A 57671-nucleotide genomic window follows, 5' to 3' on the forward strand; every position below is an offset into this window, starting at 1 on the left:
TGGAGAGGATATTCCCCGCCGCCGCCTTTGCTGTTCGGATGTACCACATTATATTTCTCCATCAATTTCCCGCTTTCCTTAAATACCGAAATATTAAGGTTGACCCATCTGTTACTAATGGTATCGGCCAATGTATTGTACCCATAATTGCGCAATCCCACAATGCTAATATATTGAAGTGGCGCCCAGGCATTTGGTGCGTCCCATTGCTCTTTTGTAGTGGTTAATGTGGTAATTAAACCGCCGGTTTTAAGGAAGTTTTTTTCCAGTTTTTCTTTAACGGCTTTGGCCTGTACGGGTGTAGCGAGTCTAAAATACAGCGGAAATGCTCCGGCAAGTGTGATTTGGCTGGAAAATAACCGGTTTTTCCAGTTGTAATCAGTAAAAAATCCTTGCTTTTTATTCCAGAAATATTTGAGGATAGCTTTTTTCCGCAGCCCGGCTTTTTGGAGAAATGCAATAGCTTTTGTTTTGTTGCCTGCTTCGTTGTTGGCGGTAGCGATGGCCATTTCGAGATTATATAATAAAGTATTTAAATCTACCGGGAGTAAATCGGTAGTGATAATCTGGTTATAATTTTTACCATCGGCAAACCACCTGCTGCTAAAATCCCAGCCCGATTCTGCGGCGGCACGTACGTTTCTGAGAAAAGTGGAAGGAGCCTGTTTAGTTAATTTAGCAGCTTCAAAATCTTCTCTGTATGATTCTTCCCGTGGCTGATCGCCCGCATCATAATATCGGTTTAAAACTGAACCGTCAGGAAGCTTTACCACATGGTTTGCGGCTTTGCCATTACTTAACTGACTGGCTCCTTTCATCCAAAACTGATATTCTTTTTCCAGCGCATCTTTATAATCTGCCAGTTTAATATCCTTATTGTGCGCTGCAAGCAATTGAACCATAGCTGCAAAAAATGGTGGCTGCGAGCGTGTCAGGTAATAAGTACGGTTTCCGTTAGGGATAAAGCCATATTTCTCAATGAGATAAACGAAATTATCAACCATGTCTTTTATGATTTCTGTTTTACCTGCCTTTTGTAGTCCAAGCATGGTAAAGTAGGAATCCCAATAATAAATTTCCCTGAACCTACCCCCAGGAACGATATAGGGTTTTGGTAATGGCAGGAGTGACGTCTGGTAAGTGGAAGCGGTATCAGGCGCTCTTTTTAAAACCGTCCACAAAGTATCCAGATGCTTTTCTATACCCGCACTGATATCAGATCGGTAAGCCGCATGCTGACTTTCCGGAATATTAAAATATTCATTTACAAAAGCTTTCAGGTCAAAACTTTGCTTGTTTTTTAAAGCGTTATAGGCCTTCATGATTTCTGAAGGACTCTTCTTTGGAATGGCGTCTGCAAAAGATTTACTATCGGGATAAATTCTCGCCATTTGAACTCTCTCAAATAAATTAGGATAGGTTTGCCCTGGACTTAATTCGTTTTGTGCAAATAACCAGCTGGAAATAAGTAATAAGCAGGCTGACAACAGCATTTTAATGATTGGCAAATTTTGACTCCTCATATTAGGGTAATTAATTATTATTTTTCTATATTAATAAAGCAAAAACAAAGCTAACAGCTTCATTTGGCAAACAAAGATTCGCTGATCTTCGTTTTGATTATTAAATAACTTTTCAATGGGAAAAACAAGAAATGAGCATAATGTTATCATTACCGGCGCCACCGGAATGGTTGGGGAAGGTGTATTGATGCAATGCTTAAGCAGTGCTGAAATTGATCATATCCTGGTAATTAACCGTAAGCCTTGTGGTTACGTACATCCAAAATTGAAGGAGATTATTCATGCTGATTTTTTTGACTTCTCAGCGATCGAACATCAGTTGTCTGGCTATAACGCCTGTTTCTTCTGTTTAGGCATTTCATCGGTAGGTGTTGACGGGGAAACCTATTATAAAATGACCTACACGCTTACCATGCATGTTGCACAAACATTGAGTAGGCTTAACAGTGATATGACTTTTTGTTACGTTTCTGGTGGAGGCACCAATGAGAATGGCCGTTTAAGATGGGCTCAGGTAAAAGGCAAAACAGAAAGTGATTTAACAAAATTACCTTTCGAACAGGTTTTTAATTTTCGTCCGGGTTTTATCAAGCCTTTCGCAGGGCAAAAGTATGCACATCAATTCTATAAATACATCAACTGGTTGTTTCCAATTGGCAGGACCATTTATCCAAGTGGTTTTTGCACGATGGCTGAGCTTGGCCAGGCGATGATTAATACCTTGAGCCATCATGACCAGAGACGGATTTTAGAAGGTAAGGATATTATTGCTTTAGCTAAAGAATAAGCTCAGGTACTGCTTAGGTACCCGAGCTCATCTTCAACTGGTTAAGGATTTAGTTTAGGTTAATTGATTATTTTGGGTTTTAATATAATACTGCAGTTGCGTCTTTATCTTTTTGAGATAATACGGTTGCACCCGAACCACATTGGCCACCATTCATTAGCGATAAGGCGTCTGTTCCGGTTACGCCAGGTACATTCGTTGCACTTGATTCACCGATCGCAGCCCAGTTGGTGTGTCTGAATGAGATGCAGTGACCAAACTCATGGCAAATTGTTCTGGCACGTTGTGCAAAAGAATTACCTGCAATATAACTTTTATTGATTTTAACCAAAGCACCTGCACTTCCGCCTGAAGGGAACTGGCCCTGGCCGCAAACGCCATTTCCCAAATTTTCATCCTTGATCAGGATGTCGTAAGGGGCGGTGGTTACTATACTGAAGCGCAAAGTAGAATTTGGAACAGCATTCCATTGGGCAATGGCGCTGTTGATCTCACTGCTCATTGATGTCATGGATGCATCTACAAAAATCCGGATGTTTAGTTTTTTCGTCGCGTTTACAATACTTCCGGTGTAGTATTGTTCTGTTTTTGGTGCCGAATTATTAACCGGGATTTCCATATTTTTAGGAAATATAATATCTTCCTCAACGATATATTCATTGCCATTGTCAACAATGCTCGACTCGGGAAAGCCCAGATTTTTAATGTGCTGTAAAACCTTATCGGCATTTTTTACCGTTTCCTGTGGTTCTGGGCTTACTGTTTCCTGGTTTTTTTTACATGCAGCAATGGTTACTGCAACTATCGCTAAGAAAGCGATTTTTTTTAGGTTTTTTTTCATTGGATAAGAGGTTAGTTGGTCCTTAATAGCTGATGAAGCAAATGTAACAGAACATGTTACATTAATTTTGGCGTTGGGCGGAATTTTACACGAAAACTTAATTAGTATTGTTTGTAATATTTATAACTCATTTTTATGTATAAAAATTTACACAAATAGACATATTTATTAGTAATTTTTCGTTTAGGATGGATTGTTCAGAAGTTCTATAGTTCATGTATTAAGAGAATTTTCAGATAAATTGGGAACGACGGATGTATCAAAATATAATTTGCTTAGTGAGCTGGCATAAATCTCCGAATACAGCCGCTATTACACCTGTAAAACAGAATGGCTAATCAATAAATGCTCAGCTTTCTGCTTTGCTCCAGTTGCCATGCGGAACCGATCTTGGGCGTATAAGCAAGTAATTCATTAGGTAATAATTGGGTTCAGGTTGTCTGGTTAAGATTTGACCGCATGACACAGCAAAAAATGGATGTTGGATGGGGTTTAAGGCAGATCCGAATTTCGGAAATGCAGAAGCTTGAATATGTTTTGAAGCCCTGTTGAAATGGCTGGAAAACTTAGCCGCTCACATTACTACAGTCACTGATCATTTTGCCTTGCCTGAACTTCCGTCAGTAAAAGAACAATATGTTATTGATACAAATGGCTATTATTCTGTACATCCCCGATTAGGGATTTGTGGTAATGAAAAAGGTGATGATCCGGAAGAATCATCACCTTTTTATTATTTTTTGTTATCGTACTTCCGCTGGTTATCTTTGTTCGATGTCTGATCGGAACGTTGGCCACCTCCGTTGGTAATGCCTTGTATCTTTTTATCCGTTTTAACATCGTGGTTAGCGCGGTCAGCTATTGAATTGCCTTGAACTGTTGGATTGTTTTTCGGTGTGCTCGTATTTTTCATAACTCAAAGATTTAGTGAATAATATTGCAAAGCGTTACCTTAACAACCAATGTTAGGCTGGATATGTTTTGATTTTTTGAAATCGCCCTGCATTTCGAGCAAGTTCAAGTAGCAAATAGCCCAAAGGCTTAGGGGAGCTAAATCTACCCTAAAAAGATCTCTCCGTTTCGCTGCGCTACAGTCGAGATGACGATTTTATCTTAGTATAACAAAAATATAGTCGGCTTTTTATGTAAATCTATTTCCTCTTTGCGCCAGTTATAAACACTTTGTGTTTTAATAAATTCATCGGCCGCGGTAAGGTTGCTGGCGACACAAATCTGAGTATTGGGTTTGCAGCTTTTCAATACTTCTTCAAAAAGCTGGTTATTGCGGAAAGGTGTTTCAATAAATATCTGGGTTTGTTTATAACGGCTGGCCGATAAATCCAGATCTTTAATGCGCTTCGTACGTTGTTCTTTATCAATAGGCAAATAACCCCAAAAGACGAAACTTTGTCCGTTAAAGCCAGAGGCCATTAAAGCCAGTAAAATGGAGCTTGGCCCTACCAATGGCACTACTTTAATCCCGCGTTTGTGTGCTTCGGCAACAATATCAGCCCCAGGATCGGCAATACCCGGGCAACCCGCTTCGCTCATTAAACCAACGTCTTTGCCGGCGGTAAGCTCCCCAAAAAACTGTCCCAGATCTGTCCGGTTATGTTTGCCGTAATCGTGTACGATTAAATCTTTCTGTGGTATTTTTAAACCTGCCTCTTTTAAAAAACGGCGTGCTGTTTTACTATTCTCTACGATATAGGTATCAATCTGATTAATCGTATCGACCAAATAAGGAGTAAAAGTTTTATGTGCTACCTCCTCGGCCAGTGGTACGGGAATAAGGTATAAAGTGCCTTTTTGCATGTTACAAAAATACGTACAATAAATAGAATTTAAGTTCTAAAACTTATGGAAATGGCAGTATAATCTCTTTCATGTACAGAGGTGTAGCAAATTTTATTTTTAACTGACTTCTTTTCTACACAATTAAACTTGGTGTAAAACGTTAAATATTAGTCAAATATGCCTTGTAATGCAATATTAAAAGGAAAATGTAAAAACTATGCTTGCATATTAAACCTTCAGCATTTTTGGTTCTCTAATTGATACACACACATTAGGTTATTAAAATAAACACACAAATGAAAACACTGAAATCTACGGCACTTGTGCTGGGGCTATTTTCGCTCCTTGCCGGAACCACAACCCTTGTCAGGGCACAAGACTATCAAAATGATTACCAGTCTGATGGTTACAGTACCGGCAACATTTCTTTACAGACTTTTTACGATGAACTTTCGCCTTATGGCACCTGGATTCAGGATCCACAATACGGTTATGTTTGGCGACCAGATGTAGATCAAAGTGAATTTCGCCCATATTATACCAATGGACGTTGGGCCATGACTGAATATGGTAATACTTGGGTTTCCAATTACGATTGGGGCTGGGCACCTTTCCACTACGGCCGTTGGGTAATTAACAGTTACCGGCAATGGATTTGGTTGCCTGACACTAATTGGGGACCAGCCTGGGTAGATTGGAGAAGCGGAGATGGCTATTACGGATGGGCACCCATGGCGCCAAGCATCAGTATTAATTTAAGTTTTGGCCGCCGTTATGTAGTGCCTTCTTTCTGCTGGAACTTCATTCCTCAACGTAATATTTATATCAATTCTTTTCCAAGATATGATTATGGACGTAATAACGTGTATATCCGTAATACTACCATTATCAATAATACTTATGTGTATAACAGAAGAACTTATTATGGAGGTCCAAGGGTTGAAGATATCAGGCGCGCAACCAACAGGGATGTAACGGTATATCGTTATGCTGAAAGTTCGAGACCAGGTGCAAGCCGCATTGGCGGTAGAGAGGTGGCAATTTACCGGCCAAGACCTGAACGTAATGCAGTGGTAGACAACCGTAATGCCGCGCCACGTAGATTTGAGCAAGGCAATGCTGGCATTAGCCGAGGCGGAAGAAATGAAGGATACACTAACCGCGATCAAAGAGGTAATACTCCAGGCGTTGGCGATAACCGCTTTGGATCGAGAGATAGCCGAAATGTAGGCCGGGATAACAATAATCAGCCAAATAACAGGGGAGAAGTTTATAACCGGGATGTAAACGGACGTATTAGTCGCGGTGGTGCCAATGGGATTGATAATGGCAACAGACAGGATAATGCAAATCGTGTTCAGGATCAGCAACGTGGGGATCAGATCAGGCAACAACGTAATCAAGACCGTATGGGCATAGATCAACAACGTGGTCAACGTGATATGCAGCCACAGCGAGGTCAGGATGATCAACGTGCTCAGATGGATCAACAAAGGGCGCAACGTAATGAGCAAATGCAACAGCAACGTGCACAACAAGCTCAGCAACAGCAGCAAGAAAGGGCACAGCGCGATGTACAGATGCAACAACAGCGTAATGAGCAAATGCAACAGCAACGTGCACAACAGGCTCAGCAACAGCAGCAAGAAAGGGCACAACGCGATGCGCAGATGCAACAACAGCGTAATGAGCAGATGCAGCAGCAACGTGCGCAACAGGCACAGCAACAGCAGCAAGAAAGGGCACAACGCGATGCGCAGATGCAACAACAGCGTAATGAGCAGATGCAACAGCAACGTGCGCAACAAGCCCAGCAACAGCAACAGGAAAGGGCTCAGCGTGATGCGCAAATGCAGCAACAGCGTAATCAGCAAATGCAACAAAGACAGGAACAAAGAAGGATGGAAGCCCCGCAACAGCGCGGTGGCGGAGGTGAAAGAGGTGGCGAAGGTGGAAGACCGTCAAGAGGTGGCAGAGGATAAAATGAAGAGTCCCGATGAAAATCGGGACTCTTTATTTATAAATAGTCAGACTGCCCCGCTACTGCGTGAAGACTACTTAAATCAGTTCCTTTGAAAGTGCTTTCAGCATTAGGATGCAGGTTTTCAGGATCTAGCAAAAAAGTAGTTATCCCCAGTTCCAGGCCAAATTTAATTTCCGATTCGGCATCATCGCCAATAATCAGAATATCGTCTTTGTTCAGTTGATGCTGATCGATCAGCATTTCAAATCTTTCTTTCTTATTGGTGCTTGAAACATCCACCACATGTACTTCTTCAAAATCATTGGCAATGCCCAGCATTTTTACCTTTGACAGTTGTTGTTTTGGAAAACCTGCTGTTACAATAAATTTTCGGCCGGTTAAGCTTTTAATATAATGGTAATCATCGCTGGGTTTCAGCGGCTGGGTTACAGACCTGTTTTCAAGATAGGAAATCACTTCAGGCATCACCTTTTCGTTAAAACGATACTTTTTAGCTACTTTTAAAAAAGGTGTCCTCAACATTTCCTGTTTGGCTAACTGAAAATCAGCCTGGCTGATGCCTAAATCTAAATTTTCCAGGAAACGGTATAACTCCCCCATCAACTGTTCTTCGTTCTGCCCGGTAAAATAAATGGTATTGTCTAAGTCTATAAAGAATATTCGTTTCATTATGGATTGGTTTTTGTAAGATGAAAAAAATAAAAACACCTGTGGGTTAATTATGTTTAATAAGTAAATCACTAAGACCATGAAAAAAGAAACAAAAATCATAGTAGGCGTATTAGCCGGAGCAGCATTAGGTGCAACTATCGCATTGGCATTATCATCAGATTCGACCAGCGATCTTAAAAATAAAGTGTCGGATTTTTTTGCTGATCTTTTAGATGCTTCGAAAGATAAACTGGCAGGTTTGGCCGATAAAGCCACAGATGTTGCCGATAAGGTTAAAGATAAGGTAGCAGAAATAAACGCGTAACGAATTGAAAGTGCCGGAAATATTCCGGCATTTTTTAGCTATATATGCGCTAACCAATATATTGATGAACATTGCTTTTCATGGTGCGGCCCGTACGGTTACGGGAAGTAAGCACCTTATTACCTTAAAAAACGGCACCCGGATTTTATTAGATTGTGGCTTGTTCCAGGGGATGGGCCATGTTACCGATAAACTAAACGATTATTTTGGTTTTGATCCAAAAAAAATCACTTACCTCATTTTATCTCATGCACATATAGATCATTGCGGCCTGTTGCCCAAATTGGTTGCTGAAGGATTTGAAGGGCAGATTTTCTGTACTTCGGCTACAATGGACCTGGCACGCATTTTAATGATGGATTCTGCCAAGATCCAGATGCAGGATGCTGAATATGCCAACCGTAATCTGAGAGAAGGCGAAGAGATGGAAGAAGCTCTTTACACGGAGGAAGATGTGACCAAAACGGTTGGCCAGATGAAAATTGTGGAATATGAAGAGGATTTTAAAATCGAAGAGGGGATTCTGTTAAAATTTACTGACGCAGGCCACATTTTGGGCAGCGCTGCTGTTCATCTTAGTATTACAGAAGATGGAAAAACCACGCGCATTACCTTTTCTGGCGACGTTGGCCGTTATGGCGACTTGTTACTAAAAAGTCCGCAAAAATTTGACCAGGCTGATTATATCCTGATGGAATCAACTTATGGCGATTCGCTACATAAAAATCTCGATCCGATCGAAGATATGCTTTTTGAGGTCATCAATAATACCTGTAAAATTAAAAAAGGAAAGGTAATTATTCCTGCTTTCGCAGTTGGCCGTACGCAGGAACTCCTTTATGCTTTAAATGGCCTAGAGTTGAAAGGTAAACTGCCTGATGTTCCCTTTTACGTAGACAGTCCTTTATCATCAAAAGCCACTCAAATTCTTAAAAATCATCCCGAGGTATACAATAATGGGGTTAAAGAAATTTTAAAGGTAGATCATGATATTTTTGGGTTTAAAGGCTTGCGTTTCGTCGAAAGTGTAGAAGAATCAAAAGCCTTAAATGCTGATCCAAGACCTTGTGTAATTATTTCTGCATCAGGTATGGCTGAGGCCGGCAGGGTAAAACATCACATCAGGAACAATATCAGCAACCAGAAAAACACCATTTTAATGGTAGGTTATTGCGAACCGAATTCGCTTGGTGGAAGACTGATTGCCGGAGATAAGGTGGTTGAAATTTTTCGCGATGAATATGAAGTTAAAGCCGAAGTGCAATCCATCAAATCGATGAGTGCACATGGCGATTATGAAGATTTATTGCATTTTTTATCAGGCCAGGATCCGGCTCAGGTAAAACAGTTGTTTCTGGTACACGGAGAATACGAAGTACAGCAAAGTTTCGCTACTAAATTAAAAGATAAAGGGTTTAAACATGTAGCTATACCAGAATACCATCAGGTATATGATTTGGAGTAAAATTGTTGTGCAAAACTGTTATAAAAATCGTAGGTCTGGATTTGTAATCCAGACCTTTTTGCTCTATTACAATAAGGATTAATAATCTTGGGCGCTTTAGGACGGGATTGTAAATCCCGACCAACTTTATGCCTGTTACCTCAGTATAGAATTTCCATCTCCCATCATCCATTTATACATCTTCCCTTTTCCCTATCTTTGTGCTATGGATGTTTTTGGTAAAGCGCTAACAGATATTTACAGAACGGGCGAGGCGGATACCCTTTGGTTACACAATTCTTACGGAGAACCGGAAGAAATGCCACTGGAATTCTTCTTCCGTGATGATGAAGATATGCCCGTTTTAGAGCTTCAGGCTTTGCATATGTGTAATGGAAAGGTGCTGGATATCGGCGCCGGTGTGGGGAGTCATGCTTTACTGCTACAAGCATTTAATATCGATGTTACCGCTATAGATATTTCGGAAGCTGCGGTAAACATTATGAAAGACCGTGGAGTAAAAAAAGCATTTGTACAGGATATTTTTACTTATCAAGAGAAATTCGACACCATCATCATGCTCATGAACGGTATCGGTTTAGCAGGAACTTTGCCAGGTTTTAAAGCTTTTTTAATCAAATTAAAAGACCTGATCAATCCCGGCGGACAGGTCATTTTTGACTCATCTGATATTGCTTATTTATATGAAGATCTGCCTAAACCACAAAACCAGTACTACGGTGAGGTATCTTACCAGTATGAATATAAAGGCGAAAAAGGCAATTGGTTCAACTGGATTTATATAGATGAAGAAACCATTAAACAGATTGCTGCAGAAACGGGATGGAATGCTGAATTGATTTTTGATGATGGCGAAGATCAGTATCTGGTTAGACTAACGTTAACGCAATAAGCTAATCTCTCATACTGAACGCAGTGAAGAATCTTCTGATGACAGCAAACTAAATCTGCGCAAAGACTCTTCACTACATTCGGAATAAGGTAGTTAAAAACTGAAGAACGTTTGTCTTCCGCCAACTTTTTGACCGAAGTTTTGGATGTTATAAGTAAGTGTAAGCATGCCGTACCTGCCCAGGTTATTGCTTTGTGCATCAATAACACTATTACCTATAATCTGTATATTCCTTCTTACGTTGCTCTGCAGAATATCGTTTACCGAAAATTTTAATTGGGCCCGATCATTTTTCATAAACAGGTAAGTAAGGCCGGCATTCCAGATTTTAATGTTATTGTTAAAGCCTGCAATTTTTTGTTCGTTAATGGTTAAAGCATAACTCGTTTCGAAAACCACTTTTTTAGGATAACGGATAATCAGCTCAGATGTACTCTGATGGGTATTGTAGCTAATGTTGGTATAAAAACTATCATCGTATTTGCTACGGTTTAAATTGATGTAGTATGATTGATTGATTTCCACTTTATCGTTCAGGTTCAATCTGATGCTACCATTTGGTCCAACATAGAAAACATTGGCATTGCTTTGAATATTGTTAACAATAACAGGCGTATGATCGAAATTAGCCCAAAAACCCATCCCAACCTTCAAGCTTGTTTTATCTTTCCGGAAATCTTTTGAAACATTCGCCCCGCCCTGAAAATTATAAATACCGCTCATGTTAATGGGATTAACCGTTTGAACGCCATTATTGATCGTAACGGTGTTAATTATGCCGTTTTTGGTGAAATTTCCATAGCCATATAAATTATAATTAATAAGGTTTTTAGGGTCATATTTGTACATATACATGCTTAAACTCTGCCTACGGGCTGGCAATAAATTAGGGTTTCCATTTCTGATATAAAGCGCATTTGTATTGTCGGCCACTGGCTGGAGATAACTCACGTTAGGCTCTGTAAAACTGGCAGTATAATTAAAGCGGAATATTTTATAAGTCAACTGAAATGTCGGCCACATAAAATGATAACGTTGATCAACAGCTGCTCCATTTGTGAAACGGTTGTTCAATGAAATATAATTATGTACCAATCCGGGTTGAAGGTAGAAATCTTTAGTTACTTTATATCCGAGGCTGATGTTTGTGTTGGTTTTGAATCCATTCTGTTTAACTGTTTGCGATAAGTTCGGTACTACAATATCATACAGCTGGTTAGCCGGATTACGGTAAAATGTACTTAATGCATTTTCGCTATTGATGATATTTCCATTGATATCAGCTTTAAATTTCAGTTTTTTGCTGATCGGCTCAGCATAGTTGCCATAGAGGTAAGATCTGAAGTTATCTATACTATTTTGTCGTAACTGGTCAATTTCTGAAGTTGATGGTGTGAGGTAAAAAATGCTGGTGCTTTTGTTATAATTATTAACGGGGTTTGGGCTCGCAGAAATATCGGCACCAAGGTTTAAAGATCTTCCGGGCTTTTTAAAATCTTTATTAAAATCGGCCCTTAGCTGATATTTATTGCTGGAGCTGTTTCTATCATTCAAATTTTCGAGTGCATTGATTAACTGGTTATTGACGTTGCTATTGTTAGATGACACTTTGCTTATCGAATTATTGGAATTTAATACAATTGAGGGTTCGATGGTAAGCTGTGTTAAAGAATCGATCTGCCAGTCTAGTTTTCCACCAATATTATGCTTTAGAATAATAGAAGCAGTATTTTCATTGGCATTGGTAATTAAGCGATCTGTGCCAAGGGTCTGGTTGTTGTTGGAAAGCTTTTCTAAAAGATTATTTGATTTTCCGAAGAAATACTGCGTATTAAATTTGATCCCTTTTTTATTGATGGTGTTAAAATTAAAACCTCCGCCTGATGAAGTTTGAACACCGTCATTACTTCCGCCAAAATTGATGCCGTTAAACTCGAAATAACCGCCCGAACTCATCATCATCGAGTTAATCCCACTTCTGTTAAATCCACCTATCCGCTGAACATCACTGGGGTTAAAACCAGGCTGATTGATATTGTTGCCGTAAGCCAAAACACTTACCTGCGTAGTATCCCTGAAGAAGTTCATTAATCCACCAGCCTGATACAGATCCTTTAAACCTCCTCCCGCATATAGTTTACCGAAAGCACCTTTTTTTATGGCTTTCTTGAGCTTTAGATTAATAATTTGTGGGATTTCTGCTTCTGTTAAATCAGGAGCCCGTCGTTTAGCCTGCTTATCATCCACTACCTGTACTTTATCTATGATATTTGCCGGCAGATTTTTGGTTGCAATTTGCTGGTCGCCACCAAAAAACTCTTTTCCATCTACCAAAATTTTACTAACTGATTTGCCGTTAACCTGTATAGAACCATCGGCTGCAATGGCAACACCAGGAAGCTTTTTTAGCAGATCTTCTACCACTGCGGATGGCAGGGTTTTAAAAGATTCGGCATTAAACTCAATGGTATCTTTACGCACAATTACGGGCGGGCGCTCTGCAGATATGACCACTTCATTTAAGTCATTTGCTTTGGTGGAAAGGTAAAGTGTGCCAAGGTTTAAACTCGGATTGGCTGTGCTGAGTTCTACTTCTTTTCTAAAAGTTCCATATTGCCAGGCGGTTACTACTAACCGGTATTTTACATCCGTGGCCAGACCATTGATTTTAAAAACGCCTTTATCATCAGACAGTTTATAAGTAGCTAATGCACTATCACCAACTTTATAAACCGAAATAGTAGCATAATTTAATGTGGTTTTATGGTTTGCACTATCAGCTAATATTCCGGTGATGCTTCCATTTTTTTGTGCAAACAGGCTAAAGATAATTAGGCTGAAAGTGAGAGAAAGTAAGAGTTTTTTCATGTTTGGTTTAAATAAGGAACCTAAAATTATCGGCTATTTTTTTATAAATTCAATAAATGTGATGAACGGGACTAAAAATGTGATGGACCAGGGGTTTGTTTAAAAGGCAGACACACAATTCTTTAAGATGTTGCATAAAAGGCGAATAACTAATTTGTTAGTTTAAAATTAGTCCGTTTATGTTGAATTTGCAAACAGCAGTGGAAAAAATTTGCGAACTTTTAAAAAAAAAGCCCCCATGCAAGGCAAGGAGGCTCTGGAACGTATGTTAAATTTTAGTGTATATCGTTATAGTTAATCATTTTTACATCTGGGTTTTTTGCTAAAATTTCTTCCATCCACTTCCGGTGCGATGCACCAACTCCTACTACAACCCTTTTTGCTTTTTTAGCTTTCGCCTGTGCGATGATATTTTTACACATCCCTTCATTTCTCAGGGTCCACTGCGCTATCATTTCCTTTACCGTTTCAGTCGGAAATCCCGCATATCCATAAAAGTGCGATCCGCCATAAAAGTTCCAGGCTTCATCTAAAACACCATATTTTACTGTATTCATACCTGCATAAGGGTCAGCATTAAATACACTTGCTTCATCTTTACTGTAAGACCAGTATTTTTCTATAGCTTTAACAGTAGCAGCTTCCTGCGAGCTGCTGTCGGCCTTTGCTTTGCCGATTAAAATCTTATATAACGAGTCTGTTTTATTCCAGGCTTCGCCCCAGGGTTCATCATAGGTCTGGCAATCCATATTATAAATCCGATCTTGTTTCAATTGGTAAATAAGGGGGAAATAGATTTTGCTGTATTCACTTCCCGGTCTGTAAAGACCCATCTTTTTTAACGAATCTACACTACCAAACATCTTTTTATAGGTGGCAAGTTCTTCTTTGCCAAAACTCTGTTTCATATAGTTCTCTAGCACAAAGATTTGATACTCAGTATTTCCTCTATCCCAGTTTTTAGCATAATTAACCGCTAAATTCATCCTCGTTTGATGATAGTAAGCAAATTTTGCAAGTGCTTTTAGGTCTTTTTTAATCTGTGCATCTATGTTTTCAGGAGACTCGGGATTTAATTTTTGCAGGTAGTCACGCTCCTTTTTAAACAATTCTTTTGCCCAGTTACTTTCTTCCAGTTTAGCATAATTGTCCTGTGGCAGGTATTCACCAAACACCATATCAGGCTTAAAATTTTTAAGTTTATCAATTATGGCCTGAAAATTTATGGTTGATTTAGCGTTATCATGTGCGGAACCTACGATAACAATTTCGATTTGATTTTGTGCACTCAGTTTAAGTGTAAATGCCACCAGTAGTAATACCAGATTAAGTTTTTGTATAGTTCTCATAATTCGTTTCGTTTTTGTTGATTCAAAGATGAGTATACAAGCCTTACTACTCAATTTAATTATCCCAAAGGCTGATAATATTATCCCAATCGGAAAAACGGGGATTTAGGGGTTGATTATGGATAATGGGGTGTTTGAATAGCGGTTTATCGTTTTGGTCCTAAAAAAATGCAACTATATCATTAATTTCTGATTAAAACCGACAATTAGTTTAAACAGATCTTTGTATTTGGTAAGGGGTAAGGTTTCAGGTTTATCGAATATATCATGATAGGCAGAGGGACCTCCCTGGGTATAAATAAAAAATGCGGGAACACCTTTTTCCGTGAAGAAATAATGATCACTATTGGCTGCTTTACCTCTCTGATTGATTTTTGAGATGTAATGGTGTTCATTATTGATGGCATTTAGCTGTGCAAAGGCTTTGGGGTAAACTGAAGCATTAACCACTGTCATGCCTGACTCGCCTGTGCCTACCAAATCGAGGTTGATGAGGAATTTTATATTACCTAATAGAACAAGAGGGTTTTCTACAAAATATCCTGATCCTACTAATCCGGCTTCTTCGGCTGCAAAACAGATAAAACCAATAGAGTAGGGCTGGGGATTAGCGGCGTAATATTTGGCCAGACTCAATAAAGTGGCCACACCAGCTGCATTATCATTTGCACCGGGGAAATAGGTAGTTGCCCCCATTCCGCCCAGGTGGTCGTAATGTGCAGTGATGATCAATAAGGAATCAGGATACCGAGTGCCTTTAACCAAACCGCAAATATTGGCTGCCTGAAAATCGGGGATAAATTTGTTTTCAATGTCAACGCTTATTTTTTTCGGTAGGGTGTTAAGGCTCTTTTTATTGAGTTGTATAGTCGTAATATCCCCAACTTCGGTAGCTACAGACCAGGTTAGTTTATCTTTTAGTAAAACTTGTATCGAAGGTTTAGCCTGGAAGTGAAGGCTGTCAACCGGAGTTAGTTCGGCTATTTGTTTAATGCCCGGACTTTCATTATTTACGATGAAATCTTTTCCTGGTATGAGTTTTTCGCCATTAACGGTTACCACCATTTTTCCCGGGAACGTATTTACAGGGAAACTAAAGGTCTGTTTATAGGCTGTACCCATTGGCAGTAAGCCGATTTTTTGATACGCATCTGCAATATAATCGCCCGCTTTTTTCATCCCGTCTTTGGTATAACCTCTGCCCCAGAAAGCTTTTGACGTAAGGGTATTGATGATCCCTCTGGTATAAGTAGAGTCCTGTGCAAAACTGTTGATTGCACAAAACAGCAAAAGGGAGAATCCGAATTTTTTCATGCCGGAATTTAGTAAAATAAAATAATTGTTAGTCTGGATATGTAATCAGGATGTAGAGTAATTCTTTAGCTGGATTACAAATCTACAATTCATTGATACGAGATGGCAAATCTTGAGTAAAGGTGGGAGCAACTGGCACCCTGATCCCATAGTTAGTGATCGGATTTCTTTCAGTATCTTACCAGATGGAAGGGATTCAATATCACAGTGATTAATGGTATTGTGGCAAATTTTTCGTGGCTGAGTGATTTTTGTTCTTTTTCTTTTTGCCCCACCAAATGATAAATCCGGTTATAGGTAAACTGGCAGCAATTAAACTTGCGAAAAATGCCATTACTTTCCCTGGAAGTCCTAAGATAGCGCCAACATGGATATCGTAGTTCATGCCGATAAGTGCTTCACCTGCATTTTTATCACTTTGATTTTTACGGGCCAGCAATTTACCTGTGTACTGGTCGAACAGCAAAACATCGAAATTCCAATAGGTTTCTTTCCCGCTGTAACCAGTTGCGTAAATGGTTGCCGTACCACCCTCGGCAGGCGACATTCCAATGCGTTCGACATTTTTAAATAACTTTTGTGCGGTTTCGAAAGCTACATCAAACGGAATCGCCTTAACAGATTTAGTTGAATCTGATTGGGCCATAATTTGTTCCGGAGGCGAAATACTGCCCGATGCCACTACATATATAGTGTTCTGGAACCATTGGAAAGCCCACACCAGGCCGGTTAGTGCCAGCATCAGGCAAATAATCATCACATAAAAACCAAGTACATTATGCAGATCATAATTGATACGTTTAAATTTGGCTTTCCATTTAATTTTGAAGCTTTTATCGAAGTTCGATTTTTTAAGATTTTTAGGCCACCACATGATCATACCAGAAATCAAAAGAAAAACAAATATGAAGGTACACCAGCCTATAATCTGCTGTCCGATGGGATGGTTGATGAGAAAACTCCAGTGCAGCATTTTAATGATACTGAAGAATTCGTATTTATAATCAGAAACCAATGTGACCTTGCCTGTATAGGGGTTAATCAACACAATGTCGTAATAATCTATCGAATCAAAATACCAGAATGCTTTAGGATTACCAGGCTTGTAAGCACCAAACTCCCATGCGCGATCAGCTTGCCTATAACTCGAGATGAAGGTAACCTTTTTCTTGCCGCCAAAGGTTTTTTCGGCTGTTGCTTTTAATATGCTTAAAGGAATAGTTTTTTTATTTGCCGGTACCTCAACAAAAAACTCTTTTCTATGGATAAATTCAGTAATTTCTTTCTGAAAGGCAAAAATGCAGCCGGTAATGCCCAAATGAAAGACCACAAGACCAGATGTTATACCCAGCCACAAGTGCAGCCAGTCATTGATTTTTCTTATACGCGATTTCTTTGTTTTTTTATGTATGGCTTTGGTTGGCGACATTGGGCTTTATTAAATAGAAGAACCAATTGACGATTTTACACGCCAATTGGTTAACAACTTTTAACTAATCTGTTTATTGAACTTCGGTGGTATAGGTTACCAAATGCCAGGTTTTTTCGTAATCTTTTCCGTTCAGTTGGCCTGGTGTTTTATCTTCGGTAAAAACTTCAAAAAAGTAGTTTCCTTTTTGTGCTGGTTTGAAAGTGAATTTCCCTTCTGCATCGGTTTCAGTAGGTTGTGCTTTTCTTTCAGCATTTACAACCGTTAACTTTTGTTTTGCGAAAGGAGTTTTGTTGTAGATGACCTGATGAACTGAGGTTTCACCCATTTTTAAGGCATGTTTATCGGGTCTGATGGTTAATGCTGCAGTTGCAGGGAAAACCGTGTTTATTTTTGCATTTCCTATGGCTACATCTGCAAAGGCGTAATATTCAATTTTAGCTTTTTCATAGATGTCAGCAACCTCATGAACTACAGAAAGTTTATAAGTGCCATCCTGATCTGGAGTGAAGCTTGCTTTAAAGAAACGTACAGCCGGAGCGCTGGTTAAAACCCTGGTTTTTCCGTTTGGAGCGGTTAACACCAGGCTGAATTCTTTTAAATTGCTAAACCATTTTGCGGCTGAGTCGGGCTCGTTACTCTCATATTCTCCGAAGAAAACTTTCACTTCCTGTGCTTGTCCTTTTTTGCCTGTTGAAGCTGTTTCTATCCATAAAGCATGTGCAAATGCACTCGAAATGCCAAAGGCTAGAAAGAAAAATAGTAATGAGATTTTAGTTTTCATGTTTTCTGGGTTTTGACAAGAGTGGCAGCTGATCTGATCCAGATGCTCCTGTTTGTTTTATTAAAATTTATAAGTTACACTACCGGTAAAAGTTCTTAAATCCTGAGGATTCATCGTGCTATAACCAGTCCAGTATTTTTGATTGGTAAAATTGTCTACTTTGGCACCGATTCTGAACCTTGGATGATCATAAAATACCGAAGCATTAAAAACTTCGTAAGCAGGCAGGATAAATACGCCCTGGCTTACACTGTTTACAATTTTGTTATCACTGGCATAATTACCACCCGCACCTAAACCAAAGCCTTTTAAAGCACCCGCCGCCAACTTATAACTAATCCATAAGTTTGCCGAATAAGGAGCAGCTGAATAAGCATCACGTCTTCCTTCAACATCCGGAGAAGTATTTTGCAAACGGTTATCGTTATAGGCAAAACCTGCAATAATGTTTAAACCATTTAAAGGGTTGGCTACAATTTCTGCTTCTATACCTTTGCTGATTTTGTTGCCATCCTGGATCTGTGCATTCGGATTAGACAGATCGCCATTATAACCCCTTACAATATCTTTCACTTTGATGTAGTAATAAGATACCGATCCGGTTAATTTGCCGCCAAACAGGTTACTTTTTACACCGCCTTCTATCTGGTTAGCTTGCTCGGGCTTAAATGCTTCACCTTTATAATCTATGCCGTTAAGATTGTTAAATCCATTTTGATAATTGACAAACAATGATAACTGATCTTTTATAGGCTGAAATACCAGGCCAAATTTAGGAGAGAAAACCGTTTGTTTATAAGCCCCTTTTGGTGCCGAACCTGCTCGGTCAGAATTACCTTTGTTGTCAAAACGGTCTACTCTAATGGCCGCTAAAGCAATTAACCTTTCGGTTAGGTTAATCACATCAGAGGCATAGGCACTGTAAGTATTGGTCTTAAAATGATAAGGATATTTAGGGACGTTAGGCATTGCTGCATAAAAGGCTGCTAAATTAGTTTCTGTGAAGTTGTAATAGTTAGCACCTGTTCCGTTTTTATTTGTTAGATCGAAACTGTCTGTTCCATAAAACAATTGATCGGAGTTTTGACGTAAATAGTCAAGACCCAAAACCATCCTGTTTTTTATTGAACCCAGGTTAAAAGTCCCGTTGAAATTTTGTTGGATTTCGTAGTTATAAAGTTTGCTGTTGTCTGTTGATTGATCTGCCCTTGAAATGAGATCGGCGCCCGGAGCAGCATTTGGGTTACCTAGTGGAGGATAGTTATTGGGAACTAAGAACAGGTAGGTTCCACGGCCATTAGAAAAACTATAGCTGGATGAAAAGCTGGTATGTGATGACCAGTTCTCATTAAATTTATAATTGGCCTGGCCAAAGAAAGTTGTACTGTTGTATTTTTGCTTCATCACATCACCTGTAAACGATTTATCGTAAGGTATGCCAGACTGGTCTGCCCGATCAAAACCAAGGTCTTTCACCGGAAAATAAAAGAAAACAAATGGTTTTAAGGTATTCTTACCATTGGCGATTTCGGCATCAAAAGTAAAATCCAGCTTGTCGTTTACTTTATAGGCTAAGCTTGGTGCCACAAAGAAACCCCTGTCGAATACGTTTTGCTGGAAAGAGCCTTTATAATTATAAGATGCATTGATACGGGCGTAAATGTGGTTGGCTTTATCAACAGGGAAATTAAAATCGGTACTTACCCGGTTTAAATCATAGCTACCTGCCGAATAGGTTACCTCACCGCCTAAGCCCTCGAATGGTTTTTTGGTAATGCGGTTGATTAAACCTCCATAAGAAGTTAAAGTGCTGCCAAATAAAGTAGCCGACGGGCCTTTAATTACTTCCACACTTTCGATGTTGGCTGCATCATTACGACTGGTTATATTACCTGCAATTCCGTTTCTTAATTTCGACTGTACAATAAAGCCCCGCGACGCATAATACGCGCCACCATCTCCACCACGTCCGGTTGATTCCCACATTTTCTGAATACCAACGGCATTACGTGTAGCATCATCTACAGAAAATATCAGTTGGTCATTAAATGTCTCTTTGGTAATCGTGGTATAAACCTGAGGGTTCTCCAGGTTACTAATAGGCATTTTAGCTACATAATCGCTTTTTTGGGCGCCATATTTATTGGCTTTAACTTTATTGATATTAACCTCATTGAGCTGGTTTGAATTCTGGTTGATTACGAAATCAACCGTTTTATTTTCACCTGCATTGATTATAACTGATTTTTCTACGCTTTGGATGCCAACACCTGATACGCGTACGATATAAGAACCTGGTTTAACCCTTGGTATCTCAAAGGTACCTTTATCATTGGTGACGTTTCCTAAGCCTTTACCCTTCAAACCTACTGAAAGATAAGCTGCTGGTTTTCCATCAGATGTGGTAACTGTACCAGTAATGGTTGAAAACTGTTGGGCAAAGCATAATAAACTGGCAAAAGTGAACAGGAAAGTAAAACTAAAAAGTTTGATTTTAAACATTACAGTATTTATTTGGATTAATTCTAAACAGACGCAAAATAACGTCAGAAATTTTTATAATCCAAATTATTTTGAACTATTCTAAATTGGGAAAATCTTTTAGAGAATATCCTCATACAAATTATTACCCATCTGTTAACAATGATGCATGTTATAATTAAACAAACATTCTAATGTATAATTTAAAAGGTAATTGCTGTATAAATATGTTAATATATAAGTAGTCTGGGTTAAAATCGAACTGAAATATATGTCGAAAAAAGCTTTAATTTGATGCAGGCCTTGTAAACCTCAGTATACAATACTATTATAATGTTTTAACTTTAATAAAGTCCCAATTCAGCAAAAATGCATAAACTAACATTTGTTTAAACACAATCTTTATGAAATTAACATCTATTATTTCGTTCTCCTTAATTTGTATTCTCTTCTTTTCCTGTAAAAAAGAAGAAGATGTGAATTATAAGGTAACAGAGGCTGTTTCCTTGTTTGAAAACGCCAAATCACTTAATACTTTAGCGAGTAGTACAACAGGAAATTATGTGAAAGTCTGCCCAAATGGGTATACGGGCTGCGGAGCTACAGCAGGAATTGTTTGTGAATCGTCACAACAACCATGTGTGATACCGGTAGTTATACTACGGAAATATCCTTGTCCTGGTTCGAATTTATACGGATGTAAGTCTGGTCTTCAAACAGGCGCTATATGTGAAACTGCTCAGGTATGCGCTGGAGAAAATCATCCATTACCTTGTAATTATGGAGGTATTGCCTTTGGTTGTTTTGCAGGCGCTCCCATTAGCGGACCAAGTTGCGGTACATTAGTAAATTGCGAAACACCACCAGACTGATCCTATCAATCTTTTAGAAAAAAAATGTTATCGCTGTATTCATGTGAGGACATATAAATAGTCGTAGTTGAAAATCTCAAGTAAAATGTGTCAAAATAGGCATTAATTTGAATAAGATAATGGTGATTCAGACTAATAATTCCTATCACAATATATTCATTAACGTATAAATAGAATTTTATGAAAATTGCATCTATTGTCTCTCTCTTCTTAGTAGGTATTCTATTATTTTCTTTTAAAAAGGAAAATGTTGTGAATTATAAAGTCAATAAAGCAGAGTTGCTGTTGCAGAGTTCAGAATCAGCTTCAAAGTCAGCTTTTGTTAAAGGAAATTATGTAAAAACCTGCCCTGATGGTTTTTCAGGTTGTGGTGGTACATCAGGCCCGGATTGTAATGGGCAGGGTAATTGTAATCCAAGTCCTGTTAATCGTCCGTATGCGTGTCCTGGATCTCAAGAGTATGGTTGTAAAACTGGTATCCAATCTACACTTGTGTGTCAAAATGTAAAGATATGTCCTGGAGAAAATCACCCTGTTCCATGTAACTATGGTAGTATCAGCTTTGGCTGTTATCAAGGGGCGCCGATTGGTGGTGGGCCAAGCTGCGGTGCTCTAATTAATTGCCAAACGCCGCCCAACTGACCTCACGGAAATATTTTATCTAAATGGTATTAAGTTACCATTAACTTTTACGTTGTGTTCAAATTTTTTTCAAATGGATACACTGTTGCTTTTGTGTAGCCGGTATCTTTGATATCTGTTTGCAACAGTGACCCTTAAGTTCCGTTAAATATGCCACAGATTCCTGCGATGTAATCTTAAATTTTAGAGGCTTGTTCTTAAATATCTGAAATTAAGCAAAGCTTTATGTGATGTTTTGCACAAAGCCATACTATACTATCGTAGAAAATTATTACGCCTTGGCGAATAATCTATCCATCGAAGGTCTATTGGTATATTAATAAATTTTGAAATGCCACTAAGCAATGTAACCTATGTTTAAATTTTTCAGCACTTTCTTTTTTTTGTATTTGAGCTTCTTTTGTTTTGTTTCTTGTAAAAATAAAAATCAAGATTACTACATCATAAAATCAAAATTAGCTAAAGACGCCTCGAAATATCAGATAAAGATAGACTCTATCAAAATACCTGTAAAGCAAGGATATGCAAATGCGTACTTTACCTATACGCAATATAGCGAACACAATGTAGATTATCTTTTAGGGTATAACCCTAACACATTGAGTATTGATATCTTCGATCTAACAAATCGAATCTTATGTAGGCAATTAAGCTTAGTTGGAAAAAAGTTATCTTTAAAGAATCTGGACAGGAAGGACTTAGATAAAAATAGGAGTATTGCAGACATTGGTATAGTAAATTTTGATTCAATTTTATTAAACTATAGCAATGATCGGTTGATTGTGATTGATACAAACCTGAATAAGAAAAAGGATATTTCCATGGATAGTATTTCAAATAGAAATAATTTCTTTGGAAAATTACTCTCATATAGCCATGAATTTAAAATGTTTTTTTTTGATGGCAAGCTTATTTTTAATCCAATATATTCTAATTTTAATTGGGACAGAAAAATGCCTGCTTTTGCTTCTTTTGATTTAAATGGTGGACGACTTGAATTCCTTCCGATATCTTATTCTGATTATCTTTATAAGATTAAAGGTAATGCAGGATTTCTAACCTCTATTGTAACGAGTGAACACCAGAAACCGGGGGTTTTAACTTATGGCTACTTGTATGAATCGAATATTTATCAATACGACCCAAAACGCGCAACCATCACTTGTTATGGAGCGGCTCCTTTAAAAGGAAAAAGTTTAGCTGATTCTGTTTCTTATACTAAAGGAGATGACCCAAAAAAATGGGTAACCCATCACATTGAGAATACCCAGTTCTTTAATGTGATGTATGATAAGTATAGAAATATTTATTATAGATTTAGTTTGCGAAATATAAATCAAAAAGATGGTAAATATTTTAATTCTATTTTAGATAAACCTTTGGTATTAATGATTTTTAATGAAAAATTTGAGGTAGTAAAAGAAATAGATTTACCTAAGTATAGATATTCACCGAATACGTGGTTTATTACTAAAGAAGGTTTATTCATTTCTCCTAACCATAGAAAAAATAGGTTCATAGATCCACTACATTTGAAATTTGACATTATTAAAGTTGACAAAGTAAATTCCAATGAAAAAATATAGCATTATCTTTATCTTCTTATTAACTATCATAGCATGTAATAAGCGTAAATTATCCGAAGATGAAGAGCACCTTAACATGTATTTCAATGAAAAGCAGCACACTGATTTATCAAAACTGAATAATTACTTTATTGTTGTGATATCTGGTAATTGTGGCTCTTGTACTGAAAAAACCATCAAATTTCTAAAGCAATTAGGCGACAGAAAGAATTATAAATTTAGTGACTACAAAAAGATAGTTATCATTCCCAGGAATAATTCTGAAGTTTTAGACTCAATGAAAAATACAAATATTGAGTTTATTGTGGATGAAGGTTTTGAATTAGAAAAATATGGAGTTAATTTTCAAAGAAATGCTTTCTTTGAATTTAAGAAGTCGCAACTTTTCTACAAAGATTGGCTATATCTGGATAATGTTGATACAATATCAAAAAAATATGGTTTTATTTTGAAATGATAATCATCACTTAATGCAATTATAATGTATTCAATCTTAAGAGATGCGTTATTGAGTATATTATTACTTCACGTGATTGTAAATATGCGTTAATTCAGCAACAAATTTTCATTATTAAAGTGTCTTAGCCTAATTTGTAATTTTCATCAATATTTTTAACTATTGCTTTTACTTTACTTATAAAACATTTCAGGTGGATAATATTTTTTTGCCTTTTATTCGTTCACGTTTTTCTTAAAAGCGCTCAACCCACTAAGCTACTTTGAATTTTGGCTGATCACAAATCGACCGTTCTATTTTTGTCCTGCCTTGATTGTGAATGATTTTATATATTATGGATGCTGATGCATGTAGGGTATAAGATCTCGGTTTAACTTTGTATTTCCATAGTATTCTGATAGACAAATTGTAAAGTAAAACTGGAAAATTTAATTTTAAGTATCTCTGTGTTTATTAGTTTAATTCTAAAATGAAAAATCTCTGCTTATTTAAGCACCTTTTGTTTTCAGTATGACTTAACGTGGGTTATGGGTTTAATATTTGATTATCAATATTTATGATAAATATAGAATGTTGACAACCATGATATTAGGGGATTTCAGTTGTCCAACTAAACCAATACCATGATCATTAGCGAATTAAAGGTAATCAATCTTTTCTGTGAACTGGATGATTTTGTTACCGCTTTTGATAAAAAAATGGCTGATCATTCCATTCATGCCCTATCCCCAAGTCTGTAAACCAACCAAAAATAAGCGTCTCTAAAATGATATGTTTAGAGATACTTTGTCACAATAGCGGCTATGAGTGTTTCTAGTTTTGCTACCGTCAGGAAGTAGAAAAGGATATCTCGACAGTTATTTCCCTGCTGCTCCCAGTCACGGAATGTTTGTGCAATTAAAACGCCGGATGCTTACCTATTTTGTACTTTATCTGAACATTTGCAGGCTGGGTCAACTCTGTGGGAATACTATGCGATTCAGCCGTATTAATGGTATGCAATAACAGGAGGGTCCGCAGCCACAGGTTATTCAAAAACCAGGCTGCAAGGGGAAAAAGCTCAACAGGATGGCTCCATGGCCTTAAACTGCTCCCGGTCCTCAATGCCTTTTGCGAAATCATCAAGCTTTTTTTACCCTGGGATGTGTCAGACAAGAACCTATAAACAATGGTTAAACTCTTTGGGAAACTCAAAGGCCATGCTTTTGTAGACAAAAGCGTTTATCAAAGCAAAAGCATTAGAAAAGCTGATGGATAAGGAATTGTTCATCAGAGGGTTGAATAATATGAAAAACAAGCTCTTTGTCATGGAACGTAAAATGCTCCTGAAAAAAAGGGGACTAATAGAATCGGTAAGTGGAATTCTAAAAACTGTGTGTATATGGGACAGCCAGGCATAGAAGCCCAATCAACAAATGGGCAAATCTTATGCGGGCCTCCGTTCATATTATTGGTTAGGCAGAAACCGATTATATTTTAACTATGACTTATAGTCCATGTTAACTTATTTACTAAGACATTAGTTTATCGTTTTAGATGGCGCTACAGAGAGATTTTTTCTGGCATTACCCGTTAAAATCTGATTGCTAATTAATTAGCAATATGTATTCTGAAAAATAACGAAAATAAGACTTAATTTAATTGATATAGGCCATAGAAATAACGCAAAGGCATATTTTGGATAAATAGAAGATATACTTTGGTAAGTAAATGTTAATTAATGTTAAATTTTTAAGTTAAAATATGGTTTTAGTTAGCTAAAAATTAGTTAACCCTCGGGTAAAAATGTTGATACTTTTAAATATTATCAAACTAACTAACTAAACATCAATGGAAAAAATTTCTACAAGACATTGCTATGTAAAATTTTTAACGGCAACCTTATTTTATCTACTGATCCCTTGGCTGGCCTTCGCGCAGAAAACAATTAAAGGAACAGTTGTAGATCAAACCAACACACCAATACCCGGCGTTTCGATTATTGAAAAGGGTACCAAAAATGGTACGGCCACCAATGCTGAGGGAAAATTCTCCTTAACTGTTCAAAAAGAGGGTGCAATTGTTACCGCCAGAATTGTAGGCTATCGATCGGTAGAGAAAACGGTTTCTGCGAGCGGTACAGTAAATTTTTCTTTGGAAGAAGATAATAATACGCTGAACGAGGTGGTTACCATCGGTTATCAAAAAATCACCAGAAAGAAAACTACGGCAGCAATTTCCAGTATTTCTGGTAAAGAACTGGCCAACTTACCTGCTGCAAGTTTTGATCAGTTGCTGCAAGGCCGTTTATCAGGTGTAAACGTTCAAAACTTTACTGGCCAGCCAGGTGTGGCACCAACGGTATCGGTAAGGGGTAACTCAACAGGTAGCACAGGTTATGATCAGTTTAATGTTATCAGATCGCCTCTTTATGTGGTAGATGGTGTTCCCCAATCATCTGATGATCTTGTGCCACCAGGAACAGGTACAGGAACCAACTATATGGCCGGTCTTAATCCGAGTGATATCGAATCTATTGATGTATTAAAAGATGCTTCAGCAGCGGCCATTTATGGTTCAAGAGCTGCTAATGGTGTGATTTTAATTACAACCAAAAAAGGTGTAGGTGGCGATACTCGAGTGACGTTTAACTCTTATTATGGGATGGTGCAACGCCCTAATTTAAGACAGGCTACCATGGGTACCACAGAGCGTAGGCAAAAAATGGAAGTGCTTCAAAGGCAGCTGAGTTACGATCAGCGCGTGCAACTGCCTTACATCCTTACCGACAGCTTAAATCCGGCATTCAATGGCCATACCGATTGGCAGGATTTATTTTATCAGACGGGTAAAATCAATGATAATAACCTCAGTATAAGCGGTGGTACTGATAATGGAACAACTTATCGCTTTAGTGGAGGTTATTATGATGAAGATGGTATTGTAAAAGGAACGGGCTTTAAACGTTATACCACGCGTTTAAATCTTACTTCAAGGGCAATGAATAAAAAATTAATGATCAACCCGATATTTTCTTATTCAAGTGCCAGTAGAGGAAGAGGGAACGAAGATCCAAACGATCCATCTAAGCCTACAAAAGTTGGTTCAGGGAATTTGCCCTCCTCGTTATTTAATATATCTCCCGAAAAATTGGATTATTTCGTCAGTAAAGATGGTGAAAATTTAAACAGAAATGTGTCGAACCAGTTTTTAGCTAACCTCAACCTGGCCTACGAATTTAACAAACACTTTACCTTAAATTCACAATCTTCCTATACTAATAACAATAACCGCAGGGATGTAAGTATGAGCAATTTGTTAAACAACGGTTTTGGCAACAGCTCTTCTAGTTTCTCCTCAACTGATATGGGCTTGAGAACATCAAACTATCTCGCTTATAATGGTTCTATTAAAAAACATTCTTTTAGTGCAGTAGCGGGTCAGGATATAGAGTATAGTTTGTTTCAATCTACCCAGGCATCTGGCTATGGAGGCGCTTCAGACAATATTCAAACGGTTACAGGTTTTAAACAACAGAATATTTTTGCTTATTCAAATTACATCGCACACGGGCTGGTAGCTTATTACGGTCGCTTTAATTATGATTACGATAGCAAGTACCTTTTATCGGGAACGATCAGAACGGATGGCTCATCTGGTTTTGGTGAAAACAACAAATATGGCGTATTCCCTTCCATTTCAGCAGGATGGCTTCTTTCAGAAGAAAACTTTATGAAAAACTTATCCAATAATCCTTTTACACTCATTAAAATAAGAGGAAGTTATGGCGTGACAGGAAATGAGGATAAAAGAAATGCTTATGTACAATATAATACCTACCAGGTTAACAATGGTTATTTTAGCGGGAATGGAGGAGCAACCTCATATAATGGTGTAACCGCAATTACACCAAACTTTAGAAATGGTGTGGCTCAAAAGGATTTAAGCTGGGAGAAATCTACACAATGGAATATCGGTACCGATATGGAAATAGATAACGGTAGATATGCCATTTCATTTGATGTGTATAATAAAGAAGTAAAACAAAAACTTTTCAATGTTGATTTGCCGGTTACATCAGGCTATGACAATGCTTTCACCAATGCATTTGCAGTTCGTAATGCAGGTTTGGAGTTGACTCTAACCGCTAATCCTTTACGTAAGGAATTTAAGTGGAATAGCTCTTTTAATATTTCTTATAATAAAAATCAGATCATGAGTTTGCCGAACGGTGGCCGTGATATTATTTTGAGCGGAGATCGTTTTGATAAAAACCACGTGCTTTCTGTAGGTAGTCCACTAAATGCTTTTTATTTATATCGTACAAAAGGCGTATTTTCTACTTCAGCAGATATTCCCCAGAATCCTTACACTGGAGAAAGATATCGAAACAGTAATGGAACATTTAGTGCAGGTGATTTTTATCTGGCAGATTTGGATGGAGATTATTTTATAGATATTTTTAATGATGGTATCAATCCGGATAAGGCTCCAATTGGTGATCCTAACCCACGTTTTACCGGTGGCTGGACCAATAACTTTTCTTACAAAAACTTTAGCTTAAGTGTTTTTGTAAACTTTACACTTAAACGTGATGTACTCAACCTATTTGATTCAGATCGTTTTACGAACGCAACTGATGCTAATGCCGTATATAATTTTGCTAGTGTTTCTTCACCGGATCTAAGTCGCCTGAACATCTGGAGAAACCCTGGAGATCAAGCCGAATATGCAAAACTCGATTTGGGATCCTATCGATATTATTATACAGCTGCACAATCTTTTTTCCTAGAAAAAGGTGGTTATGCAAGGATCAGAAGTATCAATTTTAGTTATGATTTTAGTCCTAAAGCCGTAAGAAAATTAGGCTTAAGTCAGCTGAAATTATACGCCGTTGTTGATAACGTATATATGTTCCAGCAATCAAAAAAATTACCAGATGCAGAAGCTGTTAACGGATATGGAGAATATAATGGAACCGGATATCCTATTCCAAGAAAATATACTTTAGGTGTACAAGTTCAATTTTAATATCGTCAATAAATGAAAAATATAATCACAAAAATCGGTGTTCTTATCGCTTTGGGCATAGCAGTTACCGTAAGTTCCTGTAAAAAATTGTTATATGAAGAACCTAAAGACGCACCTTATGAGCAAACCTTCTGGCAATCGTCCAGGGATGTAAGAAGTGCCATCGCCGGTAATTATGCCATGATGCGTAGTGCGATTACCAACAAAAACAATCGTTATTTTATGTATGGTGATGCGATTGCCAAAAACTATTTTACCATCCAATATTCCGGAGACGGTTTAGAAGGGATTCAGGGTGGGGATTTTACCTTTCAATACAATATCAATACGCTGGCAAATTATACTTTATATTATAAAAGCATTGCCATGTCTAATCTGATTTTGAAGAAAGTTAATGCGATGAGCGATACACAATTATCTGGCGAAGACGATCCTACACAATTCCGGAATTCGGTGATTGGCCAGGCTTATTTTCTCCGCGCACTAAGCTACTTTATGATGGTAAGGGTATGGGGCGATGTACCGTTGGTTACAGAAGCTTACGACGATCCAATCAATGCGCCTCAACTGCCAAGAAGTTCAAAATCGGAAGTGATGAAACTGATTGAAAATGATTGCCATAAAGCCATTAATCTATTAAGCTGGAATTATACCAATACTGGCGACGCCAAAGTTACGGCAAATAAAGGCTCAGTATACGCCCTTTTAGCCCATTTGTATCTTTGGAGAGCGACCATGTCTGACGTTTCAGTAGATGCGCCTAATTTGACTGATGTGAACAATGCCGATACGACCATAAATACATTAATTAACAAAGGAGGTTATGCATTAACCGATACCGCTAATTATAAAAATACTTTTATTGGTCGTTCTTCTGAAGGCATATTTGAAATTAACATCAGCGAAAATACATTGGAAGGTTCCAATAGTTCGATAGGTTCTTATTTTTTAAATGAGAGTTATATTAAAGGTTATGGAAACAATCCACGTTTTTATACCACGCCTTTGTATCTTAATAATCATTTCGAAACCACCACAGATATCCGTTATAAAAAGGGCTTTGACCTCACCAATCCGAATAAACCAATGAGTATAAAGTACAGTAATGTTACGTACAGAAATCCTGGGCAAAAATTAGACCCTTATCTGAGCAATAACATTATCATTTTCAGACTGGGTGATATGAAACTTCTTAAGGCGGAGATTGCACTTTACAAAAAGGATGCTGCTACAGCTATCGGTATTATCAATGATTTCAGAAAAAGAAATGACCCTGATCCGGTTTTAATTCCAGCGGGAAGTTCCGTAGATCAGGTAATGGATGAATATGCGTATGAGCGTGGCAAAGAAATGTACCTGGAAGGACATTTGTTTTATGATTTGCTCAGAACCAGAAGATACGGTCTTATCGTAGATTGGCTTACGGAAAGCAGGTTTAGAAGAGAAGGGTTTTATTGGCCTGTAGACCCTGCGTTGTTTAGAAACAATCCGTTATTGAAACAAACACCATATTGGTTGGGTAAAGTATAAGTTGTTTTTATTAAGAGATTAAAATATGAAAAATAATATATTAGTATATCTTTCATTACTATTACTGGCACTAACTGCTTGTAAAAAAAATGATTATAAAAGGGATGGCGGCCCAAGTGATCCCAATGTGAATTTAAGTACTTACGATTACTTAAAGTCTAACCGCAATTTCGATTCCTTAGTGAAAGTGATAGACCGGGCTGGTTTAAAGGATGTAGTAAATGGTAATGTAACCCTTTTTGCAACTACAAATTATGGCATAGCGGAGTATGTAAAGGCCAAGAAGTATCAGAAATCTCTCCAACTTGGGAAGGAAAATTTTGATTTTGGGATCAAAGATATTCCATCACAGGAGCTGAACGATTCATTAAAGACTTATTTATTTGCGGGTAAGATCAACAGAGACCAAATGACCGTTAGCGGTAAGCTTTATAACAGTTTATTAGGGGCTATTCCAAATGTTCAGTACCTGATCAAATTGAGGCGTTCTTATGAATATACACAGTATCTTAATTATGTGGATTATGTAACGTATACCAAAGTAATCGGAACCCGTGATGATCAGGAGACGGATCAAAGTACTATTCCCGATTCACAAAAAGATAAGGCTGTGGATTGTCAAACATCTGGAATCGTCACAACCAATGGTATCGTTCATGTGCTTAGTGGATACCACAGGTTATTTTTTAATGCACAGTCTTTGGGCAATTAATTTAATCGCAATTAATTATGAAAATTAAATACATTTTAGGATTATTACTCTTGTTAAGTGTAGTGGCCTGTAAAAAAATACAGAATGGTTTTCTAAGTGATGCCATTCGATATAAAGACAATAATATTTATGCAAAAAGAGGCTTGACTCTTTTTCAGTCAGATAGAATCAATGCAGATGGTTCTACACCACCTTTTACCTATAAATTGCTCAATTTGAGAAAAGAAGATGGTTCTCCTGCGCCTGCAGAGTTTTCGAAGGAATATGAAATTACTGTTTTTAAGACAGGTGCCAATTTTGATCCTGAAACAGATGTAACCCTCGAGCTTCTGAATAAGAAAAGGGAAGTTGTTAAAAAGAAACCAATGGAGTTTAATGAATTAAGCGGACAGCTTACCTTTAACAAAGCATCTGGTTTCTTACCCTTAGGAAGATATGTATATGATGTAGAAATGACTAATGGTACTGGTACCAAGTTATTTCCTAAATTAGCAACAATTAATGTGGTAGATCCCACTATAGATGACCTGTTTGAGATTACTGATAATGTTGCTAACGGCTTTAATGATGTTACCGGTGCGGTAACGCCAATGAAAAACCCAATCATTACCTGTACAAAAATTTCATCTGTAGGTGCAAGAGCTATACTGAAAATGGTAGATAAAAATGGAAATGTCTTTAATCCTAAAGCAAAAGAAATTATAGCAAGGGGAGATAGACCAATTTTTGAAAACTATGCGAAATTTAATCCAGTTATTCAAACTGATACCGCTATGATCTGCGATTTTGAGGTAGCACCGTTTCCTTTAACAAAATATATTACACCAACTACCGACTGGGGTTTCTTAATGTATTACAGAATACCGAGTACCTTTATAAAATCAATAGATGGATTTCCAACATCACCAGGTTTCTCTGTAAACCCAAGGTGGTCTTGGAGACTTAAATTAGAAGGTACTTATGTCATTCAGGTAAAATTTACTGATGTAACTAGAAAATAAAAAAATAGCAGCTGTAGAATAAATCTAGAATTCATCCTGAGCCTGTTGAAGGATCTAGCATATACTTTCTTAATCATGATACAGTTATAATTTTTACTACAACTGAAAAGGCAATTTTCGATTCGAAAATTGCCTTTTTTATGAAAGTTGAAAACTAAAATCTTTCTTATTTGATCATTATAACCTGTAAACTCAATGGTCTTTCGGTATCATTTGCCGGTGTTACCAAACCACCGCAAATAATATCATAATGATAACCTGCTGTAAAGCTGGTGCTCTCGGAAGTAGCTTTAACTGCTCCGGATGATGTTTCTTTAGCATCCAATGTATAAGTCCCCGCATCTACAGCAATGAAACTGCTTGCTGTTTTGAAGGCTTTATTGGTAACCAATGAGGTAGTCGCACTGGTTTTGGCCAGGTATAAAGCAGGCGCATCGGGCGATAGGTTGATAAAGCGGATATAGGCTTTATCGGTTGATGGAATAGAAAGATCGTCGCCAATAGTATAAATATCTAGTGCACCGGGTTTATTGATTAAATAAGATGAGTAATAGGTGCTTGCGTTTAAAGTGATATTTTTGGTCAACAAACTTTCTGCACTGCTGGCGGTGGTAAATTTTAAACTGTAAGTGCCAGCGGGAGATGAAAGATAACTAATGGCGCCTCCGAATGGCAAAGCTGCTGAATTAACCATATTGCCATTGAAGTATGTATTATAAGTTGCCAAAGATGGTGACGCATTAATTACCCTTAAATACGATATGGTAGGATCGACAGTGTCGGTTTTTTTACATGAAGTTAACGCTGTTAAAGCAATTAGGAAAAATAAAGTGATCGGTTTGAAATGAAATGACGTAAAATTCTTCATACGGTTAAAATTTGATTTAATAATTAAGGAGTACCCATAAAACGATCATTCAATCGTATTCGCTACAGGCATGTAAATATTGCATTTAAACACTATCTGAAGATGTTAAATGATGTTAAGCAGATGTTAAAAATTAGTGCCTTTTTTAACAAAATTTGAATTGACAATTAGAATGATAAACCTCAATGTTAAGTGATCGCTTATTTTTAAATTACATAAGCGCTTGCTTCAGTCAGAATAATCCAATAAAACAGAAAACTTAAAATAAAAAAAATACAATATTATTGCGTAACTCGATTTTTATTTAAACCTTTGCACCTCAATAGAGTTAAAGCCGTTTTAATACGCAAGAAATGATTAAACCAATTTTACATAAACTTTCAGTTTCCAATGCACAAACCGTGTCTGGAAAAGGTTTGTTTATTAATCATTTTCAATCCGTGTTTTATTATCCCACAAGCCGGCAAAATTTCACTCCACGTATTTAGTACTCAACTAAACGTAACGAGGAATTGATCCTCTCTAAAAACCCAATTAACAAGAATACTTATAATTTTTCGTTAGAAAACGAATGGATATTAACGAATTTATAGTGCAGGTTGCACTTCCTGAACATCGTGTATTTGCAGAAGAAATTGTAACCGAGATGGCCGAATCTGCGAAAGCTCGTGGTACAGGCATCGCAAAACGCTCTCCTGAATACATCTCTAATAAGATGCAAGAGGGCAAATCGGTTATTGCTTTCCACAAAGATGGTTCATGGGCAGGGTTTTGCTATATCGAAACCTGGAGTCACGGACAATTTGTAGCCAACAGTGGTTTGGTGGTAAGCCCTAAATACCGTAAAGCCGGGTTGGCTAAGGCCATTAAAAATGAGATTTTCGGCTTATCGAGAAGGTTGTACCCCAAAGCAAAAATATTTGGGTTAACAACAGGTTTGGCCGTAATGAAGATAAACTCAGATTTGGGCTATGAGCCGGTAACCTACAGCGAACTTACACAGGATGAAGAATTTTGGAAAGGTTGCCAGAGCTGCGTAAACTTCGAAATTTTGAAAATGAAGGAACGTAAAAACTGCATGTGCACGGCTATGCTTTATGATCCGGCAGAGAAAAAGCACGAAGTAGCCAAACAATTTGCTGAAGAACTGCAGAAAAAACCCAAATTATATGAGCGCTTTATGCGCATTAAACAACGTTTGGTTGTTAAACAAAAGCCGAAAACCGGCTTAAAAGCCATTTTATTTTTATTTACCCTTTTATTCAAATAGCATGAAAAAAGTTGTTTTAGCATTTAGCGGAGGATTAGACACCTCATTTTGTTGTATATACCTGGCGAAAGACCGTGGATTGGAAGTACACTCGGTGATTGTAAATACCGGTGGTTTTTCTGATGAGGAGTTACAGGAAATTGAGAAAAGAGCTTATGCTTTAGGGGTAAAATCGCATGCGGTAGTAGATGAAACAGAGGGCTACTATGCTGACTGTATTAAGTACCTGATTTTCGGAAACGTATTAAAAAATGCAACTTATCCACTTTCTGTTAGCGCAGAACGTGTAAGTCAGGCTACCGCAATTGCTAATTATGTAAAGAAAATCGGCGCTGATTATGTAGCGCATGGCAGTACAGGCGCAGGTAACGACCAGGTTCGTTTCGATATGATCTTCAATATCCTGATTCCTGGTGTTGAAATTATTACGCCAATCAGGGATTTGAAATTATCACGCGAAGCTGAAATTGAATATTTAGCCGGTTATGGTGTTGAATATAGTGCCGAGAAAGCAAGATATTCAATCAATAAAGGTTTATGGGGTACTTCAGTAGGCGGTAAAGAAACATTAACTTCCAACGAAACCTTACCAGAAAGTGCATGGCCAACACAGGTTTCAGAAACCGGGTCGCGTAAAATTGAACTTACTTTTGAAAAAGGTGAACTGGTAGCGCTTGACGGCGAAAAATTGGCGCCGGTAAAAGCCATCCAGAAATTGCAGGCCATTGCGCAACCTTTCGGCATTGGTCGCGATATCCATGTGGGCGATACCATTATCGGTATTAAAGGGCGTGTGGGCTTTGAGGCGGCAGCACCGGTTTTAATTATTAAAGCACATCATACTTTAGAAAAACACACGCTTACGAAGTGGCAGTTAAGCTGGAAAGAACAGTTATCTTCTTTCTATGGTAACTGGTTGCATGAAGGTCAGTTCCATGATCCCATCATGCGGAATATTGAAGCATTTTTAGCCGATACGCAGAAATTTGTGAGCGGTAAAGTTTTTGTTGAGCTATTGCCATACCGTTTCCAGATTATCGGCATTGAATCTGGCCACGATTTAATGAGCAACAAATTTGGCAGCTATGGTGAAATGAACAATGCCTGGAGCGGTGAAGATGTAAAAGGTTTTTCTAAAATCTTCGGCAACCAGGTAATGATTTGGCATAAAGTAAATAATGAGGCATAGCCTCGAGGTTTAAGGTTTAGGGCGAAATGGCGTAAGGTTATCCGCCCGGCCCCTAAACCTTATACCCTACACCCTTAAACCTTTAAAAAAATGATTAAAGCAGGAATAATCGGTGGTGCAGGTTACACTGGCGGAGAAATGCTGCGTATTTTGGTTCACCATCCAAATGTTGAAATTGCTTTCGTAAATAGTACCAGTAATGCCGGAAATTTAATTTCTGATGTACATACCGATTTAATCGGGGATACTGATTTACGCTTTGTAAACGATATTCCGCAAGATATTGATGTGCTTTTCCTTTGTGTCGGCCATGGTGATGCGAATAAGTTTTTAGCCGCTAATCCCATTAACGATAATGTTAGGATTATCGATTTATCGCAGGATTTCAGGTTGCATAAAAAATCTACATTCGAAAAGCGTGAATTTATTTACGGCCTCCCTGAATTAAACCGTGATAAGATCAAATCAGCAGGTAATATTGCAAATCCTGGCTGTTTTGCAACCTGTATTCAGTTGGGCTTACTACCGTTAGCGGCAAAAGGGTTGATCCAAAATGAGGTTCACATTAATGCCACTACCGGATCAACCGGCGCCGGACAGAGTTTGGCCACAACTTCTCATTTTAGCTGGAGAAATAATAACCTTTCTGTTTACAAGGCTTTCGAACACCAGCACCTGAACGAGATCAGCGAAAGTTTATTGCAATTGCAACCATCACTTACTGAAGCTTTAAGTTTTATCCCACAGCGTGGCGCTTTTACCAGAGGTATTTTGGCCGCTATGTATCTGGAAAGCGCACTTACTTTAGAGGAAGCCCAAACCATTTACGAAGATTATTACAGCGCGCATCCTTTTACGCATGTGAGCCGGAAAAATATCGATTTAAAACAGGTTGTAAATACCAATAAAGCACTGGTACACATCGAAAAACACGGTGGTAAATTATTTATCATCAGTATTATCGATAACCTTTTGAAAGGCGCCAGCGGACAAGCGGTTCAGAATATGAATTTGATGTTTGGCTTTGATGAAACAGCAGGACTTAAGTTAAAGGCAGCAAATTTTTAATTAAGGTAAAGGGTTTAAGGCGTAAGGTAAAACCATGAGAGATTACAAAAAACTTGAAGTATGGAAAAAAGCACATGAGTTGAATATGTTCATCAAAAAGAATATTGCGACTCAATTTCCAAAAGAAGAGCGATTTGAATTAACCTCACAACTTACCCGTGCTTCATTATCTATACCCTTGAATATTGTTGAAGGATGTGGAAGATTTACAGATAAAGATTTTGCACATTTTCTTGATAATGCTTTAGGCTCTGCCAACGAGATAGATTATTGTTGTTTATGTGCTTCAGAGTTGAAGTATATAAGTGAAGATGATTATCTAAAAGTAAATCAGTTAATTAGCGAAGTTAGGGCAATGCTAATTTCATTTTTAAAATTTTTGAGAAGTGCAGGAAAAAAACCTTAAACCCTACACCTCAAACCTTATACCTCAAAAGATGCAACTATTCGACGTTTACCCACTTAATGATATAGAAATTACCAAAGCAGCCGGCAGCAATGTTTGGGATGCTAACGGACAACAATATTTAGATTTATATGGCGGACATGCTGTAATTTCTATTGGGCATACCAACCCCCATTATGTAAGCCGTTTAACCGATCAGTTAAATAAGGTTGGCTTTTATTCCAACTCGGTTAAAATTCCTTTGCAGGTACAACTAGCTGAACAGCTGGGCGAAGTATCGGGGAAAAAAGATTTCCAATTGTTTTTATGTAATTCTGGAGCAGAAGCCAACGAAAATGCACTTAAACTCGCTTCGTTTTACAACGGCAGAAAAAAGGTAATTGCTTTTACCGGTGCTTTCCACGGACGTACCTCTTTAGCCGTTGCGGTAACCGATAACCCAAAAATTGTAGCGCCGGTTAATCAGACCGAAAACGTGATCTTCCTGCCGCATAATAATGAGGTGGCTTTAGAAGAAACTTTTAAAGCGCAGGGCAATGAGATTTCTGCGGTAATTATCGAAGGTATACAGGGTGTTGGCGGAATTAAAGAAGCATCAAAAAGTTTTCTTCAAAAAATCCGTTCACTATGCGATGAGTATAATGCTGTTTATATTGCTGATTCAGTGCAATGTGGTTATGGCAGAACAGGTTTGTTTTATTCGCACGATTGGGCAGGCGTAGAGGCCGATGTATATACCATGGCAAAAGGTATGGGCAACGGTTTTCCGGTAGCCGGAATTGCTATTGCACCTAAATTTAAACCTTGGCACGGAGAGTTGGGTACAACTTTTGGAGGCAACCATTTAGCTTGTGCTGCGGCATTGGCTGTGCTGGAGGTTATGGAAAAAGACAACCTGATGAAAAATGCCGAAGAAGTTGGAACCTATTTAATTGCTGAATTAAAGAAATTTGAGCAGGTAAAGGAAGTTCGTGGCCGTGGTTTAATGATTGGTATTGAATTACCGGAAGAACTGGCGCATGTTAAAAAAGAGCTTTTGTTTAAGCACTTCATTTTTACCGGCGAGGCCAAACCCAATGTAATCCGTTTACTGCCGGCGTTAAACTTAACCAAAGCACATGCTGATGAGTTTTTAGCTGCGTTTAATCTTGTGCTGAAAGCTTAAAGATTAAAGCTGAAAGCATGACTTTTGTATTTGTGAGTTTAATTTAAACAAATAAAAGCTAGATTAGTATCATCCCTATTTTCGAATAGAAGGGCCCGGGCCTTTCTAGTTTAACTTTTAAACTAAAATGAAAATGAGAGACTACCGAAAACTAGATGTTTGGAAAAAGGCACATGTAATGGTATTATTTGTTTATTCAGATATATTACCCATGTTTCCCGTATCTGAAAGAAATGATTTACATAGTCAGGTTAAACGGGCTGCTTACTCAGTGCCACTCAATATCGTTGAGGGCGCTGGTCGAAATTCGGATCAAGATTTTGCACGGTTTTTAGATATGGCATTAGGATCTTGTCATGAAGTTGAATATGCTTGTTTACTTGCTGCTGATTTGAGGTACTTGAACGAAGAGAAGTATCTGGAGATAAATAATAAAATAAATGAAGTTAAGGCAATGCTTATAGGCTTGCTGAAACGTTTAAGACGATAACTGTTTAAGGTTTAGATTTTGTATCCTGTTTAAAACTTGGCAGGAGCTTTAGTCTTTAAGCTTTAAACTTTAAGCTTTAAAAAATGAAACTTTTCACTTCCGTACATGATGTTCCGAGCATCAAACAATTTGTAAATGATGCATTGGCATTAAAAGCCAACCCTTATGGACATCAGCATTTAGGTAAGAACAAAACCCTGGGTTTGGTTTTTATGAACCCCAGCTTACGTACGCGTTTAAGCACGCAAAAAGCAGCCTTAAATTTAGGGATGAATGTGATGGTGATGAACCTGGATAAAGAGGGCTGGGCATTGGAGACACAGGATGGTGTGGTGATGAATGGTTCTACAGTAGAACATATTCGTGAGGCTGCTGCGGTTATGGGACAATATTGTGATATTTTGGGCTTGCGTTCTTTTCCGAAACTGAATAACCGCGAGGAAGATTATAGTGAAGATTTTTTTAACAAGTTTGTAAAATACTGTGCTGTGCCGGTAGTGAGCCTGGAGAGTGCAACACGCCACCCTTTGCAGAGTTTTGCTGATATCATTACCATTCATGAAACCTGGACAAAGAAACCTGACGGCCGAAAACCCAAGGTAGTTTTAGCATGGGCACCTCATGTAAAGGCTTTGCCCCAAGCCGTTCCTAATTCTTTTGCCGAGTGGATGTGTAAAGCGCAGGCAGAAGGAATGATCGATTTTACGATTGCGCAGCCAGAAGGTTATGAACTTGCCGAAGATTTCACACCAGGTGCAAAGATTGAATACAATTTAGAAGAAGCCCTGGTTGGTGCCGATTATGTGTATGTGAAAAACTGGAGCAGCTACAAAGAATACGGAAAGGTTTTAACTTATCCGGACGGCTGGATGATGAATAACGAAAAGTTAAAAATCACCAACGATGCAAAGGTGATGCATTGCTTACCTGTGCGTCGTGATCTGGAATTATCGTCAGAAATTTTGGATGGTCCAAACTCATTGGTAATTCATGAGGCGGGAAACCGCCTATGGGCAGCACAAGCTGTGATTAAAGCCGTGCTGGAAGAATTATAATCATAATTTTGAACTGGATTAACCACAGATAAAAAGGATGAACACAGATACTTTTATATTTATAATCAGTTTATCTGTTCAAATCTGTAGTTAAACTACTAAAATATATTAAAGCCTCGATTCGTGTGCTCACGAACCGAAATCATTAAAATAAAAATTAGGGTAGTTCGTGTATACATGAACCACGGCGAACGTACATGATGAAGCAACTTACAATCATAAAAATAGGTGGAAACGTAATCGACAATTCAGAAAACCTGCATCGGTTTCTACTGGATTTTACGGCATTGCCGGGAGATAAAATTTTAGTGCATGGCGGGGGGAAAATTGCAACTGAACTAGGAGAATCGCTAGGCATTGAAGCCAAAATGGTTGAAGGCAGAAGAATTACCGATATCGAAACCCTCCGCATTGTAACGATGGTTTATGCCGGACTAATCAATAAAAATATGGTTGCCCAATTGCAGGCCAAGGGTAGCAATGCCATCGGGTTAAGCGGTGCTGATGGCAATGTGATCAAAGCAAAAAAGCGCCCGGTGAGTACCAAAACTTATGGCGCTGAAAGTGGGCCGATGGCTGGAGCGGTAATTGATTACGGTTTTGTTGGTGATCTGGATGAAAATTCTGTGTCTGCAAAAACTTTAGATAGTTTGCTGAATGCCGGTTTGGTGCCGGTTTTATGTGCGATTACACATGATGGCGATACGCAACTTTTAAATACCAATGCCGATACTATTGCTTCGTCTGTAGCGGTGGCGATGTCAGCCTTATACGAAACACAATTGGTATACTGCTTTGAGAAAAAAGGAGTATTAAAGGATGTGAATGATGATGCCACTGTGGTACGGGAAATTAAGGCAGACGAGTTTGAGGGGCTAAAGGCTGATGGAACGGTAGCCGGTGGGATGATTCCAAAACTGCACAATGCTTTTGAAGCCATTAAAAAGGGTGTTTCTGCCGTCTATATTGGAAAAGCTGATGAACTTGCTGAATTGGCTACAGGTACTTTCGGTACCAAAATGCTGAAATAAGGCGGAAACTAGTAAGTTGAAGGCGGGGCGTTGAGGTATTGCATGGAAATTAACCGATAATATGCTGTGATTGCCCTATAAACCTGATAGTAGCGAACACGGAGTGCAACGAAGTAAAGCGAATAGCAGGAAATGCCGTTAAATAGCCTTACTGAAATTGCTTTACAAAAAATGAAAAAGCTGTATTAACAATCTGAAACAAACCATAATCAACCATGAATAAAAAAATAGCCATCATTGGTAGCGGGAACATCGGTTTATCCTTAGCGAAAGGTTTGGTTAAAGCCAGCTTTGCCCAGGCTGCCGACATTACACTTACCCGTAGAAATACCGACCATTTAAAGTCTTTTGCCGAAGCCGGCTTTAAAGTTAGTAACAATAATAAACAAGCTGTGGTTGATGCAGAGGTGGTAATCCTTGCCGTTCTGCCCCAACAGTTAAACACGGTTTTAGACGAAATTCAAACTTCAATTGTTCAGGCGAAGCATTTAGTTATTTCGGTAATTTCAGGTGTGAGCTGTGCGGCTGTGAGGGAAAAATTAGGAGAGGGTGTTGAAGTGGTGCGCGTAATGCCAAATACAGCAATCGCGATCGGTCAATCTATGACTTGCATGGCGAGCGATAATGCATCAGCAGAAAATATGACTGAAGTAACCAAAATGTTCGAAACTGTTGGGGCTGTTGTGAAGATTAACGAAGATTTAATGACTTCTGCAACAGCACTTTGTGCTTGCGGTATTGCTTTTTTCTTAAGGGCCATAAGGGCTGCATCGCAAGGTGGTGTTGAAATTGGTTTTCATGCAGATGAAGCTTTAAAAATGGCTGTTCAGACCGCCAAAGGTGCAGCCGATTTGCTTTTATTACATGGAACACACCCGGAATCAGAAATAGATAAAGTAACTTCGCCGAAAGGTTGTACCATTGCCGGCTTAAATGAGATGGAACATAATGGTTTTAGTTCATCGTTGATAAAAGGCATTAAACTTTCGGCTTTAAAAGCTGGGAATTTATATAATAAAGAGAGCTAAAAGCTGAAAGACCAAAACTTAAAGCGAAGTAAAAGTATTGCTTGATACTTGATACTATATACTTGATACTATGTTTTTAGAAAATATACAAAAGGAAAGCCTGGAATTATTGCGACAATTGATTCGCATCCAGTCTTTTAGTAAAGAAGAAGACCGGACTGCTAATTTAATAGCCCAGTTTTTAGAAGAGAGAGGGGTTAAGACCCAGCGGAAGATGAATAATGTTTGGGCCTACAACAAGCATTTTGATGCCAATAAGCCGACTTTATTGTTAAACTCACACCACGATACGGTTAAACCAAATTCGGGTTATACCCGTGATCCATATGACGCCGCAATAGAGGGGGATAAGCTTTTTGGCCTGGGAAGTAATGACGCTGGCGGTTGTTTGGTTTCGTTAATCGGAACATTTTTGTATTACTACGAGCAGGAAAATTTAAAATATAACATCTGTTTGGCCGCCACAGCCGAGGAAGAAATCTCAGGCAATAATGGCCTGGAACTGGTACTGCCTGATTTAGGTGAGCTTGAATTTGGTATTGTAGGCGAACCAACAGAAATGAATTTAGCTATCGCTGAGCGCGGTTTGCTTGTGTTGGATTGTGTATCGCACGGAAAGGCCGGACATGCAGCGCGGGAAGAAGGGGAGAATGCCATTTATAAGGCATTAAAAGATATCGAATGGTTCAGGAATTATCAGTTTCCTAAAGTGTCGGAAGTTTTTGGCCCGCTGAAAATGACTGTGACGATTATTAACGCGGGTTCACAGCATAATGTGGTGCCGGCCAATTGTACTTTTACAGTTGACGTACGCGTAACCGATGCGTATACCAATGAAGAAGTGTTAGAAATTATCCGCGCAAATGTAGATTGTGATGTCACTCCACGGTCTATCCGTTTAAAGCCTTCATCTATTGATAAAAACCATCCTGTTGTGCAGGCTGGGGTAGCATTGGGCAGAACCACTTATGGCTCACCTACTACTTCCGATCAGGCTTTACTGGATATTCCATCGGTAAAATGTGGCCCCGGTTTTTCGGGTCGCTCACACATGGCCGATGAATTTTTGTTTGTTAGAGAAGTTGCAGAAGGGGTAGAGGGATATATAAATATGTTAAAACCAGTTGTTCAAGGTTTAGGGTAGAGGGTTTTAAGGTGTAAGGCTTTATACTTAACTTAAATATCGAATGCCTTATGTTCTCTGTGGAAAACTCGGTATACGCTGTGGTAAAATGGCTGTTGCTTTGTGCTTTGCGAACAACTTAGAACCCTTTGCGGTTAAATGAAAAAGCTTTAAATAATGTTTATATTTGGGATATGAACACCTATGCTAATTTTATCGAAATTAATGCAGATAAACGGTTTGGTAGGCCATGTATAATCGGGACTAGAATTGCTGTTTATGATGTTTTAAACTGGTTTGCGAACGGAATGACCCTCGAACAGATTTTGGAAGATTTTGATGAATTGACCGAAGCGCAGGTTTTAGCCTGTTTGGCCTATGCTGCCGATCGGGAACATAAAATACGCGTTGCCTAGTGAAATTACTATTTGATCAGAATATTTCTTTCCGAATTATTAAGCTTAGTCAGTTAGCTTTCCCGCAGAGTGAACAGATTAGGAAATTAAATCTGAAGAATAAATCGGATAAAGAGATCTGGACATTTGCTGGCCAAAATGGCTTTACGATTGTTACTTTTGATGCCGATTTCTATGAGTTTTCTAATTTGTATGGACACCCTCCGAAAATAATTTGGCTCAGAACGGGCAACAACACAACGCTATCGATATCACATATACTTCTAACAAAAAAAGAATTAATAATAGAATTTATAAAACAAGCAGAATTTTCTTGTTTAGAAATTCAATAAAACTCAGCATGCTTTGCGAAAAGCCTTAGCGCTCTTTGCGGTTAAATAAATTAAAATGAAAATTTGGCAAAAAAATATTGATGTAAATCAGTTTGTAGAACGTTTCACTGTAGGTAAAGACCGTGAGCTTGATCTGCAAATGGCAAAATTTGATGTACTGGGTTCACTGGCGCATACTGAAATGTTGGAAACGATAAATTTGCTTACCGCAGAAGAGTTAAAAACCGTTCAGCAGGAATTGAAAAATATTTACGCTGAGATTGAAGCGGGTAACTTTACGATTGAAGATACGGTGGAAGATGTACACTCGCAGGTAGAATGGTTGCTCACACAACGCATAGGCGAAGCAGGTAAAAAAATCCATAGTGGCCGTTCACGTAATGATCAGGTTTTGGTCGATTTAAAGCTGTTTTTCCGTGCCTGTATTGAAGATATGGTTAACCAGACGGCTAAGTTGTTTAATCAGTTAATCAGGCTGAGCAATACGCATAAAGATAAATTATTGCCAGGTTATACGCATTTACAGATTGCTATGCCTTCCTCATTTGGCTTATGGTTTGGTGCTTATGCCGAAAGCCTTGCCGATGATATGGAACTGATGCTGGCTGCCTGGAAAATCACCAATAAAAATCCATTAGGCTCTGCAGCAGGTTACGGCTCATCATTCCCATTAAACAGAACATTAACTACCCAACTGTTGGGTTTTGAAAGCCTAAACTATAATGTGGTTTATGCACAAATGGGGCGTGGTAAAACCGAAAGAATCCTGGCGCAGGCCATGAGCGCTGTTGCCGCAACGCTGGCAAAAATGGCTATGGATGTTTGCCTCTTCATTAACCAGAATTTCGGCTTTATTAGTTTTCCGCCTGAATTGACAACAGGTTCGAGCATTATGCCACACAAAAAGAATCCTGATGTTTTCGAGCTGATCCGTTCGCGCTGTAATAAAATTCAGGCTTTGCCAAATGAAATTGCGATGATGATTACCAATCTGCCATCAGGCTATCACCGCGATTTACAACTATTAAAAGAAAATCTTTTCCCTGCCATTACTTCGCTTAATGAGTGTCTGGAAATCGCCACCTTTATGTTTCAGAACATTACCATAAAGGATGATATTTTAAAAGATAAAAAATACGATTACCTGTTTAGTGTTGAAGTGGTTAATGACCTTGCGTTAAAAGGCGTGCCATTTAGAGAAGCTTATAAAATAGTTGGCGAGCAAATTGAAAGTGGTACATTTGCCCCATCTAGCCAGATACATCATACACACGAAGGAAGCATCGGTAACCTTTGCAATGAGCAGATTTCGGCAGCAATGCAGGATGTTCTGTCTCAGTTTGGTTTTGAAAAAGTGAATAAAGCGATTGAAGATTTGGTTAAATAATTTTGCTAATTTTGTAATTATGACAACTTTAACAATAGAAATTAAGGATAAAGATGCAGGTTTCGTAAAAGAGTTCCTTAGTAAAATCGGAGCAAAAGTTAAGTCTGAACCAGCAAGTCAGATAACTACTGAGATTTCGCAGGCCTTAAAAGAGATTAAGGAAATGCAGCAGGGGCAACGGAAGCCTTTGAGTTTAAAAGATATTTAATGGCTAATGCAATTATCTATTCGGCTGTTTTTATAAAAAAAGCCAAAATCTATAAAAAGAAATATCTTTCTTTAGTTGAAGATCTTTATGAACTTGAAGAGAAACTTCTGGAGAATCCGCAACTGGGGAATGATCTAGGTGCAGGCCTGTATAAAATCAGACTGGCTATAAAAAGCAAAGGAAAAGGTAAAAGCGGTGGATTTAGAGTAATAACTTATTTAGTCGCCAATATATCTACGGGTACAGTTATCAATATGTTAACCCTTTATGATAAATCGGAAGAAAGTAGTATTGATAAAAAGGAACTCCAAAAATTAATAAAAGCATTATAAATTGCGATCAACCGCAATTCAAAATACAACTACATGAAAGTTTCAGTAATAGCCAATTCATTAATTGGATCAGAAATTATAAAAATTGGTAACGAAGTTAACGAAATGAAGCGCAAAGGTGCATCTATCGCTAACCTGACCATTGGCGATTTTGATTCAAATATTTATCCAATCCCAGCTGAGTTAAAAGCGGGAATTGTGGAAGCTTATAATGCCAACCAAACCAATTATCCACCTGCAGATGGTGTTTTGCAATTACGAGAAACCGTTTCTGAATTATTAAAAGACAGATTTGGATTAGCGTATAATGCCAATAGCATTTTAGTTTCAGGCGGTTCGCGGCCTTTAATTTATGCTACTTTTCTGGCATTGATTGATCCGGGTGATACTGTAGTGTTTCCTGCACCATCATGGAACAATAACCACTACTGCCATTTAACGTCGGCAAATGCCATTGCAGTTGAAACCGACGCAGCGCATAACTTTATGCCAACTGCGGCACAGTTAAAACCGCATTTAAAAGGGGCAACATTATTGGCCCTTTGTTCGCCTTTAAACCCAACGGGTACCATGTTTGATGCTAATGCCCTGGCTGAGATTTGTGATGCTGTTTTAGGGGAAAATGCAACAAGGGGAGCAGACGAAAAGCCGCTTTACCTGATGTACGATCAGATTTATTCTCTTTTAACTTTTGATAAAGAACATGTAAATCCGGTTTCGCTACGCCCGGAAATGAAACCGTTTACCATTTTTGTAGATGGTAGTTCTAAATGCCTTGCTGCCACAGGTGTACGCGTAGGTTGGGGCTTTGGTCCGGAAGATATTGTAAACCGCATGAAAGCATTGGTCGGTCACATGGGCGCCTGGGCGCCCAAAGCAGAGCAGGTTGCAATGTCTAACTATTTTAACGATAAGCCCCAGGTTGATGCTTTTTTAACCAGTTTTAAAGCACAGATCCAGGATAGTTTAAATGCACTCTACAATGGTTTTAATGATTTAAAGGCTGAAGGTTTTAATGTAGACGCAGTAGAACCTATGGGCGCCATTTATCTGACCATTAAAATAGATTATATTGGTAAAACAACCGAAGATGGTCAGCTTTTAAAAGATAGTGCAGATGTTAACTTTTATTTAATTAAAGAAGCCGGAGCTGCTCTGGTGCCGTTCTCTGCATTTGGAAATGAGCATAGTATGCCATGGTTCCGGGCATCAGTAGGGGCTTGTACTTTACAGGATATAAAAGACATGCTGCCTAGAATAAAACTGGCATTAAGCAAATTGAAATAGAGAATCTGAACACTCCATCAAACAAATTGAATGATGGAGTGTTCAGATAAAAATCTCATTTCGCGCTTATATGGAACCAAAATACACGCCTCAGGGTTACGCTTCTACCTCAGCTATTCTTACTACACTTGCCATTGGTATATTGGCATCACTCATTCTTCCGGTTTTCTACATTATCCTCGGAAGGCTTATTCCCAATATTTGGTTCATTGCCATTATTGCTTTTCTTTTAGGTCTGGGTTTAGGGTTTTTTATTGATCTTGGGGTTAAGATCGGAAAACTCAGAAATAAAAAAATCGTTACCATTATTGCTATCTTTTGCGGGTTATTTGCCTTTTATATTCAATGGGTGTTGTTTGATACTTTAGCCTATAGTAGGAAAGGTTTTACTTTTAACCTGAATGGCAATGATTTGAAGTTTTTAGCTCAAGACTTCTTTTTCCTTTTTACGCATCCCCATATTTTGGTCCAGGAAATTGTTAATATGAATGAAATAGGTACATTCCGCATTGAAAGCATAGGTATCATTAGCGGCTTATTATTGTGGGTGATTTGGGCGGGTGAATTTATCGTTATTCTTGGGGGTGCAATATTTGGCGTTTTAAATGGTCAGGTCATTCATCCCTACTCTGAAATTAATGACAACTGGATGAAAAGGCGAAAAATTACCCATCGCATTCCACTGGTAGAAAATAAAGAAACAATTGTAGAAGCATTAAATCAGCGAAATTTTACGGTTTTACAGGATCAGCCTTCATTAATAAATGCAACTGATTATTCCGAAGTACTGATTTTTGAATCCACCGGCGATCCAACCAAGTACATCAGCGTGATAAATGTATCAAACCCTACAGGAAAGGCGAAAGATAAAAAACTAAAAAGCATACTGAAATTTTATCCTCTCGAGAACGCTAACATTTAATTAAAAAAATCTGAACTTTTTGATCATGCACACTCAATTAATAGAGTGAACTTAAAAAAAATCAGAAGATATATTCAAGAAGCTGTCGTCACCCTGAACCGAGCCTTAGTGAACTCACCGAAGGTAATTTATTTCAGGGTCTATGCCGCGGATAAAGGATGCTGAAATAAATTCAGCATGACGTTTAGGTTCTGAATAGTACCACGATTAATCATAGCATGTATGTGTTAATCAAGCTCTGGTTTATTAGAAAATCCCATTTCAAATTTAAAATCAGATTTCTTTTGTTGGAAAAGACCTAAAAAACCTCGCAGGTTTGAACCAGCGAGGTTAAATTAGATTTTAGACTAAGAACTCCCAACTCAAAACTAATCCTCCCTGCTTCCATCATCCGCCATTCTTACCATTTTAGGCTCGAATTTGGCCACTACATCAACCAGTTCGGTTTGGGCCGCCATTACTTTATGGATGTCTTTATAAGCCATTGGGGCTTCGTCAAGTCCTGCTCCAATTAAGGTCACGTTGTGGTCTTTCAAAATGGCTTTCATGTCCGATTTGGTGATCGATTGGATCGCTTTCGTCCTGCTCATTTGTCTGCCGGCACCATGTGATGCCGAATTGATTGCGCTGGTTTCACCTTTACCTCTAACCAGAAATCCTGGAGCGGTCATACTTCCCGGTATAATCCCCATTACACCTTTACCAGCAGGCGTAGCGCCTTTACGGTGAACAATTACTTCCTCGCCATTGATCAACTCCTTCCAGGCAAAATTATGGTGGTTTTCTACCTTGGCTAAAACTTTAGCACCAATGGCTTTGGTTAATCTTTTATGAATCACCTCATGACAGGCCGAAGCATAATCACCAGCTAAGTTCATGGCAATCCAGTACTCTTGCCCTTCGGCGGTATTCAGGTCTAAATAAGCCAGGTTTGCGGCCTCTTTAGGGAGTTTGCAAATCTCTTTAGCCAGTTTGGTATAATGACCGGCGATGGTAGCGCCCAAACCACGTGAACCAGAGTGGGTTAACAAAGCTACATAACGACCTTTATCAATATTTAAAACTTCGTCGCGGTCGGCAAAATCAATAATTCCCCATTCTACAAAATGGTTACCCCCGCCCGATGTACCCAATTGTGCCCAGGCTTTCCCATGTAAATTTTTCAGAAAAGTGGTTGAGTTGAAAGCTTCGTGATCCAATACTTCGTGTTCGGCTCTTTCCAAACCCCTAAACTCTCTGCCTGCTCCGAATTTAGTAAAAGCAATCAGTTCCCGTTTGTACATGGCATCTTTACCGAAATAATGTTTTTCCGGAATATCAAAAATGCTCAGGGCCATTCGGCAGCCAATATCAACACCTACACCATAAGGAATAATGGCATTTTTTGTAGCCAGTACACCACCTATAGGCAAACCATAACCTTGATGTGCGTCGGGCATTAAAGCACCTGCTACCGATACCGGTAATTTCATGGCAATATCCATTTGGTTTCTGGCACCTTCTTCAATATAATCAGAACCAAATACCGCGTAGGGTCTGGCATGGTTTACCAGTTCAATGGTTTCGTCTTTTGGTATATTGGCCTCCTCAATCATCGCTGTAGCCAATGGTTTTAAAACCGGATCATCCAAAAAACTTTCCGGGTAATCTTTAACTTTTTTAAATAAAGCCAGTAATTCTTTTTCTTCTGTATCTGTGAAATTTGCCTTCAAAATCTCCAAGGCCAGGCCTAGTATTTTCCCTTCGGAATAACCTATTTCGATCAGGTTGCTTCCTGTTATGTTGTTTTTCATTTTTATAATTTTAGTTCATTCCTAGAAATTTTAAATCATCTTCATCAAAAATACATTGCACCACATGTAATGAAAATGAATTAAAATAATTGATGAAACTTGCATATTGTTCATTATTCGGTTGAAGTCGCTTAAGACCAAACTCATCTTTGTTCAATGAGAAGTGTCTTTGAAATATATCTTTTGCTCTAGATTTTATTTCATTTTGAGTATCAGAACTGACGATAGTTCCCTGATGGGCAATTACATTTCTTAAAATTGAAATCAATTCGAAAAAATCTCCCCATTTGGTGGCTAAATCGATATTCATTTTACGCTCTAGAAATGAAGTAACATTAGATGATTTGCTTCTTAAAAATTGAATAATATGTCTATTGTTCTTTGTGTCTACTTTCAAATTATGATTTAATAAGTAAGTTTTTATATCAATATTTAATTTATCAGTGGCTTTTTTACTTCCTACCGCATGCTTATTTTCCATGAAATATCTAATATGGATTGCTTGTAGGATAAAATTTTCTAAAGCATTGTATATTTTCAAAGTTGCAAGGTTAGATATCCAAGAAATAAAATCATTCTTGTCAATTTCAAGATTATCTGTTTTAATTAAGCGACTTATTTTGTGTCCTTTCAAATGTCCATCTTCATGCTTAGAACTATATTCATACACATAGAATCCAGCTTCGTATAATCCAACTTGAGTTGGATTGTTCGCTTTATAATTATTTATTGAAGTCTGTAAAAATGATTTCCAAAAACTCAAATCAGTATCTGTTGTAAAAACAGTGTTTTTATATATTTCAAATGCATTTAATATTCTATTATCGCTCTTAACTTTATATTCTTCCATTGTTTTCTTTTAATCCCCGGCAGGTAACATTCACCTAACCGAGGGGTTTCTAAATTTAATTTATTTCACGAAGATTTGCTTCAATTGATCCACAATTTGGCCGCTACCCGATAAGCTGATGTTATTGATCTTTTCTGCGATTTTCTCCACATATTCCATCTCCTTCAACTTATACAGCATCGAATTTTCTTCCATTAATTTAGCTGTATTTAGCAAACTTCTGGTCGAAGCCGTTTCTTCTCTCCTGGTAATGATATTGGCTTGCGCTCTTTTCTCAGCAATTAATACCTGGTTCATAATCTCCTTCACATCGCCTGGCAAAATAATATCTTTAACACCGCAGTTAATTAATTTTACACCCAAATCGGTTGCTTTAGCTAAAGTTAAATCCATTACTTGTGCGGCAATTCTCTCTTTGCCTTCCATCAACTCATCAAAGGTCATTAAGCTAACTGATTCCCGTAAGGCCAATTGCATCGTAATATACAATTGCTTATCAAAATCTTTGTTTTCCAATAAGGCTTTGATAATGTCATCAACTTGATATTGAATGCTGAAGTTTACCCTCAATTGTGCTTTATCCTTAGTTAAGATCTCTTGTCCGATAATCTCCATATTCAATTGCCTCATATCGGTTTTTAAAACTTGAATCGTAGTGGCATTTTTCCAGTAAACATAATTTCCTGCTTCCATTACCCTTTCAAATTTGCCATCAATAAATAACAAGGCTTTTTCGAAAGACTCCACTTTGAAAGCCCTGATATAATTTAATAAAGGTGCTTTCTCTAACAAATTTTTATCAACCGTCTCATCAATGTTGATGTTACTAATATCAACTATAACAAAGTGATAGGCAGACAAACCTTTCCAGATGGCATGTTTGCCCGCAGTTAACGCACTTTTGAAATTTCCATTTCTGTAAACCAATACCAACTCATTATCGGCTACATCTACTACATGCACCAGGTTAGTAAAATCAGTGTTTGTTAACAGTACTTCTAGTTCTGCAAGGGTGAAAAAATACTCTTTTCCCATATCGAACAAAGTGATATCTTCTCCAAAACCTAACCAGTAGGTTCCTGCAGTTAATACGTTTTTTAATTTTCCTCTTTTAAACACCAATCCAACATCATTGGTGTTAATGGTTACTCTTTTCATGTTTTTTGATGTTAAGATTTATAATTATTTAATTGTTTTGCTTACAAAGCCTTGTAAAAGCACATTCATCTGGTTTTTGCGGAAATAAATTGAATCCTGATGTGTTTAAGAGTGAAATTATTTTTTCAGTTAGCTGAAATCCGGGGATTGATTCTAACGTTTAAATAACCTGACTTTTAAATCAGTTCGTTTATCGTTTTATTTTCAAAGCAAAAGCAAATTTGCCTTTCAGGAACATAAAAGAGCCATTAAGCAGAATGTGGTTTTACAAGGTAGTTTTTTGAGTAATTTGAAAAGTTACCCTTCTTTTTTTGTTTTGGATTTTGAGCCCTAAACGCTTACCAATTAGCTATTCCAACACCTTGGAAGCAGGATTCGAACCTGCATATTTGGTTGTTACTCTAACCCCTGAGTTATTCCGGATTGCTCCGGAAGTGGGATTCGAACCCACGACACACAACGTGTTAAGACAAAAACCAGCACAATCCTGACCAGTACATTCCATGCTATCGCACGAATACTTTGGGGATATACAGAAACCCTCAACTGCGATCAGTGTTATGTAGTATTGCCATTCCGGTTATTACCGGAATTTCTTTATAGGTAATGATTTACTTAAACTATTTAATTGCTGCCCTTAACCCTGTTCCGCAGATCCGGAACAGGGGGCTTCGTAATAAAGCGCTACTCAGAAAACGAGCAGCGCCGTGAGAGCGCGTATTCTAAAGCAGTTTAATTTCTTGTAAATCAGTTATTATTATTGATTTTTTTCAAAGAACTTCATTATCGACCGGCGACATGACAAAGATGCCACCATCCCTGCGCGGAGGAATTACGCAGTAAATAAAATTTTAATGAATTTTAATCAAAATATTGTTTGTCAGTATTTTAAAATTTATTTTTGATAGTTTTCATATTTTAAGCATCCAATTGCGCAATTGTATTGCGCAGTTATCGGTAACTTAGTTATCTTTAACCGAAGCATAAACACCAGATTTTTTAACCACGCTAATTACCTCAAAATGGCCATCAATAAATTAGCCCTTATTCGTTACAAAACTATCGATGACTGTCTGAGAAACCGCTTTCGCAAATGGACCCTAGATGATCTGATTGAAAAGGTCGCCGAAACGCTGTACGAACTGGAAGGCATAACCAGCGGCGTGAGCAAACGCACCATCCAGGCAGATATTCAGTTGATGAGGAGTGATAAACTGGGTTATAACGCACCTATTGTGGTAAAAGACAGGCGGTTTTATGCTTATGAAGACCCCGGTTTTAGTATTACAAAAACACCGATCAACCATGCTGATGTTGATAAAATGAAAGAAATTGTCGGGGTGCTGAAGCAGTTTAATGCTTTCAATTACTTCGACGAGATGAGCGATATGATTGCCCGTTTGGAGAATAACCTTTATAAATCGACCAAACAGAGCGGAAACAACATTCAGCTGGAAAGTAATAAGCTGGTGAAGGGCCTGGAATGTATTCCGCCGCTTTATCAGGCGGTTCTAAATAAACGGTCATTGCTGATTGAATATAAATCGTTTAAGGCACAACAGGCACAGCAAGGCATTTATTTCCCCTACCTGTTAAAAGAATACCGTAACCGCTGGTTTTTGATCTGTAAGGCAAAAAAGCGGCCCGGAATATTAAATTTAGCACTCGACAGGATAGTTGAATTTCAGGAATTACCAAACGAACCGTTTATTGCTTATGAAGGAGTGGATTTTGACCGTTATTATGACGATTTAATCGGGGTAACCAAAAGTGAGAGAGACCGGCCACAAAAAGTGATTCTGGAATTTACGAACGATCATGCACCCTATGTCGTTACCAAACCTTTGCATACCTCGCAGGTGGTATTGAACAAAACTGATAAAACTACCGTTTTCAGGATTGATGTAGTGCTGAATTATGAACTGGAGCGCGAAATACTGGGTTTTGGCGAATGTGTTAAAGTGCGTTCACCAAGGCTGCTGATTGCTAAAATTAAGCGTCGTTTAGAACAGACCTACAAACAATATGAAATAGCAGAAGAAAAAAAAGAATCGAAGACTTGAGGATTGTAATTTAGTTAAACGTTTTAGTGATTGGGTTTTTATCTGTATTTTAAGGGCTTAATAACCAAATATGAGCAGAACCAAATATATCTTATCTATCTTGATGGCTTGTTCTTTGAGCATATCCGCACAGCAAGCTACTCCTCAATGGCGACCCAATTATCATTTTACCGCACCAACTAATTGGCTTAATGATCCTAATGGATTAATTTATCTCAATGGCGAATACCATTTGTATTACCAGTATAATCCCTTCGAAAATAAATGGGGGCATATGAGTTGGGGGCATGCAAAAAGCAAAGACCTGGTTAATTGGGAACACCTGCCCGTTGCAATTCCAGAAAAAATAACCAAAGACACCACCACCATGATTTTTTCTGGTTCGGCGGTTCTGGATAAACAAAATGTGAGTGGTTTAGGCAAGGATAAAGCACCTATTCTGGCCTTTTATACGGCTGATTTACCTAAACAGCATAACGAATCGCAGTATATGGCCTATAGCAACGATGACGGTTTAACGTTTACCGATTATACAAAAAATCCAATTATCGATTTAAATAAAAAAGATTTTCGCGATCCGAATGTATGGTGGCACGACGCTTCTAAGCAATGGATCATGACGGTTGCGATGGTTGATGAGCACCAGGTTAGGTTTTATGGCTCAAAAAACCTGAAAGACTGGGCCATACTGAGCGATTTTGGTAAACAAGGTAATCAGGGCAGCGGATGGGAATGTCCTTTTATTGTTCCGCTGGCGGTAGATGGAAATAAGAACAATACAAAGTGGGTACTCATGATCTCGTTGTTTGGTCCAAAAGGACCTACCATGCAATATTTTGTGGGCGATTTTGATGGCAAAATCTTTAAAAATGATAATGACGGTCAGTTAACGCTACTGGTGGATGATGGCGATTCATTTTATGCAGCTATTCCCTGGAACAATGCACCAAATGATAAACGCATCTTATTGGGTTGGTTGCAACCGGGAGGTAAGGAAACCTTTCCATGGAAAGGGCAGATGTCTATTCCGAGGGATTTAACTTTAAAAACTATGCCCGATGGCGTAAGATTGTTTCAGCAGCCGAGTTCGGTTATTGCAAACAATCTTAGAAAACTGGCTCAAAACCGGGTTATTTCCAAACAAAATCTGGTTGTTAGCGGCGAATTGAAACTGGGTGAAATTATTAATGCAAACTGGATTGAAGCAGAATTTGATTTGAGTAATGCTAAAAATTCAGGTTTTAAGCTGGCCCAGTTAAAAAATGGACAAGGGAAAGTGATTAAAGAAATTGAAGTAGGTTATCGGGCCGACAAAAATGAGCTTTATGTAGATTGTTCGCGTTCAGAAAAAGGTATTAAAAACGATAAAAATATCATTCAAACGGCTAAAATAAATCCTATTAATGGTAAAGTGAAAATTCAGATCCTGATTGATAAATCATCACTCGAAGTTTTTGGAAATGGTGGTGAAAAGGTTATTTCTACCATGATTTTCCCGGATGAAAAGGCTACTGGAATTACAGCATTTTCAAAAGATGGAAAAAGTGCGCTGAGTAGTTTAAAAATATGGGATTTGAGTAAGAAATAGTTGAAATCGTCATTATAAGGAGGAACGACGAAGCAATCTTTCAAGCTAACGATTGTTCCCATAACGATTGCTTCGTCGGCTGAAAAGCCTTCTCGCAATGACGGAAGTATATTATACATAAAAACCTTTTCTAAAAACTTAGAAAAGGTTTTTTGCCTTTATAGACTTCCGACTTTAAGATTTAAATTCACTTGTTTTATGAAATTCGATATCCGGATAATCCTGTTTGGTTAAATTAATCATATATTCACTATCTGCCAGATAAACAGGATTGGCTTCTTTATCAAAGCCGATGTGCTGTTGCTTGCGTTTTACAAACTCATCCAATTTCTTTCTATCGGTAGAAGTTACCCAGCTCGAACGGGTATAACTTAACGTACGGAAACGGCATTTAGCTCCATATTCATGCTCTAAACGGAAGTTGATTACCTCAAACTGAAGTTCACCTACTGCGCCAATTACTTTCCGGTTTCCGGGCTGCATCACAAATAATTGTGCTACCCCTTCGTCAGTTAATTGTTCAATTCCTTTTTCCAGCTGTTTGGTGCGCATCGGATCCATATTCTCTACCTCTTTAAAAATAGAAGGAGAGAAACTTGGAATTCCTTTAAACTGTAGTTTTTCACCTTCAGTTAAAGTATCGCCAATTTTAAAGTTTCCGCTATCATACAAACCCACTACATCACCTGGCCAGGCTTCTTCTACAATGCTTTTCTCGTTGGCCATAAAATCCATCGGGTTAGAGAATTTTAGTTTTTTATCCTGACGGGTATGGTAATAGAATTTATTGCGTTCAAATTTACCGGAGCAGATCCTCAAAAATGCAATCCGATCGCGGTGTTTAGGGTCTAAGTTTGCGTGTATTTTAAATACAAAACCACTAAAGTTTTTTTCTTCTACCAGTACATCACGTTCTTCAGCTTCACGGTGACGAGGACTAGGAGCGATATCAATAAAGGTATCTAAAAGCTCTTTAATCCCGAAATTATTAATTGCACTGCCAAAAAATACAGGCGCAACTAAACCATCGGTATATAAATCTTTATCAATTTTGCCGTAAATACCATCAACCAATTCAACATCATCTTTCAGCGTGTTGATTTCATTTTCTTTGAGGTAATCCAGGAGCGAGGTATCGTTCAGGTCATTAACGGCAATAACCGAATCGGTTACCTTGGTTTTATCCGAGTTAAATAAATTTAAATGCTTGTTATAAATGCTGTAAACCCCTTTAAAGGTATGTCCCTGTCCAATAGGCCAGGAAAGCGGGCAAAGGCTGATGTTTAGTTTCTCTTCAATTTCATCCAGTAAATCATAAGCTTCTTTACCTTCACGGTCCATTTTATTGATGAAGATAATTACAGGCGTATTCCGCATGCGGCAAACCGACATGAGCTTTTCTGTCTGTTCCTCCACACCCTTAACACAATCAACTACTAAAATCACGCTATCCACAGCAGATAAAGTACGGTAGGTATCTTCGGCGAAATCTTTGTGACCCGGAGTGTCCAGAATATTAATACGCTTACCGCTGTATTCGAAACCCATTACCGAAGTTGCAACCGAGATACCCCTTTGCTTTTCAATTTCCATAAAATCGGAGGTATTGCTCTGGTTGGCCTTATTTCTTTTTACTGCACCAGCGGTGTTGATGGCACCACCAAAAAGCAGAAATTTTTCTGTCAGTGTGGTTTTACCGGCATCGGGGTGACTAATAATGGCAAAGGTTTTACGTTTTTCTATTTCAGGGTTAAGCATAATAAAATTTTGGGTATAAGAGATGATGAAACCTTATTAAAGGAATTTAACAGCGATAAGATTTGAATATTGTTGTTTCATCAGGCTGCAAAGATAGGGAATTTGGTTAACTGTTTTAAGTGGTTAATTGTTTAATTGAAAACTGATTGCAATTTTTAAGATTGAAAAGCAGTGGCAGTGGTTCTTTTGTTATTACAGCCCTGCCATACACTATAGCTCCGCTTGTAGAAATCGGAGGCTGCCGTTCCTGTCCAGGTTTATATTGCTTCTGGGGCAGTTCTATCAAGGCTTTTGGGTTCGCCAATTCAGAAATTATTGCTTAATTAAAGGTTTAGACCAAAAATATCAACTTAAAATTAAAATTTCTCACCAATGATTCTTTAGTTTTGTGCTAAAATGTTTAGCTTTATTTATCCTCCCTGTTTAGCAAACTAAAATTTTATTGCAGATGCCTACATTAGAAGAAACTTCTATGCCCGCTGAGATCGCGGCTAAATTTGTGAATTATACCTCTAAACACGTTTTTTTAACCGGAAAAGCGGGAACAGGTAAAACGACCTTTTTGCGGAAACTGATTCAGCTTA

At 38.1% G+C, this 57671-nt stretch carries 51 protein-coding genes (2 of these 51 cut by a window edge); 35 read left to right on the forward strand and 16 right to left on the reverse strand.

Annotated features, from left to right (window positions below; all coding sequences use genetic code 11):
- Window positions 1-1523, reverse strand: partial view of an alpha,alpha-trehalase TreF gene (treF, locus tag BM107_RS19205; RefSeq protein WP_090986322.1) — the 5' portion only. The gene continues 52 nt to the left of window position 1, outside the view; 1523 of the gene's 1575 nt are visible here — the first part of the coding sequence; its start codon is at window positions 1521-1523; its stop codon lies off the left edge, out of view.
- Window positions 1524-1638: 115 nt separating this feature from the next.
- Between treF and BM107_RS19210 the strand changes: the two genes are divergently transcribed.
- Window positions 1639-2310 carry an NAD-dependent epimerase/dehydratase family protein gene (locus tag BM107_RS19210; protein WP_090986325.1) on the forward strand — a complete coding sequence of 224 codons (672 nt, stop codon included), beginning with the start codon at window positions 1639-1641 and terminating at the stop codon, window positions 2308-2310.
- A 79-nt stretch (window positions 2311-2389) separates the two neighbouring features.
- Here the strand turns inward: BM107_RS19210 and BM107_RS19215 are convergent, their stop codons facing one another.
- From BM107_RS19215 to BM107_RS19225, 3 genes are all read right to left on the reverse strand, one after another.
- Window positions 2390-3151: a M57 family metalloprotease gene (locus BM107_RS19215; protein WP_090986327.1), complete on the reverse strand. Its 762-nt coding sequence runs from the start codon at window positions 3149-3151 to the stop codon at window positions 2390-2392.
- Between the two features lie 733 nt (window positions 3152-3884).
- Entirely contained in the window at window positions 3885-4064 is a 180-nt protein-coding gene (locus BM107_RS19220) for a hypothetical protein (protein WP_090498180.1), read from the reverse strand.
- A 200-nt stretch (window positions 4065-4264) separates the two neighbouring features.
- Window positions 4265-4966 carry an SAM-dependent methyltransferase gene (locus BM107_RS19225; RefSeq protein ID WP_090986329.1) on the reverse strand — a complete coding sequence of 234 codons (702 nt, stop codon included), beginning with the start codon at window positions 4964-4966 and terminating at the stop codon, window positions 4265-4267.
- Between the two features lie 278 nt (window positions 4967-5244).
- Between BM107_RS19225 and BM107_RS19230 the strand changes: the two genes are divergently transcribed.
- Window positions 5245-6930: a DUF6600 domain-containing protein gene (locus BM107_RS19230; protein WP_090986331.1), complete on the forward strand. Its 1686-nt coding sequence runs from the start codon at window positions 5245-5247 to the stop codon at window positions 6928-6930.
- A 35-nt stretch (window positions 6931-6965) separates the two neighbouring features.
- Here BM107_RS19230 and BM107_RS19235 read toward each other — a convergent pair whose 3' ends face one another.
- Window positions 6966-7601 carry an HAD family hydrolase gene (locus BM107_RS19235; RefSeq protein WP_159435286.1) on the reverse strand — a complete coding sequence of 212 codons (636 nt, stop codon included), beginning with the start codon at window positions 7599-7601 and terminating at the stop codon, window positions 6966-6968.
- A 79-nt stretch (window positions 7602-7680) separates the two neighbouring features.
- Here BM107_RS19235 and BM107_RS19240 point away from each other — a divergent pair, with 79 nt between their 5' ends.
- The 3 genes from BM107_RS19240 (at window position 7681) to BM107_RS19250 (ending at window position 10265) form a co-directional block, all read left to right on the forward strand.
- Window positions 7681-7908: a YtxH domain-containing protein gene (locus BM107_RS19240; RefSeq protein ID WP_090986335.1), complete on the forward strand. Its 228-nt coding sequence runs from the start codon at window positions 7681-7683 to the stop codon at window positions 7906-7908.
- 64 nt (window positions 7909-7972) lie between these two features.
- The gene (locus BM107_RS19245) at window positions 7973-9373 is read left to right on the forward strand and encodes an MBL fold metallo-hydrolase RNA specificity domain-containing protein (protein WP_090986337.1); all 1401 of its coding nucleotides are present in this window, start codon (window positions 7973-7975) and stop codon (window positions 9371-9373) included.
- 205 nt (window positions 9374-9578) lie between these two features.
- Window positions 9579-10265, forward strand: coding sequence for a class I SAM-dependent methyltransferase (locus BM107_RS19250; protein ID WP_090986340.1), 687 nt, complete (start codon window positions 9579-9581; stop codon window positions 10263-10265).
- 93 nt (window positions 10266-10358) lie between these two features.
- On the opposite strand, the gene BM107_RS19255 is transcribed toward BM107_RS19250, so the two are convergent.
- The 6 genes from BM107_RS19255 to BM107_RS19280 all read right to left on the reverse strand — a co-directional run bounded on the left by BM107_RS19255 (window position 10359) and on the right by BM107_RS19280 (window position 20511).
- The gene (locus BM107_RS19255; RefSeq protein ID WP_090986342.1) at window positions 10359-13133 is read right to left on the reverse strand and encodes an outer membrane beta-barrel protein; all 2775 of its coding nucleotides are present in this window, start codon (window positions 13131-13133) and stop codon (window positions 10359-10361) included.
- A 275-nt stretch (window positions 13134-13408) separates the two neighbouring features.
- Window positions 13409-14482, reverse strand: coding sequence for a DUF5694 domain-containing protein (locus BM107_RS19260; RefSeq protein ID WP_090986344.1), 1074 nt, complete (start codon window positions 14480-14482; stop codon window positions 13409-13411).
- A 174-nt stretch (window positions 14483-14656) separates the two neighbouring features.
- Complete coding sequence (locus BM107_RS19265) at window positions 14657-15796, reverse strand: M28 family metallopeptidase (protein WP_090986346.1); 1140 nt, start codon at window positions 15794-15796, stop codon at window positions 14657-14659.
- Window positions 15797-16007: 211 nt separating this feature from the next.
- Window positions 16008-17225, reverse strand: coding sequence for a PepSY-associated TM helix domain-containing protein (locus BM107_RS19270; RefSeq protein WP_090986348.1), 1218 nt, complete (start codon window positions 17223-17225; stop codon window positions 16008-16010).
- Between the two features lie 73 nt (window positions 17226-17298).
- Complete coding sequence (locus tag BM107_RS19275) at window positions 17299-18009, reverse strand: DUF4198 domain-containing protein (RefSeq protein ID WP_090986350.1); 711 nt, start codon at window positions 18007-18009, stop codon at window positions 17299-17301.
- 60 nt (window positions 18010-18069) lie between these two features.
- A complete protein-coding gene (locus tag BM107_RS19280; protein WP_090986352.1) occupies window positions 18070-20511 on the reverse strand; it encodes a TonB-dependent receptor in 2442 nt (813 codons plus the stop codon).
- 383 nt (window positions 20512-20894) lie between these two features.
- On the opposite strand from BM107_RS19280, the gene BM107_RS19285 reads away from it, so the two are divergent.
- The 10 genes from BM107_RS19285 (at window position 20895) to BM107_RS19325 (ending at window position 32300) form a co-directional block, all read left to right on the forward strand.
- Window positions 20895-21362, forward strand: a complete 468-nt coding sequence (locus tag BM107_RS19285; protein ID WP_090986354.1) for a hypothetical protein — start codon at window positions 20895-20897, stop codon at window positions 21360-21362.
- Window positions 21363-21542: 180 nt separating this feature from the next.
- Window positions 21543-22004 (forward strand): hypothetical protein, encoded by a 462-nt coding sequence (locus tag BM107_RS19290; RefSeq protein WP_090986356.1) that lies wholly within the window; start codon window positions 21543-21545, stop codon window positions 22002-22004.
- A gap of 353 nt (window positions 22005-22357) precedes the next feature.
- Window positions 22358-23590 carry a DUF4221 family protein gene (locus BM107_RS19295; protein ID WP_090986358.1) on the forward strand — a complete coding sequence of 411 codons (1233 nt, stop codon included), beginning with the start codon at window positions 22358-22360 and terminating at the stop codon, window positions 23588-23590.
- On the forward strand, window positions 23577-24047 hold the full coding sequence (locus BM107_RS19300; protein ID WP_090986360.1) for a hypothetical protein: 471 nt from the start codon (window positions 23577-23579) through the stop codon (window positions 24045-24047). Before BM107_RS19295 ends, BM107_RS19300 begins: the two co-directional genes overlap by 14 nt.
- Window positions 24048-25038: 991 nt before the next feature.
- Window positions 25039-25212, forward strand: coding sequence for a transposase (locus BM107_RS25355; RefSeq protein WP_090986362.1), 174 nt, complete (start codon window positions 25039-25041; stop codon window positions 25210-25212).
- 58 nt (window positions 25213-25270) lie between these two features.
- Window positions 25271-25447 (forward strand): transposase, encoded by a 177-nt coding sequence (locus tag BM107_RS25360; protein ID WP_397240012.1) that lies wholly within the window; start codon window positions 25271-25273, stop codon window positions 25445-25447.
- Between the two features lie 430 nt (window positions 25448-25877).
- Window positions 25878-29057 carry a SusC/RagA family TonB-linked outer membrane protein gene (locus BM107_RS19310; RefSeq protein WP_090986364.1) on the forward strand — a complete coding sequence of 1060 codons (3180 nt, stop codon included), beginning with the start codon at window positions 25878-25880 and terminating at the stop codon, window positions 29055-29057.
- A 12-nt stretch (window positions 29058-29069) separates the two neighbouring features.
- Window positions 29070-30587 carry a RagB/SusD family nutrient uptake outer membrane protein gene (locus BM107_RS19315; protein ID WP_090986367.1) on the forward strand — a complete coding sequence of 506 codons (1518 nt, stop codon included), beginning with the start codon at window positions 29070-29072 and terminating at the stop codon, window positions 30585-30587.
- A gap of 25 nt (window positions 30588-30612) precedes the next feature.
- Window positions 30613-31299, forward strand: coding sequence for a hypothetical protein (locus tag BM107_RS19320; protein ID WP_090986369.1), 687 nt, complete (start codon window positions 30613-30615; stop codon window positions 31297-31299).
- 17 nt (window positions 31300-31316) lie between these two features.
- On the forward strand, window positions 31317-32300 hold the full coding sequence (locus BM107_RS19325) for a DUF5007 domain-containing protein (RefSeq protein ID WP_090986372.1): 984 nt from the start codon (window positions 31317-31319) through the stop codon (window positions 32298-32300).
- A gap of 166 nt (window positions 32301-32466) precedes the next feature.
- Here BM107_RS19325 and BM107_RS19330 read toward each other — a convergent pair whose 3' ends face one another.
- On the reverse strand, window positions 32467-33168 hold the full coding sequence (locus BM107_RS19330) for a DUF4397 domain-containing protein (RefSeq protein ID WP_090986374.1): 702 nt from the start codon (window positions 33166-33168) through the stop codon (window positions 32467-32469).
- A 571-nt stretch (window positions 33169-33739) separates the two neighbouring features.
- Between BM107_RS19330 and BM107_RS19335 the strand changes: the two genes are divergently transcribed.
- The 17 genes from BM107_RS19335 (at window position 33740) to BM107_RS19415 (ending at window position 47877) form a co-directional block, all read left to right on the forward strand.
- Window positions 33740-34438 (forward strand): N-acetyltransferase, encoded by a 699-nt coding sequence (locus BM107_RS19335; RefSeq protein WP_090986377.1) that lies wholly within the window; start codon window positions 33740-33742, stop codon window positions 34436-34438.
- A 1-nt stretch (window position 34439) separates the two neighbouring features.
- Window positions 34440-35627: an argininosuccinate synthase gene (argG, locus tag BM107_RS19340; protein WP_090986379.1), complete on the forward strand. Its 1188-nt coding sequence runs from the start codon at window positions 34440-34442 to the stop codon at window positions 35625-35627.
- Between the two features lie 90 nt (window positions 35628-35717).
- Window positions 35718-36695, forward strand: a complete 978-nt coding sequence (argC, locus tag BM107_RS19345) for an N-acetyl-gamma-glutamyl-phosphate reductase (RefSeq protein WP_090986381.1) — start codon at window positions 35718-35720, stop codon at window positions 36693-36695.
- Window positions 36696-36729: 34 nt separating this feature from the next.
- On the forward strand, window positions 36730-37101 hold the full coding sequence (locus BM107_RS19350) for a four helix bundle protein (RefSeq protein WP_090986383.1): 372 nt from the start codon (window positions 36730-36732) through the stop codon (window positions 37099-37101).
- A gap of 31 nt (window positions 37102-37132) precedes the next feature.
- Window positions 37133-38266 carry an aspartate aminotransferase family protein gene (locus BM107_RS19355; RefSeq protein WP_090986518.1) on the forward strand — a complete coding sequence of 378 codons (1134 nt, stop codon included), beginning with the start codon at window positions 37133-37135 and terminating at the stop codon, window positions 38264-38266.
- 127 nt (window positions 38267-38393) lie between these two features.
- Window positions 38394-38756 (forward strand): four helix bundle protein, encoded by a 363-nt coding sequence (locus BM107_RS19360; protein ID WP_208864421.1) that lies wholly within the window; start codon window positions 38394-38396, stop codon window positions 38754-38756.
- An 83-nt stretch (window positions 38757-38839) separates the two neighbouring features.
- Window positions 38840-39811: a Rossmann-fold NAD(P)-binding domain-containing protein gene (locus BM107_RS19365; RefSeq protein WP_090986385.1), complete on the forward strand. Its 972-nt coding sequence runs from the start codon at window positions 38840-38842 to the stop codon at window positions 39809-39811.
- A gap of 200 nt (window positions 39812-40011) precedes the next feature.
- Entirely contained in the window at window positions 40012-40842 is an 831-nt protein-coding gene (argB, locus tag BM107_RS19370) for an acetylglutamate kinase (protein ID WP_208864425.1), read from the forward strand.
- Between the two features lie 215 nt (window positions 40843-41057).
- A complete protein-coding gene (gene proC, locus BM107_RS19375; protein ID WP_090986389.1) occupies window positions 41058-41870 on the forward strand; it encodes a pyrroline-5-carboxylate reductase in 813 nt (270 codons plus the stop codon).
- 70 nt (window positions 41871-41940) lie between these two features.
- On the forward strand, window positions 41941-43014 hold the full coding sequence (locus tag BM107_RS19380) for a M20 family metallo-hydrolase (protein ID WP_090986391.1): 1074 nt from the start codon (window positions 41941-41943) through the stop codon (window positions 43012-43014).
- 173 nt (window positions 43015-43187) lie between these two features.
- Window positions 43188-43409, forward strand: coding sequence for a DUF433 domain-containing protein (locus BM107_RS19385; protein WP_090765191.1), 222 nt, complete (start codon window positions 43188-43190; stop codon window positions 43407-43409).
- A complete protein-coding gene (locus BM107_RS19390) occupies window positions 43409-43741 on the forward strand; it encodes a DUF5615 family PIN-like protein (RefSeq protein WP_090986394.1) in 333 nt (110 codons plus the stop codon). Before BM107_RS19385 ends, BM107_RS19390 begins: the two co-directional genes overlap by 1 nt.
- A 55-nt stretch (window positions 43742-43796) precedes the next feature.
- The gene (argH, locus tag BM107_RS19395) at window positions 43797-45128 is read left to right on the forward strand and encodes an argininosuccinate lyase (RefSeq protein ID WP_090986396.1); all 1332 of its coding nucleotides are present in this window, start codon (window positions 43797-43799) and stop codon (window positions 45126-45128) included.
- A 19-nt stretch (window positions 45129-45147) separates the two neighbouring features.
- Window positions 45148-45336 carry a hypothetical protein gene (locus BM107_RS19400; protein WP_134204204.1) on the forward strand — a complete coding sequence of 63 codons (189 nt, stop codon included), beginning with the start codon at window positions 45148-45150 and terminating at the stop codon, window positions 45334-45336.
- Window positions 45336-45668 (forward strand): type II toxin-antitoxin system RelE/ParE family toxin, encoded by a 333-nt coding sequence (locus BM107_RS19405; RefSeq protein WP_090986401.1) that lies wholly within the window; start codon window positions 45336-45338, stop codon window positions 45666-45668. Before BM107_RS19400 ends, BM107_RS19405 begins: the two co-directional genes overlap by 1 nt.
- 33 nt (window positions 45669-45701) lie before the next feature.
- On the forward strand, window positions 45702-46955 hold the full coding sequence (locus BM107_RS19410; protein ID WP_090986403.1) for a pyridoxal phosphate-dependent aminotransferase: 1254 nt from the start codon (window positions 45702-45704) through the stop codon (window positions 46953-46955).
- 70 nt (window positions 46956-47025) lie between these two features.
- Entirely contained in the window at window positions 47026-47877 is an 852-nt protein-coding gene (locus BM107_RS19415) for a hypothetical protein (protein WP_090986405.1), read from the forward strand.
- 368 nt (window positions 47878-48245) lie between these two features.
- On the opposite strand, the gene BM107_RS19420 is transcribed toward BM107_RS19415, so the two are convergent.
- The 3 genes from BM107_RS19420 to BM107_RS19430 are packed head-to-tail and all read right to left on the reverse strand — an operon-like array spanning window position 48246 to window position 51678.
- Window positions 48246-49670 (reverse strand): RtcB family protein, encoded by a 1425-nt coding sequence (locus BM107_RS19420; RefSeq protein ID WP_090986407.1) that lies wholly within the window; start codon window positions 49668-49670, stop codon window positions 48246-48248.
- Between the two features lie 10 nt (window positions 49671-49680).
- Window positions 49681-50520, reverse strand: coding sequence for a hypothetical protein (locus BM107_RS19425; RefSeq protein ID WP_090986409.1), 840 nt, complete (start codon window positions 50518-50520; stop codon window positions 49681-49683).
- A gap of 60 nt (window positions 50521-50580) precedes the next feature.
- Complete coding sequence (locus BM107_RS19430; protein ID WP_090986411.1) at window positions 50581-51678, reverse strand: slipin family protein; 1098 nt, start codon at window positions 51676-51678, stop codon at window positions 50581-50583.
- 1022 nt (window positions 51679-52700) lie between these two features.
- Here BM107_RS19430 and BM107_RS19435 point away from each other — a divergent pair.
- A complete protein-coding gene (locus BM107_RS19435) occupies window positions 52701-53741 on the forward strand; it encodes a helix-turn-helix transcriptional regulator (protein WP_090986413.1) in 1041 nt (346 codons plus the stop codon).
- Window positions 53742-53811: 70 nt separating this feature from the next.
- Window positions 53812-55329: a glycoside hydrolase family 32 protein gene (locus BM107_RS19440; protein WP_090986415.1), complete on the forward strand. Its 1518-nt coding sequence runs from the start codon at window positions 53812-53814 to the stop codon at window positions 55327-55329.
- Window positions 55330-55503: 174 nt separating this feature from the next.
- On the opposite strand, the gene BM107_RS19445 is transcribed toward BM107_RS19440, so the two are convergent.
- Complete coding sequence (locus BM107_RS19445; RefSeq protein ID WP_090986418.1) at window positions 55504-57087, reverse strand: peptide chain release factor 3; 1584 nt, start codon at window positions 57085-57087, stop codon at window positions 55504-55506.
- 448 nt (window positions 57088-57535) lie between these two features.
- Here BM107_RS19445 and BM107_RS19455 point away from each other — a divergent pair, with 448 nt between their 5' ends.
- Window positions 57536-57671 carry the 5' portion of a helix-turn-helix domain-containing protein gene (locus BM107_RS19455; protein ID WP_090986422.1) on the forward strand. It continues 2135 nt past the right edge of the window, so the window shows 136 of its 2271 coding nt (coding positions 1-136); it begins with the start codon at window positions 57536-57538; the stop codon falls past the right edge of the window.

It is taken from the genome of Pedobacter suwonensis (assembly GCF_900111825.1).
Lineage (GTDB): Bacteria > Bacteroidota > Bacteroidia > Sphingobacteriales > Sphingobacteriaceae > Pedobacter > Pedobacter suwonensis.

Coding starts and splice junctions, on each gene's coding strand:
- BM107_RS19440 (WP_090986415.1), top strand. CDS start 53,812: ATGAGCAGAACCAAATATATCTTATCTATCTTGATGGCTTGTTCTTTG.
- BM107_RS19280 (WP_090986352.1), bottom strand. CDS start 20,511: ATGTTTAAAATCAAACTTTTTAGTTTTACTTTCCTGTTCACTTTTGCC.
- BM107_RS19250 (WP_090986340.1), top strand. CDS start 9,579: ATGGATGTTTTTGGTAAAGCGCTAACAGATATTTACAGAACGGGCGAG.
- BM107_RS19435 (WP_090986413.1), top strand. CDS start 52,701: ATGGCCATCAATAAATTAGCCCTTATTCGTTACAAAACTATCGATGAC.
- BM107_RS19420 (WP_090986407.1), bottom strand. CDS start 49,670: ATGAAAAACAACATAACAGGAAGCAACCTGATCGAAATAGGTTATTCC.
- BM107_RS19405 (WP_090986401.1), top strand. CDS start 45,336: ATGGCTAATGCAATTATCTATTCGGCTGTTTTTATAAAAAAAGCCAAA.
- argB (WP_208864425.1), top strand. CDS start 40,012: ATGAAGCAACTTACAATCATAAAAATAGGTGGAAACGTAATCGACAAT.
- BM107_RS19360 (WP_208864421.1), top strand. CDS start 38,394: ATGAAAATGAGAGACTACCGAAAACTAGATGTTTGGAAAAAGGCACAT.
- BM107_RS19245 (WP_090986337.1), top strand. CDS start 7,973: ATGAACATTGCTTTTCATGGTGCGGCCCGTACGGTTACGGGAAGTAAG.
- BM107_RS19325 (WP_090986372.1), top strand. CDS start 31,317: ATGAAAATTAAATACATTTTAGGATTATTACTCTTGTTAAGTGTAGTG.
- BM107_RS19410 (WP_090986403.1), top strand. CDS start 45,702: ATGAAAGTTTCAGTAATAGCCAATTCATTAATTGGATCAGAAATTATA.
- BM107_RS19285 (WP_090986354.1), top strand. CDS start 20,895: ATGAAATTAACATCTATTATTTCGTTCTCCTTAATTTGTATTCTCTTC.
- BM107_RS19365 (WP_090986385.1), top strand. CDS start 38,840: ATGAAACTTTTCACTTCCGTACATGATGTTCCGAGCATCAAACAATTT.
- BM107_RS19210 (WP_090986325.1), top strand. CDS start 1,639: ATGGGAAAAACAAGAAATGAGCATAATGTTATCATTACCGGCGCCACC.
- BM107_RS19300 (WP_090986360.1), top strand. CDS start 23,577: ATGAAAAAATATAGCATTATCTTTATCTTCTTATTAACTATCATAGCA.
- BM107_RS19255 (WP_090986342.1), bottom strand. CDS start 13,133: ATGAAAAAACTCTTACTTTCTCTCACTTTCAGCCTAATTATCTTTAGC.
- BM107_RS19400 (WP_134204204.1), top strand. CDS start 45,148: ATGACAACTTTAACAATAGAAATTAAGGATAAAGATGCAGGTTTCGTA.
- BM107_RS19290 (WP_090986356.1), top strand. CDS start 21,543: ATGAAAATTGCATCTATTGTCTCTCTCTTCTTAGTAGGTATTCTATTA.
- BM107_RS19350 (WP_090986383.1), top strand. CDS start 36,730: ATGAGAGATTACAAAAAACTTGAAGTATGGAAAAAAGCACATGAGTTG.
- BM107_RS19320 (WP_090986369.1), top strand. CDS start 30,613: ATGAAAAATAATATATTAGTATATCTTTCATTACTATTACTGGCACTA.
- argC (WP_090986381.1), top strand. CDS start 35,718: ATGATTAAAGCAGGAATAATCGGTGGTGCAGGTTACACTGGCGGAGAA.
- BM107_RS19235 (WP_159435286.1), bottom strand. CDS start 7,601: ATGAAACGAATATTCTTTATAGACTTAGACAATACCATTTATTTTACC.
- BM107_RS19425 (WP_090986409.1), bottom strand. CDS start 50,520: ATGGAAGAATATAAAGTTAAGAGCGATAATAGAATATTAAATGCATTT.
- BM107_RS19335 (WP_090986377.1), top strand. CDS start 33,740: ATGGATATTAACGAATTTATAGTGCAGGTTGCACTTCCTGAACATCGT.
- argG (WP_090986379.1), top strand. CDS start 34,440: ATGAAAAAAGTTGTTTTAGCATTTAGCGGAGGATTAGACACCTCATTT.
- argH (WP_090986396.1), top strand. CDS start 43,797: ATGAAAATTTGGCAAAAAAATATTGATGTAAATCAGTTTGTAGAACGT.
- BM107_RS19415 (WP_090986405.1), top strand. CDS start 47,026: ATGGAACCAAAATACACGCCTCAGGGTTACGCTTCTACCTCAGCTATT.
- BM107_RS19355 (WP_090986518.1), top strand. CDS start 37,133: ATGCAACTATTCGACGTTTACCCACTTAATGATATAGAAATTACCAAA.
- BM107_RS19225 (WP_090986329.1), bottom strand. CDS start 4,966: ATGCAAAAAGGCACTTTATACCTTATTCCCGTACCACTGGCCGAGGAG.
- BM107_RS19315 (WP_090986367.1), top strand. CDS start 29,070: ATGAAAAATATAATCACAAAAATCGGTGTTCTTATCGCTTTGGGCATA.
- BM107_RS19430 (WP_090986411.1), bottom strand. CDS start 51,678: ATGAAAAGAGTAACCATTAACACCAATGATGTTGGATTGGTGTTTAAA.
- BM107_RS19275 (WP_090986350.1), bottom strand. CDS start 18,009: ATGAAAACTAAAATCTCATTACTATTTTTCTTTCTAGCCTTTGGCATT.
- BM107_RS19220 (WP_090498180.1), bottom strand. CDS start 4,064: ATGAAAAATACGAGCACACCGAAAAACAATCCAACAGTTCAAGGCAAT.
- BM107_RS19445 (WP_090986418.1), bottom strand. CDS start 57,087: ATGCTTAACCCTGAAATAGAAAAACGTAAAACCTTTGCCATTATTAGT.
- BM107_RS25355 (WP_090986362.1), top strand. CDS start 25,039: ATGGTATGCAATAACAGGAGGGTCCGCAGCCACAGGTTATTCAAAAAC.
- proC (WP_090986389.1), top strand. CDS start 41,058: ATGAATAAAAAAATAGCCATCATTGGTAGCGGGAACATCGGTTTATCC.
- BM107_RS19310 (WP_090986364.1), top strand. CDS start 25,878: ATGGAAAAAATTTCTACAAGACATTGCTATGTAAAATTTTTAACGGCA.
- BM107_RS19295 (WP_090986358.1), top strand. CDS start 22,358: ATGTTTAAATTTTTCAGCACTTTCTTTTTTTTGTATTTGAGCTTCTTT.
- BM107_RS19265 (WP_090986346.1), bottom strand. CDS start 15,796: ATGAAAAAATTCGGATTCTCCCTTTTGCTGTTTTGTGCAATCAACAGT.
- BM107_RS19380 (WP_090986391.1), top strand. CDS start 41,941: ATGTTTTTAGAAAATATACAAAAGGAAAGCCTGGAATTATTGCGACAA.
- BM107_RS19385 (WP_090765191.1), top strand. CDS start 43,188: ATGAACACCTATGCTAATTTTATCGAAATTAATGCAGATAAACGGTTT.
- BM107_RS19230 (WP_090986331.1), top strand. CDS start 5,245: ATGAAAACACTGAAATCTACGGCACTTGTGCTGGGGCTATTTTCGCTC.
- BM107_RS19215 (WP_090986327.1), bottom strand. CDS start 3,151: ATGAAAAAAAACCTAAAAAAAATCGCTTTCTTAGCGATAGTTGCAGTA.
- BM107_RS19270 (WP_090986348.1), bottom strand. CDS start 17,225: ATGTCGCCAACCAAAGCCATACATAAAAAAACAAAGAAATCGCGTATA.
- BM107_RS19330 (WP_090986374.1), bottom strand. CDS start 33,168: ATGAAGAATTTTACGTCATTTCATTTCAAACCGATCACTTTATTTTTC.
- BM107_RS19260 (WP_090986344.1), bottom strand. CDS start 14,482: ATGAGAACTATACAAAAACTTAATCTGGTATTACTACTGGTGGCATTT.
- BM107_RS19240 (WP_090986335.1), top strand. CDS start 7,681: ATGAAAAAAGAAACAAAAATCATAGTAGGCGTATTAGCCGGAGCAGCA.